This window comes from Eubacterium oxidoreducens, assembly GCF_900104415.1.
Lineage (GTDB): Bacteria > Bacillota > Clostridia > Lachnospirales > Lachnospiraceae > Eubacterium_C > Eubacterium_C oxidoreducens.
Genome location: NZ_FMXR01000010.1, coordinates 1 through 57,671, shown reverse-complemented (window position 1 = coordinate 57,671; position 57,671 = coordinate 1). Strand labels below are relative to the sequence as shown.

60 protein-coding genes (1 of these 60 running past the window's edge) are annotated in these 57,671 nt (G+C 38.1%); 54 read left to right on the top strand and 6 right to left on the bottom strand.

What is annotated here, in order from left to right; translation table 11 throughout:
- The 7 genes from dnaK to thiI form a co-directional block, all read left to right on the top strand.
- Window positions 1-1,620, top strand: the 3' portion of a protein-coding gene (gene dnaK / locus BLS20_RS07315; RefSeq protein WP_090173724.1) for a molecular chaperone DnaK. Its footprint begins 255 nt before the window's first position; 1,620 of the gene's 1,875 nt are visible here — the last part of the coding sequence; its start codon lies off the left edge, out of view; the stop codon is at window positions 1,618-1,620.
- Window positions 1,621-1,709: 89 nt separating this feature from the next.
- The gene (dnaJ, locus tag BLS20_RS07310) at window positions 1,710-2,867 is read left to right on the top strand and encodes a molecular chaperone DnaJ (RefSeq protein ID WP_090173723.1); all 1,158 of its coding nucleotides are present in this window, start codon (window positions 1,710-1,712) and stop codon (window positions 2,865-2,867) included.
- Between the two features lie 197 nt (window positions 2,868-3,064).
- On the top strand, window positions 3,065-3,565 hold the full coding sequence (locus BLS20_RS07305) for a hypothetical protein (protein ID WP_090173722.1): 501 nt from the start codon (window positions 3,065-3,067) through the stop codon (window positions 3,563-3,565).
- Between the two features lie 174 nt (window positions 3,566-3,739).
- Window positions 3,740-4,690: a 50S ribosomal protein L11 methyltransferase gene (gene prmA, locus BLS20_RS07300; protein ID WP_090173721.1), complete on the top strand. Its 951-nt coding sequence runs from the start codon at window positions 3,740-3,742 to the stop codon at window positions 4,688-4,690.
- A 6-nt stretch (window positions 4,691-4,696) separates the two neighbouring features.
- Entirely contained in the window at window positions 4,697-5,458 is a 762-nt protein-coding gene (locus tag BLS20_RS07295) for an RsmE family RNA methyltransferase (RefSeq protein ID WP_090173720.1), read from the top strand.
- Entirely contained in the window at window positions 5,443-6,597 is a 1,155-nt protein-coding gene (locus BLS20_RS07290) for a cysteine desulfurase family protein (protein WP_090173719.1), read from the top strand. Before BLS20_RS07295 ends, BLS20_RS07290 begins: the two co-directional genes overlap by 16 nt.
- An 18-nt stretch (window positions 6,598-6,615) precedes the next feature.
- Window positions 6,616-7,800 carry a tRNA uracil 4-sulfurtransferase ThiI gene (gene thiI, locus BLS20_RS07285; RefSeq protein ID WP_090173718.1) on the top strand — a complete coding sequence of 395 codons (1,185 nt, stop codon included), beginning with the start codon at window positions 6,616-6,618 and terminating at the stop codon, window positions 7,798-7,800.
- 51 nt (window positions 7,801-7,851) lie between these two features.
- Here the strand turns inward: thiI and BLS20_RS07280 are convergent, their stop codons facing one another.
- Window positions 7,852-8,091 (bottom strand): HPr family phosphocarrier protein, encoded by a 240-nt coding sequence (locus BLS20_RS07280; RefSeq protein ID WP_090173717.1) that lies wholly within the window; start codon window positions 8,089-8,091, stop codon window positions 7,852-7,854.
- A gap of 143 nt (window positions 8,092-8,234) precedes the next feature.
- Here BLS20_RS07280 and mtaB point away from each other — a divergent pair, with 143 nt between their 5' ends.
- The 9 genes from mtaB to BLS20_RS07235 all read left to right on the top strand — a co-directional run bounded on the left by mtaB (window position 8,235) and on the right by BLS20_RS07235 (window position 15,773).
- Complete coding sequence (gene mtaB / locus BLS20_RS07275; RefSeq protein WP_090173716.1) at window positions 8,235-9,530, top strand: tRNA (N(6)-L-threonylcarbamoyladenosine(37)-C(2))-methylthiotransferase MtaB; 1,296 nt, start codon at window positions 8,235-8,237, stop codon at window positions 9,528-9,530.
- A 117-nt stretch (window positions 9,531-9,647) separates the two neighbouring features.
- Window positions 9,648-9,905 carry an IreB family regulatory phosphoprotein gene (locus tag BLS20_RS07270; protein ID WP_090173715.1) on the top strand — a complete coding sequence of 86 codons (258 nt, stop codon included), beginning with the start codon at window positions 9,648-9,650 and terminating at the stop codon, window positions 9,903-9,905.
- Window positions 9,906-9,919: 14 nt separating this feature from the next.
- On the top strand, window positions 9,920-10,360 hold the full coding sequence (gene ruvX, locus BLS20_RS07265) for a Holliday junction resolvase RuvX (RefSeq protein ID WP_090173714.1): 441 nt from the start codon (window positions 9,920-9,922) through the stop codon (window positions 10,358-10,360).
- A 29-nt stretch (window positions 10,361-10,389) separates the two neighbouring features.
- Window positions 10,390-10,653: a DUF1292 domain-containing protein gene (locus BLS20_RS07260; protein ID WP_090173713.1), complete on the top strand. Its 264-nt coding sequence runs from the start codon at window positions 10,390-10,392 to the stop codon at window positions 10,651-10,653.
- Between the two features lie 147 nt (window positions 10,654-10,800).
- On the top strand, window positions 10,801-12,489 hold the full coding sequence (locus BLS20_RS07255) for a ribonuclease J (RefSeq protein ID WP_423230173.1): 1,689 nt from the start codon (window positions 10,801-10,803) through the stop codon (window positions 12,487-12,489).
- 12 nt (window positions 12,490-12,501) lie between these two features.
- Window positions 12,502-12,831: a YlbF/YmcA family competence regulator gene (locus tag BLS20_RS07250; protein ID WP_090173711.1), complete on the top strand. Its 330-nt coding sequence runs from the start codon at window positions 12,502-12,504 to the stop codon at window positions 12,829-12,831.
- Window positions 12,832-12,844: 13 nt separating this feature from the next.
- Window positions 12,845-13,486: an O-methyltransferase gene (locus BLS20_RS07245; protein ID WP_090173710.1), complete on the top strand. Its 642-nt coding sequence runs from the start codon at window positions 12,845-12,847 to the stop codon at window positions 13,484-13,486.
- A gap of 5 nt (window positions 13,487-13,491) precedes the next feature.
- Entirely contained in the window at window positions 13,492-14,730 is a 1,239-nt protein-coding gene (locus tag BLS20_RS07240) for a peptidase U32 family protein (protein ID WP_090173709.1), read from the top strand.
- Window positions 14,730-15,773, top strand: a complete 1,044-nt coding sequence (locus BLS20_RS07235; protein ID WP_090173708.1) for a lactonase family protein — start codon at window positions 14,730-14,732, stop codon at window positions 15,771-15,773. The genes BLS20_RS07240 and BLS20_RS07235 overlap by 1 nt, the downstream gene beginning before the upstream one ends.
- On the opposite strand, the gene BLS20_RS07230 is transcribed toward BLS20_RS07235, so the two are convergent.
- Complete coding sequence (locus BLS20_RS07230; protein WP_090173707.1) at window positions 15,774-16,412, bottom strand: lactate utilization protein; 639 nt, start codon at window positions 16,410-16,412, stop codon at window positions 15,774-15,776.
- Window positions 16,413-16,484: 72 nt separating this feature from the next.
- On the opposite strand from BLS20_RS07230, the gene BLS20_RS07225 reads away from it, so the two are divergent.
- The 10 genes from BLS20_RS07225 to BLS20_RS07180 all read left to right on the top strand — a co-directional run bounded on the left by BLS20_RS07225 (window position 16,485) and on the right by BLS20_RS07180 (window position 25,587).
- The gene (locus tag BLS20_RS07225; protein ID WP_090173706.1) at window positions 16,485-17,015 is read left to right on the top strand and encodes a phosphatase PAP2 family protein; all 531 of its coding nucleotides are present in this window, start codon (window positions 16,485-16,487) and stop codon (window positions 17,013-17,015) included.
- Between the two features lie 54 nt (window positions 17,016-17,069).
- The gene (locus BLS20_RS07220) at window positions 17,070-18,230 is read left to right on the top strand and encodes a CobW family GTP-binding protein (RefSeq protein WP_090173705.1); all 1,161 of its coding nucleotides are present in this window, start codon (window positions 17,070-17,072) and stop codon (window positions 18,228-18,230) included.
- Window positions 18,231-18,243: 13 nt separating this feature from the next.
- Entirely contained in the window at window positions 18,244-19,188 is a 945-nt protein-coding gene (locus tag BLS20_RS07215) for a TIGR03943 family putative permease subunit (protein ID WP_090173704.1), read from the top strand.
- A 180-nt stretch (window positions 19,189-19,368) separates the two neighbouring features.
- On the top strand, window positions 19,369-20,640 hold the full coding sequence (locus BLS20_RS07210; RefSeq protein WP_090173703.1) for a double-cubane-cluster-containing anaerobic reductase: 1,272 nt from the start codon (window positions 19,369-19,371) through the stop codon (window positions 20,638-20,640).
- Window positions 20,640-20,912: a putative Se/S carrier protein gene (locus BLS20_RS07205; RefSeq protein ID WP_090173702.1), complete on the top strand. Its 273-nt coding sequence runs from the start codon at window positions 20,640-20,642 to the stop codon at window positions 20,910-20,912. Before BLS20_RS07210 ends, BLS20_RS07205 begins: the two co-directional genes overlap by 1 nt.
- A gap of 11 nt (window positions 20,913-20,923) precedes the next feature.
- On the top strand, window positions 20,924-21,685 hold the full coding sequence (locus tag BLS20_RS07200; protein ID WP_090173701.1) for an acyl-CoA dehydratase activase: 762 nt from the start codon (window positions 20,924-20,926) through the stop codon (window positions 21,683-21,685).
- 413 nt (window positions 21,686-22,098) lie between these two features.
- Window positions 22,099-22,512 carry a cupin domain-containing protein gene (locus BLS20_RS07195; protein ID WP_090173700.1) on the top strand — a complete coding sequence of 138 codons (414 nt, stop codon included), beginning with the start codon at window positions 22,099-22,101 and terminating at the stop codon, window positions 22,510-22,512.
- A 117-nt stretch (window positions 22,513-22,629) separates the two neighbouring features.
- Complete coding sequence (locus tag BLS20_RS07190) at window positions 22,630-23,448, top strand: SDR family NAD(P)-dependent oxidoreductase (RefSeq protein WP_090173699.1); 819 nt, start codon at window positions 22,630-22,632, stop codon at window positions 23,446-23,448.
- Window positions 23,449-23,524: 76 nt separating this feature from the next.
- Window positions 23,525-24,472 carry a 3-hydroxyacyl-CoA dehydrogenase family protein gene (locus tag BLS20_RS07185; protein WP_090173698.1) on the top strand — a complete coding sequence of 316 codons (948 nt, stop codon included), beginning with the start codon at window positions 23,525-23,527 and terminating at the stop codon, window positions 24,470-24,472.
- Window positions 24,473-24,576: 104 nt separating this feature from the next.
- Window positions 24,577-25,587 (top strand): cyclase family protein, encoded by a 1,011-nt coding sequence (locus BLS20_RS07180; protein WP_090173697.1) that lies wholly within the window; start codon window positions 24,577-24,579, stop codon window positions 25,585-25,587.
- A 183-nt stretch (window positions 25,588-25,770) separates the two neighbouring features.
- Here the strand turns inward: BLS20_RS07180 and BLS20_RS07175 are convergent, their stop codons facing one another.
- From BLS20_RS07175 to BLS20_RS07165, 3 genes are all read right to left on the bottom strand, one after another.
- Window positions 25,771-25,959 (bottom strand): excinuclease ATPase subunit, encoded by a 189-nt coding sequence (locus tag BLS20_RS07175; RefSeq protein WP_090173696.1) that lies wholly within the window; start codon window positions 25,957-25,959, stop codon window positions 25,771-25,773.
- Window positions 25,960-25,974: 15 nt separating this feature from the next.
- Window positions 25,975-26,832, bottom strand: coding sequence for a beta-keto acid cleavage family enzyme (locus BLS20_RS07170; RefSeq protein ID WP_090173695.1), 858 nt, complete (start codon window positions 26,830-26,832; stop codon window positions 25,975-25,977).
- A 294-nt stretch (window positions 26,833-27,126) separates the two neighbouring features.
- The gene (locus BLS20_RS07165) at window positions 27,127-27,549 is read right to left on the bottom strand and encodes a winged helix-turn-helix transcriptional regulator (protein ID WP_090173694.1); all 423 of its coding nucleotides are present in this window, start codon (window positions 27,547-27,549) and stop codon (window positions 27,127-27,129) included.
- A gap of 170 nt (window positions 27,550-27,719) precedes the next feature.
- On the opposite strand from BLS20_RS07165, the gene BLS20_RS07160 reads away from it, so the two are divergent.
- The 10 genes from BLS20_RS07160 to BLS20_RS07115 all read left to right on the top strand — a co-directional run bounded on the left by BLS20_RS07160 (window position 27,720) and on the right by BLS20_RS07115 (window position 41,478).
- Window positions 27,720-31,265, top strand: a complete 3,546-nt coding sequence (locus BLS20_RS07160) for a DUF5717 family protein (RefSeq protein WP_090173693.1) — start codon at window positions 27,720-27,722, stop codon at window positions 31,263-31,265.
- A 12-nt stretch (window positions 31,266-31,277) separates the two neighbouring features.
- Entirely contained in the window at window positions 31,278-32,555 is a 1,278-nt protein-coding gene (locus BLS20_RS07155) for a DUF5716 family protein (protein ID WP_090173692.1), read from the top strand.
- Between the two features lies 1 nt (window position 32,556).
- Window positions 32,557-33,309, top strand: a complete 753-nt coding sequence (locus BLS20_RS07150) for a hypothetical protein (protein ID WP_090173691.1) — start codon at window positions 32,557-32,559, stop codon at window positions 33,307-33,309.
- Entirely contained in the window at window positions 33,296-34,498 is a 1,203-nt protein-coding gene (locus tag BLS20_RS07145; RefSeq protein WP_090173690.1) for an AAA family ATPase, read from the top strand. The genes BLS20_RS07150 and BLS20_RS07145 overlap by 14 nt, the downstream gene beginning before the upstream one ends.
- A 366-nt stretch (window positions 34,499-34,864) precedes the next feature.
- Window positions 34,865-35,692, top strand: a complete 828-nt coding sequence (gene panB / locus BLS20_RS07140) for a 3-methyl-2-oxobutanoate hydroxymethyltransferase (protein WP_090173689.1) — start codon at window positions 34,865-34,867, stop codon at window positions 35,690-35,692.
- A gap of 28 nt (window positions 35,693-35,720) precedes the next feature.
- Window positions 35,721-36,566: a pantoate--beta-alanine ligase gene (panC, locus tag BLS20_RS07135; protein ID WP_090173688.1), complete on the top strand. Its 846-nt coding sequence runs from the start codon at window positions 35,721-35,723 to the stop codon at window positions 36,564-36,566.
- 18 nt (window positions 36,567-36,584) lie between these two features.
- On the top strand, window positions 36,585-36,974 hold the full coding sequence (gene panD, locus BLS20_RS07130) for an aspartate 1-decarboxylase (RefSeq protein WP_090173687.1): 390 nt from the start codon (window positions 36,585-36,587) through the stop codon (window positions 36,972-36,974).
- A 9-nt stretch (window positions 36,975-36,983) separates the two neighbouring features.
- Window positions 36,984-38,174 (top strand): bifunctional phosphopantothenoylcysteine decarboxylase/phosphopantothenate--cysteine ligase CoaBC, encoded by a 1,191-nt coding sequence (gene coaBC / locus BLS20_RS07125; protein WP_090173686.1) that lies wholly within the window; start codon window positions 36,984-36,986, stop codon window positions 38,172-38,174.
- Between the two features lie 15 nt (window positions 38,175-38,189).
- A complete protein-coding gene (gene gltX / locus BLS20_RS07120; RefSeq protein WP_090173685.1) occupies window positions 38,190-39,647 on the top strand; it encodes a glutamate--tRNA ligase in 1,458 nt (485 codons plus the stop codon).
- Window positions 39,640-41,478: an ATP-dependent helicase gene (locus BLS20_RS07115; protein ID WP_090173684.1), complete on the top strand. Its 1,839-nt coding sequence runs from the start codon at window positions 39,640-39,642 to the stop codon at window positions 41,476-41,478. The genes gltX and BLS20_RS07115 overlap by 8 nt, the downstream gene beginning before the upstream one ends.
- Window positions 41,479-41,566: 88 nt before the next feature.
- On the opposite strand, the gene BLS20_RS07110 is transcribed toward BLS20_RS07115, so the two are convergent.
- Entirely contained in the window at window positions 41,567-41,893 is a 327-nt protein-coding gene (locus BLS20_RS07110; protein WP_090173683.1) for a DUF1292 domain-containing protein, read from the bottom strand.
- Between the two features lie 152 nt (window positions 41,894-42,045).
- Here BLS20_RS07110 and acpP point away from each other — a divergent pair, with 152 nt between their 5' ends.
- From acpP to BLS20_RS07025, 18 genes are all read left to right on the top strand, one after another.
- The gene (gene acpP / locus BLS20_RS07105; protein WP_090173682.1) at window positions 42,046-42,273 is read left to right on the top strand and encodes an acyl carrier protein; all 228 of its coding nucleotides are present in this window, start codon (window positions 42,046-42,048) and stop codon (window positions 42,271-42,273) included.
- 1 nt (window position 42,274) lies between these two features.
- Window positions 42,275-43,198, top strand: a complete 924-nt coding sequence (gene fabK, locus BLS20_RS07100) for an enoyl-[acyl-carrier-protein] reductase FabK (RefSeq protein WP_090173681.1) — start codon at window positions 42,275-42,277, stop codon at window positions 43,196-43,198.
- Between the two features lie 2 nt (window positions 43,199-43,200).
- Window positions 43,201-44,121, top strand: a complete 921-nt coding sequence (gene fabD / locus BLS20_RS07095; RefSeq protein ID WP_090173680.1) for an ACP S-malonyltransferase — start codon at window positions 43,201-43,203, stop codon at window positions 44,119-44,121.
- 20 nt (window positions 44,122-44,141) lie between these two features.
- A complete protein-coding gene (gene fabG, locus BLS20_RS07090; RefSeq protein WP_090173679.1) occupies window positions 44,142-44,876 on the top strand; it encodes a 3-oxoacyl-[acyl-carrier-protein] reductase in 735 nt (244 codons plus the stop codon).
- 25 nt (window positions 44,877-44,901) lie between these two features.
- The gene (fabF, locus tag BLS20_RS07085; protein ID WP_090173678.1) at window positions 44,902-46,146 is read left to right on the top strand and encodes a beta-ketoacyl-ACP synthase II; all 1,245 of its coding nucleotides are present in this window, start codon (window positions 44,902-44,904) and stop codon (window positions 46,144-46,146) included.
- Complete coding sequence (accB, locus tag BLS20_RS07080; protein WP_090173677.1) at window positions 46,147-46,596, top strand: acetyl-CoA carboxylase biotin carboxyl carrier protein; 450 nt, start codon at window positions 46,147-46,149, stop codon at window positions 46,594-46,596. It abuts the gene before it with no gap.
- Between the two features lie 12 nt (window positions 46,597-46,608).
- Window positions 46,609-47,037 carry a 3-hydroxyacyl-ACP dehydratase FabZ gene (fabZ, locus tag BLS20_RS07075; protein WP_090173676.1) on the top strand — a complete coding sequence of 143 codons (429 nt, stop codon included), beginning with the start codon at window positions 46,609-46,611 and terminating at the stop codon, window positions 47,035-47,037.
- 27 nt (window positions 47,038-47,064) lie between these two features.
- Entirely contained in the window at window positions 47,065-48,420 is a 1,356-nt protein-coding gene (locus tag BLS20_RS07070) for an acetyl-CoA carboxylase biotin carboxylase subunit (protein WP_090173675.1), read from the top strand.
- A 42-nt stretch (window positions 48,421-48,462) separates the two neighbouring features.
- Window positions 48,463-50,166: an acetyl-CoA carboxylase, carboxyltransferase subunit beta gene (gene accD, locus BLS20_RS07065; protein ID WP_090173674.1), complete on the top strand. Its 1,704-nt coding sequence runs from the start codon at window positions 48,463-48,465 to the stop codon at window positions 50,164-50,166.
- Between the two features lie 171 nt (window positions 50,167-50,337).
- Window positions 50,338-51,726 carry a transcription termination factor Rho gene (rho, locus tag BLS20_RS07060; RefSeq protein WP_479723609.1) on the top strand — a complete coding sequence of 463 codons (1,389 nt, stop codon included), beginning with the start codon at window positions 50,338-50,340 and terminating at the stop codon, window positions 51,724-51,726.
- Between the two features lie 145 nt (window positions 51,727-51,871).
- Window positions 51,872-52,075 (top strand): 50S ribosomal protein L31, encoded by a 204-nt coding sequence (gene rpmE, locus BLS20_RS07055; protein ID WP_090173673.1) that lies wholly within the window; start codon window positions 51,872-51,874, stop codon window positions 52,073-52,075.
- Between the two features lie 75 nt (window positions 52,076-52,150).
- Window positions 52,151-53,092: a DUF1385 domain-containing protein gene (locus tag BLS20_RS07050; protein ID WP_090173672.1), complete on the top strand. Its 942-nt coding sequence runs from the start codon at window positions 52,151-52,153 to the stop codon at window positions 53,090-53,092.
- Between the two features lie 4 nt (window positions 53,093-53,096).
- Window positions 53,097-53,939, top strand: a complete 843-nt coding sequence (gene prmC / locus BLS20_RS07045) for a peptide chain release factor N(5)-glutamine methyltransferase (protein ID WP_090173671.1) — start codon at window positions 53,097-53,099, stop codon at window positions 53,937-53,939.
- 9 nt (window positions 53,940-53,948) lie between these two features.
- Window positions 53,949-55,025 carry a peptide chain release factor 1 gene (prfA, locus tag BLS20_RS07040; protein ID WP_090173670.1) on the top strand — a complete coding sequence of 359 codons (1,077 nt, stop codon included), beginning with the start codon at window positions 53,949-53,951 and terminating at the stop codon, window positions 55,023-55,025.
- Window positions 55,026-55,046: 21 nt separating this feature from the next.
- Window positions 55,047-55,880, top strand: a complete 834-nt coding sequence (locus tag BLS20_RS07035; RefSeq protein WP_090173669.1) for a purine-nucleoside phosphorylase — start codon at window positions 55,047-55,049, stop codon at window positions 55,878-55,880.
- A gap of 16 nt (window positions 55,881-55,896) precedes the next feature.
- Entirely contained in the window at window positions 55,897-57,198 is a 1,302-nt protein-coding gene (locus tag BLS20_RS07030) for an amidohydrolase (RefSeq protein ID WP_090173668.1), read from the top strand.
- Between the two features lies 1 nt (window position 57,199).
- Window positions 57,200-57,373 carry an MBL fold metallo-hydrolase gene (locus BLS20_RS13755; protein WP_176762333.1) on the top strand — a complete coding sequence of 58 codons (174 nt, stop codon included), beginning with the start codon at window positions 57,200-57,202 and terminating at the stop codon, window positions 57,371-57,373.
- 104 nt (window positions 57,374-57,477) lie between these two features.
- Window positions 57,478-57,671 (top strand): hypothetical protein (locus BLS20_RS07025; protein WP_479723608.1); only part of this gene is annotated, 194 nt, incomplete at its 3' end.

The following is a 57,671-nucleotide window of genomic DNA, read 5'->3' as shown; positions in this document are numbered from 1 at the left end:
TACTCTCCACAGGAAATTTCAGCAATGATTCTTCAAAAATTAAAGAAGGATGCTGAAAATTATTTAGGAGAAACTGTTTCCGAAGCTGTAATTACAGTTCCTGCTTACTTCAATGATGCTCAGCGTCAGGCAACGAAAGACGCAGGTAAGATTGCAGGTCTTGATGTTAAACGTATCATCAACGAGCCTACAGCAGCTGCTCTTGCGTATGGTCTTGATAATGAAGGCGAGCAGAAAATTATGGTATATGACCTTGGTGGTGGTACATTTGACGTTTCCATCATTGAAATTGGTGAAGGTGTAATCGAAGTACTTGCAACATCAGGAGATAACCGCCTTGGTGGTGACGATTTTGACCAGAAGATTACAGATTATATGCTTTCAGACTTTAAGAACAAAGAAGGTATTGACTTATCTACAGATAAGATGGCGCTTCAGAGATTGAAAGAAGCTGCTGAAAAAGCAAAGAAAGAGCTTTCATCAGCAACAACTACGAATATCAATCTTCCATTTATTACAGCAGATGCTAATGGTCCTAAGCATTTTGAAATGGATCTTACAAAAGCAAAATTTGATGAATTAACACATGACCTTGTTGAAAGAACTGCAATACCTGTACAGAATGCTTTAAAGGATGCAGGTATCACAGCTTCTGATCTTGGAAAGGTATTATTAGTTGGTGGTTCTACACGTATTCCGGCTGTTCAAGACAAGGTAAAACAGCTTACAGGACATGAGCCAAGTAAGACTCTTAATCCGGATGAGTGCGTAGCAATCGGTGCTTCTATCCAGGGTGGTAAACTTGCAGGAGATGCCGGTGCAGGAGAAATCCTTCTTCTTGATGTAACACCACTTTCACTTTCTATCGAAACAATGGGTGGCGTAGCTACAAGATTGATTGAAAGAAATACAACAATTCCTACTAAAAAGAGCCAGATCTTCTCAACAGCTGCAGACAATCAGACAGCCGTTGATATCAATGTAGTACAGGGTGAAAGACAGTTCGCAAGAGACAATAAGTCACTCGGCCAGTTCCGTCTTGACGGAATTCCACCTGCAAGACGTGGAGTACCTCAGATTGAAGTTACATTTGATATCGATGCCAATGGTATTGTAAATGTATCTGCGAAGGATCTTGGAACCGGTAAAGAACAGCACATCACAATCACAGCTGGATCTAACATGTCTGACGAAGATATCGATAAGGCTGTAAAAGAAGCTGCTGAATTCGAGGCACAGGATAAGAAACGTAAAGAAGCAATTGATACAAGAAATGATGCGGATTCGTTTGTGTTCCAGACTGAAAAAGCACTTGAAGAAGTTGGCGATAAGCTTGACGGAGCAGATAAGAGTGAAGTAGAAGCTGACCTTAAGGCATTAAAGGATATGGTTGAGGCACATCCGAATGCAGAAGATATGACAGATGATCAGATCAATGACATGAAGGCAGCGAAAGAAAAGCTTATGCAAAGTGCTCAGAAAGTATTTGCCAAGATGTATGAAGGAGCACAGCAGGCCGGTGCTGGTCCTGATATGGGTAATATGGGTGGCGCAGCCGGATCACAGGGCGGCGAAGCACCTCAGGATGATGTAGTCGATGCTGATTACAAAGAAGTATAAAATCGGAAGATAAACAGCCGATAAAATAGGTGTACTCCTGTCTAAGAATATGGGCAGGAGTATTACCATATCAGTGAGGAAAAGGAAGAATGGCAGAACAAAAAAGAGACTATTATGAAGTGCTTGGCGTAGATCGAAGTGCGGATGATGCTGCGATAAAAAAAGCATATAGACAGCTTGCTAAAAAATATCATCCGGATATGAATCCGGGAGATAAAGAAGCAGAAGCAAAGTTCAAAGAAGCTTCTGAAGCATATGCAGTACTTAGTGATGCGGATAAGAGAAGACAGTATGATCAATTTGGTCATGCTGCATTTGATGGTGCCGGCGGTGCAGGAGCAGGCGGATTTGATTTTTCCGGAATGGATATGGGAGATATCTTTGGAGATATTTTCGGGGATTTGTTCGGCGGTGGAAGAAGTAGACGCGGTGGCTCAGCAGGACCAAGAAAAGGTGCCAATCTTCGGGCTCGTGTTCGGATAACATTTGAAGAAGCTGTATTTGGTACAGAAAAAGAATTAGAAATCACTTTGAAGGATGAATGTAAGAGCTGTGGCGGAAATGGAGCTAAGCCTGGAACTAGTCCGCAGACATGTACAAAGTGTAATGGTATGGGACAAGTGATTTATACGCAGCAGTCTTTATTTGGTATGATGCAGTCACAACGAACTTGTCCGGAGTGTAATGGTTCTGGTAAGATTATTAAAGATAAATGCCCGGATTGTAGAGGAACAGGTTATGTTGCGAGCAGAAAGAAACTTTCTGTTACAATTCCGGCCGGAATTGAAGATGGTATGAGTGTTCGCATTCGTGGAAAAGGAGAACCGGGAACCAATGGAGGCCCAAGAGGCGATCTTTTGGTTGAAGTGGCAGTTCCAAGACATCCGATTTTCCAAAGAAATGGAATGGATATTTACTCATCGGCTCCGATTTCATTTGCGCAGGCAGCATTGGGCGGCGATGTTAAGATTAATACACTTGATGGCGAAATTATTGAAACAATTAAGCCGGGAACACAGACGGATACACAGATTCGTTTGAAAGGAAAAGGTGTTCCATCTCTTCGCAACAAGAATCAACGTGGGGATCATTATGTCACGTTAGTGGTTCAGGTGCCGACAAAACTAAATAATGAAGCCAAAGAAACGATTCGTCATTTTGATGCGCTGACCGATCAGTCGCTTGGCGAAGAAAATGCGGAAAGTATTGAGAAACATAAAGGAAAATTTGGTAAAAAGAAAAAATAGAAAGTATTGTATCGCGAAAAGTCATCGGTTGTTTAATTTGACTGACAACAGGTGGCTTTTTTGTACAAAATATTACAAAAGGACTATTTAAAAAGTGTACAATTTGATTGAATTGACTATCTAGATATTGTATAATCAAGTCGTAATGAGGAAAAGTCAGGCCTAGATGTTGTTTCATATTTATGGAGGGGTGATACATGGACGCGACTGTAGATTACAAAGTAGATAACAACCTGCAGAACACGAAAATGGAATTGGATGAAACAAAACACAAGGAACTGCTTGAGCTTAAGAAAGAATTGGAACTTGAAAAAAGACGGCTTGAGATTTCTAAGCGTGAGTTTGAAATTCGTTGTGCATTTGAGAAGAAGTGTAAAGAAAAGCAAGATGAGCTGTTTCGAAAAAGATGGGCGAAATTAGAATCTGAAGTATCCTATCTGGCAAAAGAACGTGATCAGCTTAAAAGACAAAAGAAAGAGTTTTATGAAGAACTTGACCGAGCTGAGCAAAATCGTGAGAAGAACGTTGTTTCCGGAGATATGTTTTTTATGGGAGTTGATTCTGAATTAGCTTTGAAGAAGCGTTACAAGGATCTTGTTAAGATTTTCCATCCGGACAATGTCAGTGGAGATATTTACACAATTCAGGAAATTAATCGTGAATATGACAATCTCAAGAAAAAACTATATGCAATCTAATCTGTAATTATATATGTATATTGATTTCACTATTGTAAAGGGGTGCATTTATTCTTTTAGCCATGAGGAATAGATGTATCCTTTTTGATTTGCGATAATAAGGAAACTATGATAATATGAAAAGCTGAACTAAGTGAAAGTAGCCGGCAGTTCGTTAGCGAAAGGAATCGGAATATGAGATGGAATAAATTTACAATATCAACCACAACACAAGCTGAGGATTTCTTAAGTGCAATGCTTGATGAACTTGGAGTAGAAGGTATCCAAATCGAAAATCAAGTACCGCTGACAGAAGAAGAATTAGAGGGAATGTTTATCGATTTTCCTCCTGAACTTGGTGAGGATGATGGTACAAGTCGTGTAAGCTTTTATATTGAAGAAGGACAAGAATATAAAGAACTTTTGGTAAAGGTCAAAAAGGGGATTGAAGAAATCAGAAATTATTGTGATGTTGGTGAAGGAACGATTACATCTGATTTGACAGAAGATATTGATTGGATTAACAATTGGAAGAAATATTTTTCGGCTTTTTCGATTGATGATATTTTAATTAAACCGACCTGGGAAGAACTAAAAGAGGATGCTTCTGATAAAATCTTGATTGAAATTGATCCTGGAATTTCTTTTGGTACCGGTAAACATGAGACGACACAGCTTTGCATCAAACAACTTAGAAAATATATAAAAGACGGGGATAAGGTTCTTGATGTTGGCTGTGGAAGCGGTATATTGTCAATTGCGGCATTGAAACTAGGAGCGCAAAGCGTTGTAGGAACGGATATTGATGAAGCGTGTATGACTTCGACACATGATAATTTTGAGATTAATCATTTGCCACAAGAATCCGGAAAGTTTTATGTGGGCAATCTGATTGATGATACTAATCTTCAACAGAAGGTCGGAACAGACGAATATGATATTGTAGTTGCCAATATTTTAGCAGATGTTATTATTCCGATGGCGCCGATTATTCCAGCGCGTATGAAGGATGGTGCAATCTTTATCTCATCTGGAATTATTGATTTTAAAGAAGAAGCAGTGAAAAATGCTCTTAAAGAAGCGGGACTTGAAATATTAGAAGTGCACCATCAAGGAGAATGGGTAAGTATTACAGCAAGAAAGTAGGATGTTATGCATCAGTTTTTTGTAGAACCTTCGCAGGTTGGGAAAGAATTTATCACAATTACGGGAAGTGATGTCAATCATATAAAAAATGTTCTTCGTATGCGTGAAGGAGAAGAAGTAAGAATCAGCGATGGAGATGGCAAAGATTATCTGTGTAGAATTAATGAAGTGACAGATCAGTTTGTGCAGGCGGATATATTGAGCTTGTCGGTAGACACGGAATTACCTTCGCAGATATATTTGTATCAGGCATTGCCAAAAGGTGATCGCATGGAAACAGTGATTGAAAAGGCAGTTGAGCTAGGTGCTTATGCTGTGATACCGGTTCGGATGAAATATTGTGTTGTGAAACTTGATGAAAAAAAAGCCTTATCCAAGAAAAAACGTTGGCAGGCTATTGCGTTAAGCGCAGCAAAACAATCTAAAAGAAGTATCATTCCGCAGGTCATGGATGTGATGGACTATAAGAAGGCTTTGTCAGAGGCTTTTGCGCAGATGGATCTTGTTATTGTGCCATATGAAAATGAAGAAGGTATGAAGGCAACGAAAGAAGCATTAAAACAAGTGAAGGATGCTAAGAAGATTGCGGTATTTATAGGTCCGGAAGGTGGATTTTCAAAAGAAGAGATTGATTTGGCAAAGGGCAGGGCACAAATTATTTCGCTGGGTAGACGAATTTTGAGAACCGATACGGCAGCGATCTCTACGCTTTCGCTTTTGATGACAAATTTAGAAATGAATGAGGAAGAATCATGCAGGCATATTTAGACAACTCGGCTACGACACCGGTTACAATGAGCGTTGCAAATAAAATACAGGAGATTTTCATAAAAGATTTTGGCAATCCATCGTCTCTTCATATGAAGGGAGTGGAAGCAGAAAAACATTTAAAAGAAGCAAAAGAGATTCTTGCAAAGTTACTAAAAGTGACACCGAAGGAAATCATCTTTACGTCATGTGGGACAGAATCCAATAATCTTGCGATTGTGGGAGCGGCAATGGCCAATCGGCGTACTGGAAAGAAAATTTTAACGACACAAGTGGAACATGCATCTGTTAAAGAGCCGATGCTGTTTTTGAAGGAACAAGGATTTGATGTTGTGTTTTTGCCGGTAGATGATCGGGGCGTTGTTCAGCTAGATGCTTTGCGAAAAGAACTTGATGAAGAAACGATATTAGTTTCGATTATGATGGTCAATAATGTGATTGGAACCAGACAACCGGTGGAAGAAGTTGCTTCGATTATAAAAGAAAGTGGTTCAAAGGCGCTTTTTCATGTTGATGCAATTCAGGCGTTTGGTAAATATGAGATTCATCCAAAGAGAATGGGAATTGATTTGCTGTCAATTAGTGGTCATAAATTCCATGGACCAAAAGGAAGCGGCGTTTTATTTGTAAAGGAGAAAACGAAGATAAAACCACTGATGCTAGGAGGTGGTCAGCAAAATGGCATGCGATCGGGAACGGATAATGTGCCCGGAAGTGCCGGACTTGCGTGGGCAGCGAAGGAATGTTATGAATGCTTAGAAGATAATACGAATCATTATATGTTGTGCAAAAAGCTGCTTTTAGATGGCCTAAAGAATATGGATGATGTTGTGATTAATTCTCCAATAGATGAGACAGGTGCAATGCATATCGTAAATGCATCATTTTTGGGAGTCCGTTCGGAGGTACTGCTTCATGCTCTAGAGGATGTCGGGGTTTATGTTTCGTCAGGGAGTGCTTGTTCGTCGAATAAACCCGGAAAAGAAGGAACTTTAGATGCAATTGGCTGTGATCGGGACCGGGCAGACAGCGCAATTCGATTTAGCTTTTCTGATCTGACAACAACAAAAGAGATTGAATATACCTTAGAACAGCTAAATAAACTATTACCTGTTCTTAGAAAATATAGCAGACATTAGAAAGAAAGAGGATTATAAATGTATCAGGCATTTTTGGTTAAATACGGAGAAATTGGAATTAAGGGTAAGAATCGTCATTTGTTTGAAGATGCTTTGGTTCACCAGATTAAATATGCATTAAAAAAGGTTGATGGTGAGTTTGCAGTTACAAAAGAACAAGGACGTATTTATGTGGAAGCGCAGACAGATTTTGATTATGAGGAGACATTAGAGAGCCTTAAATGTGTCTTTGGTATTGTCGAAATCTGTCCGGTTATGATTGTAAAAGAAACAGATGAAGAAACCTTAAAAAAAGGAATGGTAACCTTTGTAACAAAGGTCTACGGACAAGATCCGGCTTTTACATTCAAGGTGCATACCAGACGAGGAAATAAAAATTATCCGCTTGATTCTATGCAAATTAGTGCGATGCTTGGCGGGGAAGTTCTTGACCATTTTGCGCACGTGAAAGTCGATGTGCATAATCCGGCTGTGATGCTAGAGGTGGAGGTTCGAAATCGACTCTTCTTTTATGCAGAAAGAATTCCAGGACCGGGAGGAATGCCGGTAGGCACGAACGGAAAAGCAATGCTATTGTTATCCGGAGGAATTGACAGTCCGGTTGCCGGATATATGATAGCGAAGCGCGGTGTGAAGATTGATGCTACTTATTTTCATGCTCCGCCATATACAAGTGAGAGAGCAAAGCAAAAGGTGATTGATCTGGCCAAAGAAGTTGCCAAATATACCGGCCCGATTTATCTAAATATCGTTAACTTTACAGATATTCAGTTATATATATATGAACAGTGTAAGCATGATGAATTAACAATTATTATGCGTCGATATATGATGAAAATTGCGGAATATTTTGCAAAAGAAACCGGTTCTTTGGGTCTTATTACAGGAGAGAGTATCGGTCAGGTTGCTTCACAAACGATGCAGTCGCTTCTTGTTACAAATGCCGTTTGTTCATTGCCGGTATATCGCCCATTGATTGGGTTTGATAAGCAGGAAATTGTTGATGTGGCGGAGAAGATTGGAACATACGAAACTTCCATCCTTCCCTATGAGGACTGTTGTACAATTTTTGTTGCAAAACATCCGGTTACAAAGCCTAGATTAAATGTGATTGAAAAATCAGAACGCCATCTAGAGGAGAAGATTGAAGAATTAGTAAAGATGGCAATTGAGACAACGGAAACGATTATTGTTGAACCATAAAAACAAAAAAGGAACTTAGTAGGACTAAGTTCCTTCTCAATGATACACTTATTATTCTACGATGTATGGAGCAATTACTTCCATTACCTGTTCGATTGCTTTCTCATCTGTGGTATGAATCGCTAGTTCGATTGGATCTGAAAGATTCAAACTGAAGATACCCATAATCGATTTCGCGTCGATTACATAACGACCGGAAATTAAATCGAAATCAAAATCAAACAGTGTAATTGCGTTTACGAATTGTTTTACTTTGTCGATAGAATCGAGTAATATTTTGACATTTTTCATTGGATTAGCCTCCTTTTTAAAGGATGAATTCACATAGAAAGCGAATTCTCTTTCTTTTTTTTAATTTTAGATTTTCGTTGAAAAAAAGTCAATAAAGGAATGGCTGATTTAGGATATATTAATAAATTTATGGAGAAAAGTTTATGCGAAAAGCAGCATTGCATAATTTGGGATGTAAAGTAAATGCATATGAAACAGAAGCGATGACACAACTGCTTAGACAGGCTGGTTATGAGATTGTGTCTTTTGAAGAAGTGGCGGATGTGTATGTGATTAATACTTGTTCCGTGACCAATATTGCAGATCGAAAGTCAAGACAGATGCTTCATCGAGCAAGAAAGAAGAATGCACAAGCGGTTGTTGTAGCGACCGGATGTTATACGCAGACTGCTTCGGATAAGTTAAAAGATGATATTTCGGTGGATATTTTAATTGGAAACAATGAAAAAATGCAATTGGTTTCGAAGATTGAAGCTTATTTGGAGAAGAAACAAAGACAAATTGATGTGGTCGATATTGCAAAAGTGCAAGAGTATGAAGCAATGCATTTGAGCGATAGCGCACAGCATTGCAGGGCTTTTTTGAAAGTGCAAGATGGTTGTAATCAGTTTTGTTCCTATTGTTTGATTCCTTATGCACGGGGACGTATTCGCTCACGAGCACCACAAGACGTGATTCAAGAAGTGAAAGATATTGTGGAAAAAGGGCATAAAGAAGTGGTGATTACAGGAATTCACCTATCTTCTTATGGTAAGGATACGGGCAATCACCTGATTGCATTGATTGAGAAATTGCAGGAAATAGAAGGATTGGCAAGAATCCGTCTTGGTTCCTTAGAACCGATGATTATAGATGAGGAATTTTTGCTTAGACTTACGAAATGTGATAAAGTATGTCCTCATTTTCATTTGTCTTTACAAAGTGGATGTGATGCAACGCTTCAAAGAATGAATCGGCATTATACGACGGAAGAATATAAACAAAGAGTTGCATTGATTCGAAAAGCATATACTCATCCGGCTATTACAACCGATGTTATCGTTGGATTTCCGGGAGAGACTGACTCAGAATATGAAATGACAAAGGCATATCTTGAAGAACTTGGTTTATATGAGATGCATATCTTTAAATATTCTAAAAGAGATGGAACAAAAGCAGCTGTTATGCCAAATCAGGTTGCGCAAGAAGTGAAAAATGTGCGCTCGGATGAGCTGATTAAAATGGCGCAGCGTCATACTTGTGATTTTGCTGCGTACTATTTGAATCGTGACATTAAAGTGCTTTTTGAGGAAACCGTGAGCATAGATGGAAAGAACTATCTTCAAGGATATACACCGGAATATGTCAGGGTTCTTTCGGACGTAACAGGACGAAAGGAAGGACAGATTTATACAGTAAGAGCAACTCGTATGGATGAGATGGGAAGACTCTTCGCGTAATAGGGGATACCGAACATTTATTTGTGCAAATAGTTGAAGTTTATAGTAAAGTATTATAAAATAAGGAAAATAAATATGCGTACGTGAGCACAATATAGATGTAAGAAGGTGGAAGATATGAAAGATATTAGAGAAACACAATATTTTAAAGTTGAAAAGGAACCGGAGATTAGGATTTCAGATGTAATTCAAAAAGTATATGAATCCTTAAAAGATAAGGGATATAATCCGGTTAATCAGATTGTTGGATATATCATGTCCGGAGATCCGACTTATATTACAAGTTATCAGAATGCAAGAAGCATTATTATGAAAGTTGAACGAGATGAACTTGTAGAGGAATTGTTGAAGCATTATATTGATAAATTTGAGTGACAGGAGAATGAAGTATGCGGATCATGGGTTTGGACTATGGTTCTAAAACTGTTGGGGTTGCGATAAGCGATCCCTTATTAATTACGGCGCAGGGAGTTGAGATTGTTCGTAGAGAAAGTACGAAGAAACTCAGACGAACCTTGGCTAGAATTGAACAATTGATTCGAGAGTATGAAGTGGATCGGATTGTTCTTGGTTATCCGAAAAATATGGATAATACAGAAGGGGAACGTTGTGAAAAGACCAAAGAGTTTAAAGAGATGCTTGAACGCAGAAGTGGTCTTGAGGTTCTTTTATGGGATGAGCGTCTGACAACCGTTGCCGCAGATCAAGCAATGAAAGAAGGCGGTCTTGATTATGTGAAACGAAAGGAACATGTGGATAAGATTGCTGCAATATTTATTTTACAAGGTTATTTAGACCATTTGCAATTAAAGAAAGAAAACGAGGTATAATATCGTTTTTTGATAAATAGGAGTAATTCATGGATAAAATAGTATTTCACGATGAGATAGACGGACAGGATATCGAGCTTTATGTATTAGAGCAGACAACCTTACAGGGGGAAGATTATCTTCTTGTTTCAGAAGATTTAGAATCTGAAGAGGCGCAATGTTACATCATGTGTAAATTGCCAAACGATGAATCTGATGGGGATTTCTTTTATGAATTCGTGGAAGATGAGAAAAAATTGGATGCATTAGCTAAAATCTTTGAAGAACTTTTAGAAGATACTGATATACAGTAACATGAATCTGCCATCTGACCAATTATGATTAGATGGTTTGCTTTCTTTTTGTGATAGAAACTATGATTAAAAAGAGAAGGGAATCATAGGGTCATATATCTAAAGAGAAATCATTCGATATCTGGCATATGGCCGGGCGGATCGCTTATGAAATTATTTAGGAGGTACATTTTGAAAAAAGAAAAAAACTCAACATTGAAGATCATTCCGCTTGGAGGACTTGAAGCGATTGGAATGAATATTACTGCCTTTGAATATGGAGACAGTATTATTGTTGTGGACTGCGGTGTGGCATTCCCGGAAGATGATATGCTTGGAGTCGATTTGGTTGTTCCGGATATTACGTATTTACAGGATAATCTTGATCGTGTAAAAGGATTTTTTATCACACATGGACATGAAGATCATATCGGAGCACTCCCATATGTTCTTTTGGAGATTAATGTTCCGATTTATTCAACGAAGTTGACCAATGGATTGATAGAACATAAACTTGAGGAACACAATTTGCTGTCAAAGACGAAACGCAAGGTGGTTAAATATGGTCAGCATATTAATCTGGGACAGTTTCGGGTAGAGTTTATTAAGACAAATCATTCCATTCAGGATGCTGCTGCGCTTGCTATTTATTCGCCGGCAGGTATTGTTGTGCATACTGGTGATTTTAAAGTTGATTATACACCGGTATTCGGTGATGCTATTGATTTGCCAAGATTTGGTGAAATTGGGAAAAAAGGTGTTCTGGCTTTGATGGCAGATAGTACAAATGCTGAAAGACCGGGATTTACAATGTCAGAAAAAACAGTTGGAAGGACATTTGATCAGATCTTTTCTGAACATGAAAAAAATAGAATATTTGTCGCTACATTTGCCTCGAATGTAGACCGAGTGCAACAGATTATTAATACGGCTTATAAATATGGACGAAAAGTTGGTGTGGAAGGCCGAAGTATGGTAAATATTATTTCCACTGCTTCCGAGCTTGGATATATTAAGATTCCGGATAATACATTAATGGACATTGACCAGCTTAAGAATTATCCGGATGAGAAGACCGTTTTGATTACGACAGGAAGCCAGGGCGAATCCATGGCTGCTTTATCTAGAATGGCTAGTGGTCTGCATAAGAAGATTTCAATCAAACCGAATGATACGATTGTGCTTAGCTCGCATCCGATTCCGGGGAACGAAAAATCCGTTAGTCATATTATTAATGAATTATCCATGCAGGGTGCTGAAGTTATTTTCCAGGATACACATGTGTCCGGTCACGCATGTCAAGAAGAATTAAAGCTGATTTATTCTTTGGTTCGGCCAAAATATTGTATTCCGGTACATGGCGAATACAAGCATCGAATGGCGCAGGCTAAAATTGCGCAGCAGCTTGGATATGACAAGGATCATATTCTAATGCTTAATTCCGGTGATGTGCTTGAAATCAGTGATGAGAAAGCAGAAGTTGTAGATACTGTTTCTGCCGGAAATGTATACGTGGATGGTTTGGGAATCGGAGATGTTGGCAATATTGTTATTAGAGACCGTCAAAAACTTTCAGAGGACGGTATCATAATTGTGGTATTAACACTTGAAAGTGGAAGCGCGCAACTTCTTGCAGGACCGGATATCGTAAGCCGAGGATTTGTATATGTGCGAGAATCAGAAGATTTGATGGAAGAGGCAAGAAGTGTACTTGCCAATAAGATGGAAATGCTTGGAGATAAACACGTAACAGATTGGGGAAAAATCAAGTCAGAACTTCGTGATTCTTTATCCGAATTTGTATGGAAGAAAACTAAGAGAAGACCGATGATTATTCCGATTATTATGGAAGTATAGGAGTGATACGTTATGATGCAGTTGGATAAACAGATTGACAATCTAACTGAAAGTATCAAGAGCAGTGATATCTATATTCGGTATATAAAGGCAAAGGATGAGATGAAAAAATCGCCGGATAAATGTTCCATTGCGAATGAATTTCGTATGGAAATGTTTCGCATGCATAATTCTGACGATTCTGATTTGAAACAACAACAGGATTTGTTTTATCGAAAAATGGAGATGCTCAATGATCCGGTCATTACAGAATTTCTAGAGGCAGAGCTTGTGCTTTGCCGTTTAATGCAAAAAATCAACTATGAAATTGTTTCGTGTCTTGATTTTGATCTTCAGTTATAGAGGTAGCAACCGCATGATAGTAGAAGAAAGAATGCAGGTTTTTTTGGATTCTATGGAGCCGCTTAATGTTCCGTATCTTGAAGAACTTGAACAAAAGGCAATGGATGACGACGTTCCGATTATTAGGAAGAATACGCAAAGTCTGATTAAGACATTACTTATGCTGAAAAAGCCGGTGAGAATCCTTGAAGTTGGAACAGCGGTTGGATTTTCGGCTTTGCTTATGAAGGAATCGTGTAATAGCATAAAAGAGATTGTGACCATTGAAAATTATGCTCCGCGAATTCAAGAAGCAAAAAGAAATTTTGAAAAATATGATAAGGATGGAATCATTCGATTGATAGAAGGCGATGCCATGAAAGAGCTTCCTTTGTTGGAGGGAGAATTTGATTTGGTATTTATGGATGCTGCAAAAGGGCAGTATATTCGTTTTTTGCCGGAGGTGACAAGGTTGCTTAAATGCAATGGTTTGCTAATTAGCGATAACGTTTTGCAAGAAGGTGAATTGATAGAGTCGCATTATGTTGTAGAACGTCGCAATCGAACCATTCATAAGCGCATGAGAGAATATTTATATACGCTTATGCATAGTGAGGACTATGAAAGCAGTATACTTCCGGTCGGAGATGGCGTTGCTCTAAGCGTAAAAAGGTGATTGATATGAAGAGAAAACATGTGGAGTTATTAGTTCCGGCAAGTTCGCTAGAAGTGCTAAAGGTTGCAGTAGTCTTTGGTGCAGATGCGGTTTATATAGGTGGAGAAGCGTTTGGGCTTCGCGCAAAAGCAAAGAATTTTACGCTTGAGGATATGAAAGAAGGTATCCGTTTTGCGCATGAAAGAGGTGTGAAAGTCTATATAACAGCAAATATTCTTGCGCATAATGGCGATTTGGAACCGGTAAGAGCGTACTTTCAAGAATTGAAAGTAATAAAACCGGATGCAATCTTGATTTCAGATCCGGGAGTGTTTGTGATCGCCAAAGAAGTTTGTCCGGAAATTGAATTACATATTTCAACGCAGGCTAATAATACCAATTATGGTACATTTTTGTTTTGGAAGGCGCAAGGTGCTTCAAGAGTTGTCTCGGCAAGGGAATTGTCCCTTCGAGAGATTAAAGAAATACGTTCGAAGATACCGGATGATTTAGAAATTGAAACTTTTGTTCATGGTGCAATGTGCATTTCATATTCCGGAAGATGTTTACTTAGTAATTATTTTACCGGAAGAGATGCTAATCGCGGAGCTTGCACACATCCTTGCAGGTGGAAATACTCGGTTGTTGAGGAAAAAAGACCTGGTGAATATTTGCCGGTTTATGAAAATGACAGAGGAACTTATATTTTCAATTCCAAAGATTTGTGCATGATCGAACACATCCCGCAGATGTTAGATGCCGGTATAGATAGTCTTAAGATCGAAGGTCGGATGAAGACTGCTTTATACGTTGCAACCGTAGCGAGAACATATCGAAAGGCAATCGATGATTATCTAGAATCGGAAGAACTATATAAAAAAAATATGCCATGGTATTTGGATCAGATTTCCAATTGCACATACCGACAGTTCACGACGGGGTTTTTCTTTGGAAAACCGGATGAAACAACACAAATTTATGATTCGAATACGTATGTCAGAGAATATACATATCTTGGGATTGTCAATGAAGTGGATGAACGAGGATATGCCAAAATAGAACAACGAAATAAATTTTCAGTAGGTGAAACCATTGAGGTTATGAAGCCTAATGGTGATAATGTAGAAGTAACCGTTCGGGGCATATATACGGAGGATGGCCAGGCAGTTGAGTCTGCGCCACATCCAAAACAGGTCTTATATGTAGATCTCGAAGCGAAATTGGAGCAATTTGATGTTTTGAGAAGACAGGAGGATGAGGCTTAATGAAAAGACAACGTTATATCGCCTATGTAGGAACCTATACTAATGGTGATTCAAAGGGAATTCAGGTTTACGAGCTTGATACATCACGTCAGGGTTTTATTAAACTTTCAGAAACTCCGGTGAACAATCCGTCAGCACTTACAGTAGCACATAATGGAAAATATTTATATTCAATTGCTGATGAGGGGGTTGCGGCATTTCGGATTATGCCGGATGGCTTGCTAGAACATATTAATACGGCGCCGACCGGTGGAATGCGTGGATGCGCACTTTGCATGGATGCAAATGATCGATATGTGTTTGTCGGCGGATATCACGATGGAAGAGTATCGATGTTAAGAGTGAATAAAGATGGCTCAATAGGTGATATAACAGATGGAATTTTTCATAAAGGACTTGGTGTCAGTATAACGGAAAAGAATTTTCAACCGCATGTTACGGATGTATGTATGACGCCGGATGATAAATATTTATGTGCAGTGGATCAAGGTCTTGACCAGGTTGTTATTTATGAAGTGGATTATGAACATGGCAAAATCAAAAAACATGATATCATTCGTCTTCAAATAGATGCAGCACCTCGTAAAATGGTCTTTGGAAAAGACGGCATACACGCATATGTGTTATGTGAAAGCAAAGTTGCGATTAATATATACAAATATAATACGGATATGGATGAGGCGGAATTACAAGATAGTGTTTCAACGATTTATCAAGATCCAGATCGATGTGCACCGTATGGGCTTGATATCACTGAGGATGGAAAATACTTATTTGTTTCAAATGCCGGAACCAATACGGCTGCGATTTTTAAAGTGAAAAAAGATGGCGATATTTCGGAAATCTGTCAGTCAAAAATTAGTGGGGAGTTTCCGAAGGTAATAAAGGTGCTTCCGGATTCTGATTATTTTGTTACATTGAATCATGAACAAGATGAAATTGTGACATTTAAAATGAATTATGCAAAGGGATATTTTTTGCAAAAAGGAAGACCTGTAAAAGTAGAAAAACCAAATTGTATCTACATTCACAGGCTTCAGTAATTAATATCCGTATTCTTCGCCGATTAAGATGATCTTAATTCGTCCAGGCGTGGACGTTCGTCTTGTTATGACGGTATTACAACAAATACAATCGGGACTGAAACAATCCTGACACGAACCAGTCATAGAACATGGTGTCTTTCGTTCTAAACGGATTGCATTTGGTGGGGAAGCGATATTTTTTACGCGGTCAATACCGGTTTTGCGACCGGAAGTAACTTTGTTCATTCCCGCAAGAATAATAACCTGGTCTGGTCCGTAGATTAATGCGGATACACGGTTTCCTGTTCCGTCGATATTAATGAGTTCACCTTCTAAAGTAATGGCATTGGTGCTCATGAAGTAGGAATTGCACGAAAAAGCTTCTCGATAAATCTTAGTGATTTCTTCTGGAGTTTTTGCGTCAGCGCGATCGATAACAGTAATATCATCGCGAGATTTTAGAAAGTTAATCATACCGGTTTCTTGAAGGGTCATAGAGCCGCCAAAGTATACCGTATGACCTGGACAGACGAAGCTGTTAGCGAGCGTTACAGCTTCTTTGGCAGTATGGCAATAGTATCCTTCGAAATTACGCTTTTGCATATTTTCAATGATTTTTTTTGCGGTCGTTTCATAATAAATTTGTTTTGGACTCATATAGTTAACACCTCTTTCCAATATTGTTTTACTATATTATAGTCCATGTACTAAAAAAGAAAAGGAAAAATAATGGATACACAGATTTTAATTTGGATTCAGGAATATCTTAGAAATGATATACTGAATCCAATTATGATTTTTATTACATATTTAGGAGAGTATGGAGCTTTATGGATGGTTCTTTGTCTTTTTTTTATTTGTATAAAGAAGACAAGAAGAGCAGGAATTGTATGCGCATTTTCTTTACTGGTTGAAGCTGTTATCACTAATCTGATTCTAAAACCATTGGTGGCCAGAACAAGACCTTATGAAGTAATAGATGAATTGGTTTTGCTTGTGAAAAAAGCGAATGATTATTCGTTTCCCTCAGGTCATGCCGGTGCTGCATTTGCCGTTGCAATGGTTTGCTTTTTTATGTTGCCAAGAAGGTTTGGTGTGGGGGTTCTTATACTAGCTGCGCTGATTGCATTTTCGAGATTATATGTTGCAATTCATTATCCGACAGATGTACTGGCAGGTGTGTTAATTGGAACAGGGTCGGCTGTTTTTGGTTGCTTTATTAATAAAATTTTGAAAAATCATAAAAAGAAAAATGCTTGACAGAAAGTATATAATAGAAGTGTATGAATATATTTAAGAAAGGTTGGTATTGAAATGACAAAAATTGATATTATATCCGGTTTTTTGGGTGCCGGTAAAACTACATTTATTAAGAAAATGATTGAGGAAGTCTTCAAGGGTGAGAAGGTTGTTCTGATTGAAAATGAATACGGAGAAGTAGGTATTGATGGCGGATTTTTAAAAGATGCCGGCATTGAAATTACAGAGATGAATTCAGGCTGCATTTGCTGTACGCTTGTAGGGGATTTTGAAAAAAGCCTTCAGGATGTTATTGAAAGATTTGCTCCGGATAGAATCATCATTGAACCATCCGGTGTAGGGAAATTGTCTGATGTTATGAAATCTGTTCAGCAAGTTGCAGATAAGTTTGATGTTAAATTAAATGCACTGGTAACGGTTGTAAATGCTATGAAAGCTTCTAAGCAGATGAAAGCGTTTGGCGAGTTCTTTAACAATCAGATTGCTTATGCTTCAACGGTCGTTTTAAGTCGTACACAGAAAATGTCACAAGAACAATTAGAAGTCGTTGTAAAACAGGTTCAAAATATCAATGGAAAAGCAGCGATTGTGACAACTCCTTGGGATGCTATTTCAGGCGAGCAGATTCTGTCGGTGATTGAAAAGCAGACTTCTTTGGAAAAAGAAATGATGGCAGAAGCTGTTAAACGTGCACAAGAAGATGCTATCGCTCATGAGCATGAGCATCACCACGAACATGAGCATCATCATGAACACGAACATCATCATGAGCATGAGCATGATCACGAGCATGAACATCATCATGAGCATGAGCATGATCACGAGTATGAACATCATCATGAACACGAGCATCATCATGAACACGAGCATCATCATGAACACGAGCACCATCATGAGCATGAGCATCATCACGATCACGAGCATCATCATCATGCAGATGATATCTTTACAAGTTGGGGAAAAGAAACGCCGCATAAATATACAAAAGAAAAGATTGAGAAGATTCTTGCAACCTTTGCAGATGGTAATGAGTATGGTGAGATTTTGAGAGCTAAAGGAATGGTTCCTGCCGAGGATGGAACCTGGATTTATTTTGATCTTGTACCGGGTGAATATGAACTTCGAGACGGAGAAGCTGATTACACCGGAAGATTATGTGTGATTGGTACAGATCTAGAAATTGATAAGATTGAAACGTTATTTGAATTAAAATAAAGGTGGAACCAATATGGAACAGATACCAGTATATTTTTTTACCGGATTTATGGATAGCGGTAAGACATCACTTATAATTGAAACATTAATTGAAAATGAGTTTTCACCAAATGCAAAAAATCTCATTATTGCTTGTGAAGATGGTGATGTTGAATATGACGAGGAAAAGTTAAAAAAAGCTTCAGCACAGCTTGCTGTAATTAATTCAGAAGAAGAATTTAATACAGAAACAATTAAGATGTTTGATATGCAGTATAAACCGGATGCGGTTTTTATTGAATATAATGGAACCTGGGAGTATTCTTGCTTTGAAAATCTTGAGATGCCGAAAGAATGGGTTTTAGTACAATCGTTGTGTACAATTGATGCTAGTACGTTTGATTTGTATATGACGAATATGCGACCGATGATGAGAGAGCAGTTCTTTATGGCGGATGTTGTGATATTTAATCGATGCACGGATCAGACAGATAAAAGTAAATTTCGACGAATGATAAAGGCATTGAATCGAAAAGCACAAATGGTTTATGAACGCGTGGATGGTACGATTGATGATTCTGCTGATGATGCGGTTCCGTTTGATTATTCGCAAGAGGAAATCGCAATTTCAGATGATGATTATGGTTTGTGGTATTTAGATGCACTTGATCATCCAAAACGTTATGATGGCAAGAGCGTCACTTTTTTAGCGAAGATTTATCGACCTGAAAAACTGAAAAAAGGTGTGTTTGTACCGGGGCGTTTTGCAATGACATGTTGTGAAGATGATATAACATTTATCGGATTTAAATGCAAAAGTGAAAAGGCACAGCAGCTAGAACATCGTGGATGGTATGAAGTAAAAGTAAAAGTTCGCGTTGAATTTGCCAGAGAATATAAAGGAAAAGGTCCTGTTTTGTATCTGGAAGATTATAAACCGGCACAAGAACCTGAGGATGAGCTGGTATACTTTAGTTAACTCAGTCGGAGAAATCCCCCACCTCTAAGAGTCTCTTTTATAAGAGATATATAGATAGATGCGAGAAGAGATTCTCGCATCTATTTTGTTTGCCTATAAATAAGAGGTTTTTCATGACTAACTAAAAAGGTTGCTTATATAATGGGAGAAGTAAAAAACATAGGGAAAAGGAGAACAAATATGGCGAATTATTTACAGATGTGGAAAGATTTGGGAATGGATATTGAAAATCATGACAATTTATGTGCGGTGCTGCCAACTGCTTTTGGAGATACTTATTTATCACAGGAAAATCGACCGGCAGCTATGGATTTTTGGGATATGGTTGTGGCTGATATTCATGGAATTCGTCCTGCTGAATTAATCGAGGAACAAAAGAAAGGAAGAAAAGTATTTGGAACATTTTGCGTATATGTTCCGGATGAAGTTGTACTTGCTGCTGATGGTATTGTAACCGGCCTTTGCGGAGGTTCGCAGTTTTGGGTACCTGATGGAGAAGCTGTTTTGCCAAAGAGCACTTGTCCGTTAATTAAAGCATCGGTTGGCGCAAGACTTGGAAAGACATGTCCGTTTTTTAGAATTGCAGATATGTATGTAGGGGAAACGACCTGTGATGGTAAGAAAAAAGCATGGGAAATCTTGGGAAAAGATGTACCGATGCATATTATGGATATGCCACAGATGAAACGACCGAAAGATTATGATAAATGGGTAGAGGAAATTAAAGAGTTTGCCAAGGTTGTGGAAGAACTGACGGGAAATGAAATTACCCGCGATAAATTGGAAAATGCAATTAAAATCATAAATGCGAAGAGAAAAGCTATAGAACGTGTATATCAGGCAAGAAAAGCAGATAAACTTCCAATTAGTGGTAAGGATGTTCTTCTTATGACACAGATAGCATTCTTTGATGATCCTGAGCGTTGTGCAACAATGTGTAATAAGCTTGCAGATGAGTTGGAACAAAGAATTAAAGATGGAGTATCCGTATTTCCTGAAGGTACTAAGAGAATCATGGTATCTGGTACTCCGATGGCGATTCCAAACTGGAAACTTCATCATATCATTGAAACAAGTGGTGCTGCTGTTGTGTGTGAAGAGACATGTACAGGAACAAGATATTTTGAGAATCTTGTAGAAGAAGGAAAGACGACACTTGAGGAACAGTATCGAGCTATTGCTGAACGCTATATGGGAATTAATTGTGCTTGTTTTACTCCTAATACAGGAAGAATTGATGATATCATTCGATTGGCAAAAGAATATAAAGTAGATGGTGTCATTGATGTTAATTTGAAATTCTGCTGTTTGTATGATACAGAAGGCAAATCCGTTGAAGAAGCATTAAAAGAAAATGGTATTCCAGTCCTTGGTATTGAAACAGATTATACGGATTCCGATGCACAGCAGCTTCGTACCAGAATAGAAGCATTTGTGGAAATGTTGGGATAATGACAGAAGATACGCTTAATTATTATATTTTATTTGAAACTTATACGCAGGGGATGGAATTGCAACAGATGTTAAGAAAAGAGCAGATTCCATCGAGAATAGCCCCAACTCCAAGAAGCATCCAAGGAGAACTTGGATGTGGAATGTCTATATTACTAAAAGAGGAACATCTAGAAGATGCAAAAGCCTGTATAAAGAAAAATAAGGCGGAATATTACGATCTTGTAGGTTTGAAGCCTCAGATTAATCCGAAACGGGACAGATATTGTTAGAGGTGACTGAAATGAATTATGTCGGAATTGATATTGGCTCAACAAGTGCAAAAGTGGTTGTATTAGACGAAAAAAAGGAGATTGTTGAAAAGTTTATTCTCCCAACAGGGTTAAGCAGCGTTGATGTTTCTCAGCAGATTCTTCAAAGATTGGAGAAAAATTATTCGTCCGGTACATATAAGTGTGTATCCACAGGTTATGGCAGAGCAGTTGTGGGATATGCAGAAAAAAATATAACAGAAATTACCTGTCATGCAAAAGGAGCGGTCTTTTTGTTTGGACTTGAAGAATTGGCAACGATTGATATTGGCGGACAAGATACAAAGGTGATAGAGATTCGTCAAGGAAATGTTGTAGATTTTGTTATGAATGATAAATGTTCTGCCGGTACCGGACGTTTTTTGGAAATTATGGGAAATGCCATGCAATTGCGACCGGATGAAGTATGTGAAATTGCAAGATCCGGTGGTGGAGTTACGATTAGTTCGATGTGCACGGTGTTTGCTGAATCAGAAGTCATCAGTTTGGTTGGAAGCGGCGAAAAGCTTGAGAATATTGCCTATGCCATTGTTGATTCCATTGCGGATAAGGTTGCAACGCAAGCAGCCGGTCTCGTAAAGACGGTTTCGGATATTGTATTAACCGGAGGATTGTGTGAATGCGGATATTTGATAGAACGATTGCAAGATAAGCTGTCTAACAAAATTAAAACGCATCCTGATGCGAGGTTTGCAGGAGCAATAGGGGCTGCAATAAGTGCTTTTGGACTGTGATGATGAGACGAAACTACTAAAGTGGTTTCGTCTTTTTTTACATACAATTTTCTTAAAAAAATATAAAGTTCGACAAAAAGTATAGTAAACATTTACGGTATAAATTGCGAAGAAAAAATCAAGTGAATTACGAAAAAAAAATAGACAAAAATATTCATTCATACACAAAGGTTTTTACAAAAGTCTTGTGTAAAATTGACAAAATGTATTAAAAAACAATATAAAAAGCCTTGATTATAGGCAAAATGTAACATAGTTACCTTGAGGTTTCTAGGTTACAACTTTGTCTGTATTGCATAAAAAGTGAATCTTAATTATACTAGGAACATAAGGGATTTCATGAGGGTTTCCTTAATGGAATCACAGGTCATAAGACCAGATCATTATTTCATATTGGAAAGGAGTAACTAGAAATGAAGAAAGTTACGTTTGAAGAAGCAACAGTATATGAAGCACCAGGACATCATGATGTCGTTCTGAGAAGATTCTCAGGAAAAGATGTTACAGGAGCTGAGAAGTTCTGGGTTGGAATGTCTCACTTTGAGCCACATGGTGGTGCAGGTTGGGGATATGCTGACAATGCATGTGAAAAAGTTTATTACATTCTTGAAGGTCAGATGACTGTTAAGGATGCTACATTAAAAGATGTATCTAAAGAAGAAATTGATGCTAACTTAGCAAAGGATCCTAAGTATTATGAAGGACATTATTGGAAACTTAATGTTGGAGATTGTTTCTTCATGGGACCAAACGAAGAGCGTTATTTCGAAAATGAAACAGATTATGCTGTAAAGACTCTTGTAATTATCACATATCCAGGAGTATAAGACTAATCTTAAAAGGGAACATTGGGTAATAGCCTGTTCTAGATAAATTAGGGAGCCTTGGAAAGGCTTCCTAAATTAAACAAATTACATGATTTATTTTAAGGAGGATTTTTTACAATGGTACCATGCAATAAGGAATTTGTAACAAATATGTTTTCCGTAGAAGGAAAGGTTGCATTAGTAACTGGAGCAACAGGAGCTTTAGGAAAAGTTCTTGCAAAGACATACGGTTATAACGGAGCTAAGGTTGTTTTAACAGGACGTAATCAGGGTAAGCTTGATGCGCTTGTAGAAGAATTCAAGGCAGAAGGAATTGACTGTACAGCAATCTCAGCTGATCCAGCTAAAGAAGATGATGTTAAAAAACTCATCGCTGATGCAGTAAAAGCTTACGGAAGAATTGATATCCTTGCAGTTTGCCATGGATTCAACAAGCCAGCTAATATTCTGGAACAGTCAGTTGAAGATTGGCAGTACATCATGGATGCTGATTGTAAGTCAGTATATATTATTTGTAAATATGTTGCTCAACAGATGGTTGATCAGCTTGGTGGAAAAACACCTGAATCAGGAAAAGGTGGAAAGATTGTTGTTGCTACATCTCAGAGATCTAAGAGAGGTATGGCAGGATACACAGGATATTGTACATCAAAGGGTGGCGCAGATATGATGATTGCTTCTATGGCTTGCGATCTTTCTGCTAAATACGGTATCAATATCAATGCAATCTGCCCAACAGTATTCCGTTCTGAATTAACTGAATGGATGTTTGATGTTAACTCTGAAGTATACAAGAATTTCTTAAAGAGAGAGCCTATCGGACGTCTTGCAGAGCCTGAAGATTTTGCTGGATACGCTATGTTCCTTTCTTCAGATGCTTCTAACTTTATCACAGGTGCAGCTTGCGACTGCTCTGGTGGATATCTTGTATGCTAATTTTTGTTTAGGGGTTGCCACATGAAGTGTGTTGAGGGTGGCAAAACATTTAACAAAATGATAGGAGAGATAAATAATGAAAGAAATTAAGAATTTTCTCGTTTGTGGCGGCGGAATGATGGGTAGTGCAATTGCTCAGATTCTTGCTGGACTCGACGGAGCTAATGTAACGGTATATGATGTTTTTGATGTAGATGTTGAAGCTAAAGTTCGTGGTAATATGAAGCTTTTAGTTGAAAAAGGCATCGTTACGGAAGCAGATGTTGATAAGATTGTTTCTAAGATCAGCTTTACAAAAGATATGCAGAGTGAGGGTGTTAAAAACGCTGAACTCGTTGTAGAGTGTGTTCTTGAAGATATGGAAATGAAGCAGAATTTGTTTGCTCAGCTTGAAGAAGTTGTTGCTGAAGATACAATCTTCTGTACAAATACTTCTGTAATGAGCCCTACAGAGATTTCTTCTAAGTGTAAGCATAGAGAAAGACTTTGTGGAACACATTTCTGGAACCCAGCATTCCTTATTCCATTGGTTGAAGTTGTTAAGACTGATGCTACAACAGATGAGGTTGCTCAGACAGTTATGGATGTTCTTACAAAAGCTGGTAAGAAGCCTGTTCTTTGTAAAAAAGACGTTCCTGGTTTTATTGCAAACAGAATGCAGCATGCATTATGGCGTGAAGCAATTTCGATTGTAGAAAGAGGAATTGCGGATGCTAAGACTGTTGATGATGCTTGCAAGTACAGCTTTGGACTTAGACTTCCTTACTTACCACCACTTGTTAATTCAGATATGGTAAGTACACAGTTGACATATAATATTCATAGCTATGTACTTAAGGATCTTGAAGACAGACATGATGCATCACCATTATTAAAAGAAATGCTTGATGCTGGAAAGAATGGATTTAGAGCAGAAGCAGTAGATGGTGTTCATGAAGGCTTCATGAAGTATACAGATGAGGAAATTGCTAATATTAATGGCGGACTTAATGAGTATCTCATTAAAATGTTATATAATAAGTAAGATTCGCAATAAATAGTAACGGTAAAAGTGTGCCGGAGCGAGGCATCACTTCGGCACAATTTTATAAAAGACATTAAATTTATTTAAAATGGAGGAAAATTTAAATGGGAAAGAAAGTATGGGTAGACTTAACACATCCTTTTAGTGCAGAGATTCCAAGATGGCCTTATTTCGATAAGCCAGTTATCGACAGCAAGCACTCAATGGCAAAAGGTGGCGTATTAACACAGTACATCGGATGTACAATGCATACAGGTACTCACTGTGATGCACCTCGTCACGTTATGGAAAGAGAGTTCGATGGAAGAAGAGCTCGTTATACACATGAAATGGCTGTAGATGCTTATACAGGTACAGCTGTATGTTTAGACCTTACATTTGTTAAGCGTTGGGAACTTATTACAGATAAGCATCTTGATCAGGCTTGTAAGAACATGGGTATTGATCCTGAATCTGATTACTTAAAAGATAAAGTTCTTTGCCTTTGCACAGGAATGCATAGAAAATTTGATGATTCTAAAGAGTATTATCATTATTCATGCGGTACTGGACGTGAAGCTGGTATCTGGTTTGTTAAACATGGCGTTAAGTGTGTAGCTATGGATATGCAGGCTCTGGATCATCCTCTTCATACAGCTATGGGTAACAATGGTATGACTAGAATGAACCTTCTTGGTGCTTCTGGAAGACCTATTACTGAAGAATATATCGAAGAATTTGGTAAAGAATCATATGCTCGTTTTGACAAAGAACTCTTTATTGAGACTTTTGGTCAGGAAAAATATGATGAATTATATGGACCACTTGAAGCAATCGGATGCTGGGGTACATGGGAGCCTTGCCATAAGACAATGCTTGGACATGGTATCGTAGGTGTTGAAAACCTTGGTGGAGATCTTGATAAAGTATGCGGAAAGAAAGATTTCGAATTCTTCTGCTTCCCACTTCGTTGGTACATGGGTGACGGCTCTATGGCTCGTTGCGTAGCTCGTATTGATGAAGATGATATCAATGATGTTCCAGAAAGAACATATCTGTATTGCGGAACTGGTGCTCAGGATAGAGAACAGTTCGGATTTGATGATTATCAGAAATTTGATGCATCTCTTATCTAATCAATAACCTTAAAAAACGTGAAATCATTAAAGACTGTCGTGATCTTATCGCGGCAGTCTTTTTTTTTGTTCCTGGCGGCGTAATTGCTAACGGATTTTTAACTCTATGTGCTTGCTTGGAACGTGGGGTATAAAAAAACCTGTATGTATCTTGCGATACATACAGGTTTAAGTCAGCTTACATTAATCAACTTCCTCAAATTCGTTGTCATCCTTTTGGATAGCGCCTTCTTTTAAGAAAGTTCCTGGTTCGTCACACTTAGGACAATGTCCAAAGTCATCACCGAATAATGCAAATAAATCGGTTGCATATTTGAACTTCTTGCCACATTTTGGACATTCATAATACCAGTAAAGTGCTCCGTAAGTCATATAGACACCTCCGGATTATTTTAAGTTAAGCATCTGACGAGCTTCGTCTGGAGTAGCAACTTCGCAACCGAACTCTTCGATAACTCTCTTAGCTCTTTCAACGAACTGAGCGTTGCTTTCAGCTAATACACCTTTAGAGTACATTACGTTGTCTTCCATACCTACACGGATGCTTCCGCCCATAGCTACGGCACCATACATCATTTCCATTGCAGAATGACCTACACCGAAGCAAGACCATGTAAAGTTATCTTTACCAACTAATTCTTCAGCTGTTTCTTTCATGAATACAAGGTTCTTCATTGTACCTGTGATTCCGTTTGCACAACCCATGCAGAACTGGAAGTGTACAGGAGTTTTCAGAACACCCTTCTTGATATAGTATGCTGCGTTAGCAATCATACCAGGATCGAAAGCTTCGATTTCAGGCTTAACATTTAATTCCTGGAATAAAAGTCCGCAGTCTTCAAGGAATTTAGGGCTGTTAATGAACAGTCCGCTATGAAGCCAGTTCATAGAACCGCAGTCATAGGAAGCCATTTCAGGCTTTAATTCTTTTACGTGAGCTACACGAATTTCATCATCTGCATGGATGTCACCGGATGTTGTCATGTTGATGATGATATCGCAATCCGGATATTTTGTTTCGATGAGCTCTTTCGTCTTCTTGAAACGAACTGGATCCATTACACCGTTTCCGTCATCATCTCTCATATGAAGATGAGCGATAGCAGCGCCGGCTTTCCAACAAGCGTAAACATCATCAGCGATTTCTTCTGGTGTCATTGGTACGTTAGGATTGTTTTCCTTTTTAGGCCATGCACCTGTTACTGCTGCAGTAATAATTCTTTTGTTTCTAAATGCTTTGTCCATTTCGAATATCTCCTTTTATTATATGGATTTGAAAATATTTCCTGGTGCGAACTATACACACCCAGATAATAGTATTGTACTACAAAAAATTGTATATTTCTATATGATATCAACTTAAATTTTGTCAAATATTTATGTTTTTTTGTTGAAATTATCCATTTTGGAAAAATAAGATACTTTAAATGAATAAGAGATGATTATGAAAAGCGAGTCTTGACAATCGAAAAAGATGTGGGTTAAATAGTGCATTATGAGCCCAAAAAAAGGATTTCTCTTATGAGAAATCCTTGCCAGTTATTCGTTTCGAGACAGTTTTTGCTTTTCCATATAAGCATCCATAATGCTCATAAGTTGATCTTCGTATTTTTGTTCAGTATGAACTTTGAAAGCATCTAAGTCTATCTCCATATTTAAATCAGCCATCCGGCGGATTGACCATATATAAAGAATGTCAAGAGCCGGGATTAAATCCTCGCCAAGAGGGGTGAGAATGTATTCGACCTTTAATGGGATTGTATTATATTGAATTCTTTCCACTAAACCATCATGTGTTAATTCTTTTAATTGTTGGCTTAAAACCTTTTCACTGACATGAAGGGTTTTTTTTGTTTCGTTAAAACGAATTTTACCATAGTGATGGATGTGGTGCAGGATGGTCATTTTCCATTTGCCGGAAATGCAGCCTGTAACAAAATGATAAGGATTAACTGGTTCCATATATTAAAACTCCTTAAAAGTTATTAGGTTACTAGAATGTAACTAAAATATATTCTAGCAATAATAATTTGTTTTTGCAACAGGAAAATAAAATTAGATAGATACTCCATTGCCTAAGGCGATGACTTCGTATATAATTTTAACTAGACAATGAAAGGTAAGGCATATGGATGAGAAAAGCAATTCAAGACCTTTCTTTAGGTAAGGTATCACAGGAAAAAGCACAGGTTCGTTTCTCACATGAGGAGATAAGAATAGAGATAGAACCGGATGAGGAGTATCAAGGATCTTTTCAAGTTCATAGTGTAAATCAAATTGCATTTCGAGGGGGCATATTGTCTACAAATTCGAATGTGATATGTGGAAAAGATAAAATCAGCGGATTAAGTGAGGAGGTTCCTTTTGTGGTTAGAGCATGCCCGGAGGGAACGAAATTGTCCGGTGATTTTGTTTTGGTGCTTAATAGAGGCGAGTATACAATTCCTTTTGAAGTAAGTGTAATCTCTCAACCTTTGTATTGTGGTGGACAAAAAGTTGAGAGTTTGAGTGACTTATACAATGTTTATGAAGAAAAACCAGAAGAGGTAATTTCGTTTTTTAAAAGTTCTTTCATGGATAAGCTGATGATGAAAGAGAAAAGCGAGATGAAGCTTTTGTTTAAGGGAATTCGTAGAGTGAATATGCAGCCTATGGATGTTGAACAGTTCTTTGTCGGCGCAGGCTTAAAAGAGCAGGTTCATATTACACTGGAAAAAGAAAAGGAACATATCTTTCGTCCGGCAATGAACGAACAGCTTTTTTTGAACGTTAAAAAATCGCCAATAGGATATACAATGCTTGAGGTGTTCAGTGATCATGATGCTGTTAGATTTGAAAAGGCTAATTATACAAGTTTTGATTTTGTTGGAAATCAGTTACAGATTCCTTTTAATATAGAAGAAACTAAATTACATGCCGGCAATAACTTTATTGGGATTACGGTAAAAGGACCGTTTGATTGTTTGAAGTATTGTCTGGAAGTATCAATGAATAAGAAGAAAATGAAGCCGTCTTTTGATGTGGAATTGCTATCCCAGCTTGATATTAAGAATATGCCGGGGGAATATGAAAGAAAGAAGCTTCTTAGATATCTTATTAATACTTATGTGGAATATAGACTTGGCAGGTGTCCGGGGGCGGATTGGCTGGTGCATTCTAGAGAAGTTCTAAGAAGAATGCATCTTAACGGGGAGCAAGCTGTCTTGGCTAAGCTTTATGAAATGCATATGATGATTTTGAATCGTCAAAAGAAAAGTGCAAGTATCTATTTGCAACAGTTTTATGAAGAGTTGTCATTGCATGATAATCGTAACCGGGCCTATTTTCATTATTTACAAACGCTACTTGATCCGGATAAGGCGTTTGTAAGAAAACAATTTGATATTGTCAGAAACTTATATATGCAGGAAAAAGATCCTATGATTTTTTGGATGATAAGTCTGATGACAAAGCAATATGAGGGAGATGCAGACAGATTAAGCGACATCGACATGTTTATGAGAGAAGGTCATCCGGTTGTGGTTCTTTATCTTGAAGCATATTTATTGGTAAAAGATCAACCTTATCTATTAACGAAGATGGGGAATTTTGAGGTTCAGCTTTTATGCTGGATGGATAAGATGCAACTTCTTGATGAACGCTTTGCTATGGAATTGGCAAAACTTTCGGAAAATGTTTTGCGTCTGGATTATAGAGTGTTAAAACTTCTAAAAAAAGCATATTTTATGACCCGAGCGGATGAAGTGTTGCAAGCACTTGTGCGATATATGGTAAACAACCGTATTTTTACGGAGGAAGCTTATAAGTGGTATTTGTTGTCGGTAAAAAAGCAACTTAAGGTGAATCGATTGTATGAAGGGCTTTTGTATGCAATACCGGATAGAACATGTGAATTCCCGAAAGAAGCTGTTTTGTATTTTGAGAGAAATCACAATCTTCAAGTCGCTTATAAAGCTAAGTTTTTTGCCTTGCTTTTGGAGAATAAAGATAGGTATGCGAATGTCTACGATTCTTTACAAGAGGAGATGGTAGAGTTTGCAGCAAAGAATATCCTAGAACATGCTATGGATACTAATTTTGTATATCTTTATGAACATATTCTAAAAGATGCGCAGCTGAAAATGGATGTTGCGGAGGAATTGGGAACGTATCTGTTTCGATATAAAATCAAGGTAAAAGTACCGGCTATCGTAAGAGCTTATGTGATAAGCGAGCCGATGGAAAGTATAAAAATGTATCCGGTAAAAGATAACGAAACAATTGTTACGATCTATCCTGGAATTTATAAAATCATTCTTGAAGATTATCTGGGAAGAAGGTTTTCTTTAGATTCTATGATAGAAATAGAGCCTCTTGTCAATCGAAAAGCAATGATGGAAGTATGTGAAAATCGAAAGTTAAATACTCTTGCGATGAAACTTCTTCATGTTGGGAATGTTGAAGAATATGAGAAATATGAAGAAGAGTATTATCAATTATGCGAAAACGAAGAGATTGCTCATGATTTTAAAAAGAAATTACAAGCAACAATAGTAGAAAGGCTTTTGCAGATAAAAGAATATCGTGTTTTGCATGATTGCGTGATTAGAGCGCAGTTCAAACAGCCGGATAAATCCTTTGCTTCGGAACTAATGAAAGTGTATTTAAGAGGCGGTTTTTATACAAAAGCGTTTGAACTGTTGCGGCAATATCCGGGACTTACGCTACATACAGAGGAATTAGAGCGTATTATTGTTGCTCTTATTTCGGAAGATAATCAGGCGCCTGAGCTGCTGATGTATGCCTATGAATTGTTTAAAAAGGGAAAAAACAATGAAATATTATTGGGATATTTATGTCAGCATTATAATGGAGCTTTAAAAGATATGCTTGAAATATGGCATAGTGCCAAGGAATTTTCGATTGATACATTTGAGTTTGAAGGTCGACTTTTGATTATGATGCTGTTTACAGATCAGTATGTGGAAGAATTTGATACTATCGTCGAAGAATATTATCAGTCAGATGGAAACTCCATGCTGATTATGGCGGCTATGAATTATGTATCGCATGCCTATGTCACCGAAAAGATTGAAAAGGTTGATAAATATAAATCGCAATTACAACTTATGTATATGCAAAATAAATCCATCTCTATGATTGCCAGGATAGCTTTGATGAAATATATCATTTGCAATGGTTGTCAGGATGATGTGGATGAAAAGTGTCTAGAGGAGCTGCTGGAGGATGCAATTGAGCGCAATTTGTATTTTCCTTTTTATGCAAATCTTCCGCATAAGCTAAAAGAAAACTACCTTCTAGAGGGAATTAGTGTTATTGCTTTTTACGGAGAGCATGAAGATCAGGTAACAGCGTATCTTGGCAAGAATAACTCACTTGGTAGTAGAAAACTGCAAGAGATGTGCGACGGTATCTTTTGTTGTCCGATTATTCTTTTTGAATGGGAATCATTACCGGTAACCATTTCGTATACCAGAAAACGGGTCATGCATATGCAAGAGACAATCGTGCTGCATGGACATAAAGAAGTGAATGCCTCACTTACAAGGATTGGAGAGCTAGAAAGATTATATCGCTTTTCAAAAGAAGATAATGAGTTATCGTTTCGCAATGAATTAGAAAAATTCCTTTATATGGATCAGACGATAAAAGAACAGTATACATTGATGGAAGATTAAGGTTTAAATCAGATGCAACAAACTATTACACAGTCAGAAAAAAATGAATTAAATGAAGTGCCGATTATCGGGATTGATATAAATAATGAGAATGCTGTTGTATCTTATTATATGCCCGGGATGGATGAACCTGAGACGATTTCGACTGTTGCCGGAGAAGAAAAATATTTGATTCCGGCATTATTGTATCGTGAAGTTCAAGAAGAAATGTGGTTATTTGGACATCGGGCGAGTAAAGCCTCAAAAGAAGGAATTGGACTTAGTTATCGAAATTTGCTAGATCAGGCATACAAAAATGAGACGATTCCGTTGGCAGGTAATGAGATGGAATCCTGGGAGATGCTTGGCATATTTTTTGAAAGAATATTATATCTTCCTAAAATGCAAGGCGTAGATGTGGAACATGCACAAGTTGTATTGACGGTTCAAAAGCTCAATATGGAAAGAAGTGAAGTTCTGAAAAAAGCGATGGAAAAGGCAGGAGTCAGTCGAAAACGCCTTGTGTTGACGGACTATATGGAGTGTTTTTATGCGTTTACTTTTCATCAGACGGAGGATCGCAGACTTCATGATGTTGTACTTTATCAATATGACGGAAGTAAGTTAAAACAAGGGTATTTGACAAAAAATGTGAATACAATACCAAGAACTGTTGAGATTGAGAAGAAAGAATTTTATGAATTAGCTTCGCTTAGAACGAATGAAGAGAAGGATGCGGCGTTTACGAAATTGCTTCATTATGAACTCGATGGTCGTAATATTTCCACGATTTATTTGGTTGGAGAAGGATTTGAGACGGGATTTATGAATCAGTCGCTGGAAGTTTTGTGTCACAATCGTAAAGTTTATCTTGGAAAAAATCTGTTTTCGACCGGAGCTTGTTATTATGAATTGTTAAAAAGAGAAGAATGGCCGTACATTTATATAGGGGATAGTTCTATGAAAATGAATCTGGCGATAGAAGCTAGAATTCGAGGAAAACAAGAGCTGATAACATTGGTAAATGCTGGCGATAATTGCTATAGCACCTATTGTGCATGCGATATTCTTCTTGGAGATGAGCCATTTATTGATATTTATCAGCAAAATCCTGATGGGAGTGGTGAAAAAATCACTTCCTTAGAACTTGCGAATCTTCCTAAACGTCCTCCGAGAGCGACTAAGGTACATATGGAAATTCGTCCGACATCGGGTTCTTCGGTGAATGTGATGATTGAAGATAAAGGGCTTGGAGAAATGTATCCGGCCAGTGGAAAAAAATGGAAGTATCAATTAGCATGTGAGGGATAAAATGAATCAGGTCATGATCTGTTCACCGATTACGGCAAAGCAGCCATATCGGATGAAAAGTACATCTACGAATATTTATACAATTGAAGAATTATGTTTTTATCTGACGACGCATCTGTTTTTGATAGAAGATGATATTAAAGATCCGCAGCTTTGTAAATGGTTAAGCCTTGAATTGAAAGAAAATTATTTATCTGAGCAATTGCTCGATCTGCTGCGAAAAAAAGTGTCGACAGCACTTTTTGTGAAAAGTATTCTTGAACTCTCGGGTTATTCGGACGAGGCGGAATTGAATTATGTAGAAGATGAACTTCGTAAGATGGAACAAAAAAGTCCGCTTGAACGAAAGAAAATGCGGATGGATAAAATGGCTCAGACACGCAGATATGTAGCGGCCATTCGTGGATATGAGCAATTGCTTCGAGTACATGAGGTTCAGCTTGATGAAGAACTAGCCGGAAGCATCTGTCATAATATGGGATGTTGTTATGCTAATTTGTTTTTGTTTGAAAATGCCAAGAAAGCATTTTCGGCTGCTTATCGTGTATCAAAGGCTGATAAGTCAAGGGAGTTGATGGAACTTTCTGAACGGATGCAAAAAGAAGAACGAGTATGGAAAAGCGAGGGGCAAAAGATACTTAGTTCAAAGCTTAATCTAAAACCTGAAAAACTGCCGGATTCGGAAAAATTAAAGTCGGTATTGGATGATTTGACAATAAATTGTAGAGGCATGTATACGCGTGAAATTGTTTAGTGTATTCAAAAGAATATTCAATCGAAGAAAAGAAAAAAAAGAAGAACAGATTCTTGCGGATTTTCTTGGAATGAATCCGGATGATTCACAGACATTTGCAAGGATGAAGCTGGACATGACTCCGGAGCAGGTGGAACATTATATTCTGGATAAATGTGAGCTTATTATAGACAATGCCAGAGTGCTAGATGAAAAAAAGGAAGAATATTATGAAGTGATGGATTATCTGAAGGATTTACAGACGATTCGTCATATTTCAGTTGCAGAATTGGCGGAGATAAAAAATACGGCATTACATATTCACAATTTAAATAAAGCGAAGGATGAATATGTTAATCGTGTTCGTAAAATTACAGATAACGAATTTACACAGATGAAAGAAGTGGAAGAAGATATTCCACAAATAGTGAAAAGGCTGCAAAAAAACGAAGCTTACCAAAATACGGTTAAACGTGATATGGCATATCTTGAAGGAGAAAAGCTGCAATGGACGGAGAAGCTAGAGCGGCTTTCGAAGGAACAAAAATTTCTAAAAGGATTTTCTATGTTTTTGTTTACCTGTTGTTTTGTACTGTGTGCGATTTTTGCCTATCTGCAATTTGCAGTCGATCTTTCTTTGAAGGAGCCGTTTTTGATTGCAATTGTAGTATTTTTGTTTTTGGGGATATTTGTGTTTTGGAAAAACACGGTGGATGAAAAACTAAAAAAAGAAGCATCTGTAAATTTGAATTATGCAATTTCAATTCTAAATAAAGTAAAGATCAAATATGTAAATGTTACGAATGCAGTGGATTATACACGGGAGAAATTTCATGTTGAAAGTTCTTATGAGCTTAGCTATCGGTGGGAAAAATACATGGAATCCATTCGAGAACAGGAAAATTTTGAACAAACGAATGAAGATCTAGAATATTATCAGAAGAAATTTGAAAGCCAATTGTTAGTTCACCGATTAAAACATTTTGATTCATGGAAATTAAAATCCGAAGTGTTTTTAAATGATAATGAATTTGAGGCGCTGACACATGAATTACTACATCGGGAAGAAACATTAAAAGAACAAATGGCATATAATTCGCAAGTAATTGAGCGTGCAAAAAATGAGATTCAAAGTCTGGTAGAAAGAGATCAGGAATATTCACCTAAGATGAAACAGATTTTAGACCAAATCGAAAAAATCACGAGTTAAATCCAATATTTTGATAAATGCCATCAAAAGGATTTACAAGTGATTTTTTTAATGGTATATTAACCCACGGATAGTATTTTCGAAATTAGAGAAACTATACCTTTGCCAAAGAATGAAAACACGATGGAATATGGTACACTTGCCTGTATTTACAAGTGTAAAACGGGACGAGCATATGCGGATATTCATAGAGGTGTTAGATGAATTCTTTTGGTTTAGTCGATCAAATTCATTTCGGACAGTCATAGTAATATGACGATTCTATCCATTCGCTCTTTGGGATTCGACCAATAGAGTGTTCCTTATATAAAATCATAATACTATAAAATGGGAATTTACCCGAGGTGGGTAAAGAATGGAGGAAACATGAAAAATACAGTTTTGACATTTCATCAGCAAAAAGAAGAAGGAAAGAAAATTACAATGCTTACCTGCTATGATTATTCCATGGCGAAATTGATGGATGAAGCAGGAATTAATTGTTTGCTGATAGGAGATTCGCTCGGACAGGTGATGCTAGGATATGAAGATACGTTGAGCGTTACAATGGAAGATATGATTCATCATACTGCAGCGGTTTCAAGAGGAGCAAAGAATGCTTTTGTTTTGGCAGATATGCCGTTTATGTCATATCAGACAAGTAGTTATGATGCCGTAGTTAATGCAGGACGTCTTATGAAAGAAGGACGCGCAAATGGTGTGAAATTAGAAGGCGGCGCAACGGTTGTGGAGCAGATTAAAGCGATTGTTGCTGCACAGATTCCGGTATGTGCTCATGTGGGATTGACACCACAGTCCGTTAATGCGTTTGGTGGATTTAAGGTACAGGGAAAATCAATTGAAAAGGCACAGCAGATTTTAGATGATGCGAGACGAGTAGAGGAAGCAGGAGCTTCTATGGTAGTTTTAGAAGGAATTCCGGCGCTGCTTGCTGATAAAATTTCAAAAGAATTAACAATTCCTACAATCGGAATTGGTGCTAGTAATGGCTGCGATGGCCAGGTTTTGGTTTATCAGGATATGCTTGGCATGTTCTCGGATTTTACACCAAAATTTGTTCGTAAATTTGCTGATTGTGGAAGTGTTATGAAAGAGGCATTTGCCGGATATATCAGTGAAGTGCAAAACGGTAATTTCCCGGCAAAAGAGCATACATATGCAATTGATGAGGAAGTAATAGCTCAGTTAAAATAATACTGAGATTAACATATTGGAGGATATCATGAAAGTAGTTGGAACAATTAAAGAGGTTAGACAGCAGGTAAAAGAATGGAGAAAAGCCGGAGAAAGTGTTGCATTAGTGCCAACAATGGGTTATCTTCACGAAGGTCATGGATCTTTGATCACGAGGGCTAAGAATGAAAATGACAGAGTTGTTGTGAGCATTTTTGTAAATCCGATGCAATTTGGTCCGGGAGAAGATTTGGAAAGCTATCCAAGAGATCTTGAAAAAGACAGTGCTTTTTGTGAGAATCTTGGAGCAGATTTGATCTTTCATCCGACTCCGGAGGAAATGTATCCGGAAGGCTTTTGCAGTTATGTAGATATGTCAGTATTAACGGAAGAACTTTGCGGCCAGTCCAGACCTGTTCATTTTAGAGGTGTGTGTACGGTGTGTTCGAAACTTTTCCATATTGTAACTCCGGACAGAGCATATTTTGGACAAAAGGATGCACAGCAGCTTGCAATTATAAAACGACTTGTATTAGATATGAGTATGGATTTGCAGATTGTTGGATGCCCGATTATCCGAGAAAAAGACGGGCTGGCAAAGAGTTCAAGAAACACCTATTTATCGGAGGAAGAACGAAAGGCAGCTTTGGTGTTGTCAAAAGCAGTTTCATTAGGAGAACAACTTACAAAAGCCGGTGAAAATGATGCGAAGGTTGTTCTTGATAAGATGATTAAGCTCATTGAAGCTGAACCAATGGCGAAGATTGATTATGTAAAAGCGGTAGATGGACTTACGATGCAACAGACTGATAAGATAACGGATGGAACGCTTTTTGCAATGGCCGTATATATAGGTAAAACAAGATTAATTGACAATTTTTCAGTGTCCAGATAATACTTAAGGAGTAAGAAGATGCAGATTGAAATGTTAAAAGGCAAGATTCACCGTGCAACTGTTACACAGGCTGAGCTTGATTATGTTGGAAGTATAACTGTTGATGAGGAGCTTTTAGCGGCTTCCGGAATCTTAGAATATGAGAAAGTTCAGATTGTTGATGTAAATAACGGAGCGCGTTTTGAGACGTATACAATATGCGGAGAACGTGGTAGCGGGGTGATATGTTTAAATGGAGCCGCGGCAAGATGTGTCAGTGTTGGTGACAAGATTATTATTATGTGTTATGCACAGATGGATGCAAAAGAAGCAAAAGATCATGCTCCAAAAGTAGTAATTGTTGGTGAAGATAATAAGGTTGAACGTGTTACCAATTATGAAAAACATGGTTTATTAAAAGATTTGTAGGAGCGTTGTATGTTAGAGGGAAAGACAATAGTTCTGGGCGTGACGGGATCAATTGCGGCTTATAAAATTGCCAATCTTGCGAGTATGTTGATTAAACTTCATGCCGAGGTGCATGTGGTTATGACACAGAATGCAACGAATTTTATTAATCCGATTACGTTTGAAACATTAACAAATCATAAATGTCTTGTTGATACATTTGACAGAAATTTTGAATTTCATGTAGGTCACGTATCTCTTGCGAAAAAAACAGATTTGATGCTGATTGCACCAGCTTCAGCCAATGTAATTGGAAAAATTGCAGGCGGAATTGCCGATGATATGTTAACGACTACGGTAATGGCTTGCAAAGCTCCAATCTTAATCTCGCCTGCGATGAATACGAATATGTATGAAAATGCGATTCTTCAGGAGAATTTGGTTAAGCTAAAAAATCATGGTATGAAAATTATTGAGCCCGATACCGGACTTCTTGCGTGCAGAGATGTTGGAGCCGGTAAGATGCCACAGCCGGAGATTCTACTTGAACATATTCTTAGGGAAATTGCATTTGAAAAGGATTTGGCGGATAAACGGATTTTGGTTACAGCCGGCGCAACGGTAGAAGCGATTGATCCTGTGCGATTTATATCAAATCACTCTACCGGAAAGATGGGATATGCAATTGCAAAAGCCGCTGCATATCGAGGAGCCAGGGTAACTTTGGTTTCCGGAAAAACAGCGCTTGATACCCCTTTGTTTGTGAATCGGATAGATGTAGTTAGTGCGAAGGATATGTATGATGCCGTGATGGAGCAATTTAAAGAGCATGATATTTTAATTATGGCAGCTGCGGTTGCGGACTATACTCCGGCTCATTACGTAGATGAAAAAATCAAAAAGACGGACAAAGACAGTGCGATACCTCTTGTTCGCACAAAGGATATTATTGAAGCGGCAGCATCAATGAAAAAACAAAATCAATTTGTATGCGGATTTTCTATGGAAACACAAAATATGATAGAAAATTCAAAAGGAAAATTAGAAAAGAAACATCTTGATATGATTGTTGCGAATAATTTAAAACAAGAAGGCGCAGGATTTGCGACAGACACCAATGTATTAACACTAATCAGCAAAGATTCTGTAACACCGCTTTCCTTAATGTCTAAGGAAGAAGCGGCGCATAAGCTTTTAGATGAAATCGTGAAAAAGATGTAAACATAGGAGATAAAGATGAGCAAAATAAGAACCAGATTTGCACCAAGTCCAACAGGACGCATGCATGTTGGAAATTTAAGAACTGCATTATACGCATATTTATTAGCAAAGCATGAAGACGGAGATTTTATTCTTCGTATTGAAGATACTGATCAGGAAAGATATGTGGAAGGGGCTGTGGATATTATTTACAGAACTCTTCAAAAGACGGGGCTTATTCACGATGAGGGACCGGATAAGCCGGGAGAGGTAGGCCCATATGTGCAATCGGAACGTCACAAAAAAGGGCTGTATCTTGAATACGCAAAAAAATTGATTGAAAAAGGAGAGGCTTATTATTGCTTTTGTGATAAAGAACGCTTAGATTCTTTGAAACAAAATGTTGTCGAAGGAAAAGAAATATCCGTTTATGACAAACATTGTTTGCATTTATCGAAGGAAGAAGTGGAAAAGAATCTTGCAGAAGGAAAGCCGTATGTTATTCGTCAGAATAATCCGACTGAAGGAACTACGACTTTTCATGATGAAATTTATGGAGATATAACCGTAGATAATTCCGAACTCGATGATATGATCCTTATTAAGTCTGATGGATATCCGACTTATAATTTTGCAAATGTTGTGGATGATCATTTGATGGGGATTACTCATGTAGTAAGAGGAAATGAGTATTTATCCTCTTCTCCAAAATATAATCGATTGTATGAAGCATTTGGATGGGACGTGCCGGTATACGTGCACTGTCCACTGATCACGAATGAAGAACATCAAAAACTTTCGAAAAGAAGTGGGCATTCTTCTTATGAGGATTTGCTTGAGCAGGGGTTTGTAACGGAAGCTATTGTGAATTATGTAGCACTTCTTGGATGGAGTCCGGAAGATAATGAAGAAATCTTTTCGCTTGATGAATTGACGAAACGGTTTGATTATCATCATATGAGTAAATCACCGGCTGTATTTGATATTGTGAAACTGAAATGGATGAACGGTGAGTATCTAAAGGCGATGGATTTTGATACCTTCTACGAGATGGCAAAGCCATATATTACAGAGGTGATTCATAAAGATTTAGATCTGAAAAAGATTGCGAATATGGTGAAGACAAGAATTGAGGTCTTCCCGGACATCGCCGGACATATTGATTTCTTTGAAGAGTTGCCGGAATATGATGTTTCGATGTTTACACATAAGAAATCAAAGACAAATAGCGAAAACTCACTTGAAATTCTTACAGAGCTTTTACCAATACTTGAAAATCAGAATGATTTTTCGAATGATGCGTTATTCGAATTGCTTAAGGATTTTGCAGCCAAGAAAGAATATAAAAATGCAACGGTTATGTGGCCGGTGCGTACGGCTGTTTCCGGAAAACAGATGACACCGGATGGAGCAACGGGAATTATGGAAGTTCTTGGTAAAGAAGAGTCAATTGCACGAATTAAGAAAGGAATTGAAAAACTGACGAATGCGTAATTATTCAAGCTCGCAGATTCAGGCAATTACGGCAGGAGACGGACCATGCTTTTGTATTGCAGGGCCGGGAAGCGGGAAGACTTCCGTGATTATTAACAGGGTAAGCTATCTGATTTCCCATTATCAGGTAGCACCTACCAAGATTCTGGTTGTTACGTTTACTAAGGCGGCAGCCATGGAAATGAGGAACCGATACGAAGTGACTGCAAAGGGACAAAACCGGGCAGTCACTTTTTCCACTTTTCATTCTTTGTTTTTTACAATCCTACGTCATGCCTATCATTATAAAGTTGAAAATATTATAAGGCCGGATGTGCAATATGCATATTTGCGTGAAATCGCAAGAAGACATCATGTAGCCGTAGATCAGGAAACGGATTTTCTAAAGAGTCTTTTAGAAGAAATTTCGCTGGTGAAGAATCAAAGAATCAATCCTGAAAATTATTATGCAAAATGCTGTTCACAAGATAGCTTTCGAAAAATCTTTATGGATTATACGCAAAGGATGAAAACACAAAGACTAATCGATTTTGACGATATGCAGGTATATACCTTAGAATTGTTAAAACAACGTCCGGATTATGCTAAGGCTTGGGCTGATAAATATCCGTATTTGATGATTGATGAGTTTCAGGATATAAGTACGATTCAATATGAGATAGTCAAATTGTTGGCATCGATACATAAAAATATTTTTGTTGTAGGGGATGATGATCAATCGATATATCGATTTCGAGGAGCGTCGCCAATGCTTTGTTTTCAGTTTTTAAAAGATTTTCCGAAAGCGAAACAGATTACGCTTAGTGAAAATTATCGTTGTCCAAAGTCAGTGGTGGAGCTTGCAGGAAAATTGATCTCGCACAATGAGACACGATTTGAAAAAAATCTTACAGCGGTTAAGGATTTAAAATCTTCGGTGAAGTATTCGTTATATAAGAATCAGTTTGATGAGGCAAAAGCGATTGTAAGAAAGATTCAAGAGTATGTAAAGGCTGGAGGAAAGTATGAAGAGATAGCCATTTTGTTTAGAACAAACAAGCAACCCTCCATCTTAACAGAGTGCTTAATCAGGAATAATATTCCGTTTCGGTTAAAAGAACATTTGCCTAATATTTATGAGCATTGGATTTCGGAAGATATCTTTACGTATATAAGAATTGCACTGGGAAGCCGACAAAGAAGTGATTTTTATAAAATTATGAATCGTCCATTGCGATATCTTTCAAGGGATTCTTTGGATGATGCTACGGTGTCATTTGAAGTCTGGATGGATTATTACGAAGAACAAGATTGGATGATGGAGCGGATTGATAAGTTGCAAGGGGATTTGAGGATGTTATCGACCCTTTCTCCATATGCGGGAGTTATGTATATATTAAATGTTATTGGATATCGTGATTACATACGTGAACATGCTTGTGAGCATGGAATTGCAATAGAGGAATTAACGGATGTTACGGATTTTTTGTTATCTTCAGCAAAAGAAGCAAAGAATTATAAAGAGTGGTCAAAACAGATTGAGCATTATAAAAATCAAATTGAACAAAAAGTGAAGCAGGATGATGCAATGAAAGACTGCGTATCGGTAATGACTTTGCATAGTTCAAAAGGACTTGAGTATCCAATGGTGTTTATTCCGGATATTAATGAGGGATTGCTCCCGTATAAGAAAGCAACTTTGGCGGAGGAAATAGAAGAAGAGCGACGACTATTGTATGTGGGAATGACAAGAGCGAAAGAAAAATTGTTCTTGAGTGCATCTAAAAAGATTCTTCATCATGACAGTGAACCATCTGTGTTTTTGAAAGAAATGGGATTTTCGATGAAATAAATTCCATAAAATTGCATAAAAAAAGCAGGTATTATCCGAAGCGTATGAATCCGGCTTCGAATGTACCTGTTTTTTATGTGATTTTTTATTAATCCATCTGATCAAAAGCTTCGTTATCCAAAAGCTCATCAAAAGCATCGGAAACAATCTCGAATTCTTCATCATCTTGAATATTGTCAAGTGTCGGATTGCCGTCTTCATCTTCGAAATAACGATAGATTAAAACTTCTCCATCTTCGTTGTCTTGTTCATTCTCATCAACCGGGATTACGACAATATAATCCTGTGATGTGCCATCTTCTAACTCAACTTCGAAAATAGTAAGAATACGTGTTTCGAGTTCTGTATCATCATCTAAAGTTAAAGTGATAAACATCTCTTCGTCATCATTTAATTCTTTATCTAAAATACCCATGTTCTCCTCCTTAAATTCTTTATTTTCCTTATGATAAATTAGCCGCCGAAAAAAGTCAATTATTCTGTTGACAAAGAATCGAAAAGTGATATACTTTGAATATCAAAATATTTGAAAATAAAAAAGATTGAAAACCAAAGGAGAACACAATTATGTTAGAGAAAATGTCAGAAATGATTAAAGATCAGTTAAGCCATGATGGAGAAATCACTTTAGAGACTAAGTTTGAAGAAGATCTTGGAGCAGATTCCCTGGATATCTTTGAACTTATTACAACTCTTGAAGATGAATATGATATTGAAATTGATGCAGAAGAACTTTCTGATGTTAAAACAGTAGGTCAGATGGTTGATTACTTAAAGACAAAAGGGATTGAATAAAATGACAACTGAGATTACAAAACTTTTTGGAATAGAACATCCAATCTTTCAAGGTGGTATGGCATGGGCTGCAGAACACAAATTAGCTGCGGCAGTATCAAATGCCGGAGGTCTGGGAATTATTGGCGCAGCTAATGCGCCTGCTGATGTAATTCGCCAGGAAATCAAAAACTGTAAGGAACTTACAGATAAACCATTTGGTGTTAATGTTATGCTTTTAAGCCCATACGCTGAAGAAGTTGCTCAAGTAGTAACGGAAGAAAAAGTGGCAATGGTTACAACCGGAGCGGGCAATCCTGCTAAGTATATGAAGATGTGGAAAGAAGCCGGGATTAAAGTGGTTCCTGTAGTGGCAAGTGTTGCGCTTGCTAAAATGATGCAAAAGACTGGAGCGGATGCTGTAGTTGCGGAGGGAACCGAATCCGGAGGACATATCGGAAGCGCGACAACTATGACATTGGTTCCACAAGTTGTTGATGCAGTGGATATACCGGTAATTGCTGCCGGTGGAATAGCAGATGGTAGAGGTGTTGCCGCAGCCTTTATGCTTGGTGCGCAAGGTGTTCAGATGGGAACGAGATTTTGTGCTTCAGAAGAATGTATCTGTCATGATGAGTATAAGCATAAGATTGTAAAATCAAAAGATATTGATTCTGTCGTAACCGGTGCTAGTACAGGACATCCGATTCGTTCTCTACGTAATCAGATGACTAGAGAATATTTGCGGCTGGAACAGGAAGGTGCCGGCTTTGAGGAACTTGAAAAGTTAACGCTTGGTTCACTTAGAAATGCTGTGATTGATGGAGATGTCAAGAACGGTACCGTAATGGCAGGTCAGATTGCCGGTTTGATTAAAGATGTAAAGTCCTGTGATGAAATTGTAAAAGAAATTATGGCGCAGGCAGAAAGCTTATTGGGACATTAATTATGAGTAAATTAGCATTTGTTTTTCCGGGACAGGGTTCACAATATACCGGAATGGGAAAAGATTTTTATGATGCAGATGAGTCATTTAGAAATGTGATTGAGTCTGCATCGGAAATCAGTGGATTTGATCTTGAACATATTTTGTTCGAGAATGATGAGCGATTAAATATTACAAAATATACACAGATTGCAATGCTTGCCGTAGAAGTGGCCATTTTAAAAAAATTAGAAAAAGACGGTGTGAAACCAGATGTTTCAGCCGGACTTAGCCTAGGAGAATATGGAGCAATTGTGGCTGCCAAAGCAATGAGTGTGGAAGATGCATTTCATTTGGTAACGAGACGCGGAGCACTTATGCAAGAAGCAGTACCGACAGGCGGTGCGATGTGTGCAATTATGAAACTGGATGCAAAAGAAATTGAAAAAGTCTGTGAAGAGACAGAAGGGTTAGTGAACATAGCTAATTACAATTGTCCGGGACAGATTGTTATTACCGGGGAACAACAAGCAGTCGAAAAAGCAGCAGAAGGCTGTAAAAATGCCGGCGCTAGAAAGTGTACAATGCTTAACGTGTCCGGACCATTTCATTCGGCAATGCTCGAAGAAGCTGGAGTGAAACTGGGGGAAGAATTAGCAAATGTAACACTACATGATTTGCAAATTCCTTATGTAACAAATGTGACGGCAGATTATGTGAATGATGTAGCGCAGATAAGACCACTGTTACAAAAACAGATTTCATCCTCTGTTCTTTGGCAACAAAGCGTAGAAAGAATGATTGAAGATGGTGTAACTACATTTGTAGAAATTGGACCTAAGAAGTCACTTTCTAAGTTTTTAAAGAAAATTAATCCGGAGGTAAAGTCGCTTAATATTGATAAACTGACGGATTATGAAGCTGTATTGGAAGAATTATTATAATTAGAAAAAAGGAGCATCATATGGAAAAAGTTGCAATAGTAACCGGAGCTTCGAGAGGAATCGGGGCAGAGATTGCCAAGAAGTTGGCAAAATGCGGTAATTTTGTTGTGGTTAATTATTCGGGAAATAAAGAAGCTGCAGAAAAAGTTGTTGCTGAAATTAAGGAGCAGGGTACGGATGCAATTGCTTATAAGTGCAACGTTGCGGTGGAAGAAGAAGTAAAAGAAATGGTGGATGCCATTGTAAAAGAATATGGACATATTGATGTTCTTGTGAATAATGCGGGAATTACGAAAGATAATCTTTTGATGAAGATGAAGTCAGAAGAATTTGAACAGGTATTAGATATTAATCTTAAAGGCGCATTTTATACTATGAAGGCAGTTTCAAGACCAATGCTAAAGGCAAAAAAAGGTTGTGTCATAAATATTACTTCATATACCGGAATACATGGGAATGCCGGTCAAATGAATTATGCAGCTGCAAAAGCAGGATTGGTTGGTATGACTAAGACGATGGCAAAAGAATTGTCTAGCAGAGCGATTCGTGTAAATGCTGTTGCGCCTGGATTTATTGATACAGATATGACGAAAGCTTTGGATGAAAAAACAAGACAAATCGGAGCGTCTATGGTTCCGCTTGGAAGATTTGGTCAACCTGAGGAAATTGCTAGTGTGGTTGCTTTTTTGGCATCAGATGAAGCGTCCTATATTACAGGTCAAGTGATCTGTGTAGATGGTGGACTAAGTATTTAATCGAAGTTGATATTTGGAGGATAACATGAGAAGAGTAGTGATAACCGGAATGGGTTGTATTACCCCAATCGGAAATAATACAACAGAATACTGGAATGGACTAAAAAACGGTGAAATCGGATTTGGCGAAATTACTCAGTTTGATACAACTGATTATAAAGCTAAAATTGCTGCAAGCGTTAAAGGGTTTGATCCGAAAGAATATATGGATCCAAAAGCAGCAAAAAGAATGGAATTGTTTTCACAGTATGCAGTAGCGGCTGCTAAAGAAGCATTTGCTCAGTCGGGTCTGGATATGGAAAAAGAAGATCCATATCGGGTTGGAGTATGTGTAGGTTCCGGTGTCGGAAGTCTTCAGGCGATTGAAAGAGAATATGAAAAACTTTTAAATCGAGGACCATCCAAAGTAAATCTGTTGCTTGTTCCGAAAATGATTACCAATATGGCTACCGGCAACATATCTATTCAACTTGGACTAAAAGGAAAAAGTATTAATATTTCTACTGCATGTGCAACAGGAACCCATTCTATTGGAGAGGCATATCGTGCAATTCAGTGTAGCGATGCTGATGTAATGCTCGCAGGAGGAACAGAAGCAACTATCACTCCGATTTGTATTGCGGGATTTTCTAATCTGACAGCGCTTTCCTTTAGTGAAGATCCTAAGCGATGCTCGATTCCATTTGATAAAGAACGAAATGGTTTTGTAATCGGAGAAGGAGCCGGAATTTTGGTGCTTGAAGAATATGAACATGCGAAAAAGCGAGGAGCTAACATCCTTGCTGAAGTGGTTGGATATGGAGCTTCATCAGATGCATATCATATTACTTCACCGGCTGAGGATGGCATGGGTGCGGCACGTGCTATGGAAAATGCAATCCGACAGGCAGGAGTTTCTCCGGAAGAAATTGGATATATTAATGCTCATGGAACAAGCACACATCATAATGACTTGTTTGAAACAAGAGCAATTAAGATGGTGTTTAAAGACCATGCAAATAAATTACTGATTAATTCAACAAAGTCCATGATTGGACATCTTCTTGGAGCAGCCGGAGCCGTTGAGGCAATCGCTTGTGTTTTGCAGATGAATCACGGATTGGTACACCAGACGGTAGGATACCGGGTGCCGGATGAAGAATGTGATTTGAATTATGTAACAGAGGAACCAATTAAGACAGAGATTCCATATGCAATGAGTAATTCGCTTGCGTTTGGTGGTCATAATGCTACTTTGTTGTTTAAGAAAGTAGAAGAGGAGAGCAGATAGATGGAATTCGATAAGATTGTTGAATTAGTAAAGGTTGTATCTGATTCAAAGCTAACAGAATTTGAAATCGAAGATGACGGATTTAGAATCAGTATGGGAAAAAATATTGCTGATCAAAATGTTGTTGTAAAAGAAATGGCAATGATGCCGGCTAGTCCTGCGTCAACTATGACAACGCAAGAGCAATCAAGTAGTGATGATCACTTTGTCCCGGAGGAGAATCTGCTTAAATCTCCGCTTGTAGGAACTTTTTATGCGGCAAGTGCGCCGGGAGAGCCTCCACTAGTCAAAGTTGGCGATACGGTTTCAAAGGGACAGGTTATTGGAATTGTTGAGGCGATGAAGCTGATGAACGAAATTGAAAGTGAAAAAGATGGTGTTGTAAAAGCAATTCTTGTCAAAAATGAAGAAGTTGTGGAATATGATCAACCATTATTTGTAATCGAATAGGAGTCATAAAAAATGTCATTACTCAGTACAAAAGAAATTATGGAAATCATTCCGCACAGACAGCCTATGCTTTTAGTTGATACAATTGAAGAACTAGAAGCCGGTGTTCGTGCGGTCGGTAGAAAATGTGTTACTTATAATGAGCCTTTTTTTGCAGGTCATTTTCCGGGAGAACCGGTTATGCCGGGAGTGCTTATATTGGAATCGCTTGCACAAGTTGGAGCCGTTGCGATATTAAGTAAAGAGGAATATAAAGGAAAGACAGCATATTTTGGCGGAATTAATAAGGCAAAATTTAAAAGAAAAGTTGTTCCGGGAGATGTACTTGAATTAGAACTTGAAATCATAAAACAAAAAGGACCGATTGGGGTTGGAAAAGCAGTTGCCAGAGTTGATGGTGAATTAGCTGCAAGTGCTGAACTTACATTTGCAGTTGGATAACAGATCGGTTCAAGGAGTGTGTAGAAGATGTATAATAAGATTTTGATTGCAAACAGAGGAGAAATTGCCGTACGAATTATTCGTGCATGCCGTGAATTGGGAATATCAACAGTTGCGGTATATTCCAAAGCGGATATGGAAGCGCTTCATACACAGCTTGCAGATGAAGCATTTTGCATCGGTGAAGCGTTATCTAAGGATAGTTATTTATCGATGGAAAGAATCTTAAGTGTAGCAATTGCGACGAATGCTGAGGCGATTCATCCTGGGTTTGGATTTTTGTCTGAAAATGCAAAATTTGCACAAATATGTGAAAAATGTGGTCTTGATTTTATTGGACCTAGTAGTGAAGTAATTGAAAAGATGGGTGACAAAGCCGAGGCAAGAGCAACCATGATGAAGGCTAAAGTTCCCGTTGTTCCGGGAACAAAGACGCCTGTTTTTTATGCAGATAAAGCTAAGAATCTGGCAAATGAAATTGGTTATCCCGTGATGATCAAAGCTGCTTATGGTGGCGGTGGTAAAGGAATGCGTATTGCCAAAAGTGAAAATGAGTTTGAAGGGCAATTTCAGGTTGCGCAAAGAGAGGCTGAAAATGCTTTTGGAAACGGAACAATGTATATTGAAAAATATGTATCGAATCCAAAACATGTGGAAGTGCAACTGATTGCAGATAAGTTTGGTAATGTAGTTACGCTTGGAGAGCGTGACTGTTCTATACAAAGAAATCATCAAAAGATGATTGAAGAGTCCCCTTGCGTAGCTATTTCCGATAAGCAAAGAAAGAAAATGAGTGAAGCTGCGGTAAAAGCAGCTAAGGCTGTTGGATATGAAAGTGCCGGAACCATTGAGTTTTTATTAGATGAAAATGGTGATTTTTATTTTATGGAAATGAATACACGAATTCAGGTAGAGCATCCGGTTACGGAAATGGTAACGGGAATTGATTTGATTAAAGAGCAGATTCGTGTAGCTTCCGGTGAAAAGCTTTCTTTTTCGCAAAGCGATGTTGCGTTAAAAGGACATGCAATCGAATGCAGAATTAATGCAGAAAATCCGGAAAAAGGATTTCGACCATGTCCGGGTAAAATCACACAACTACATGTTCCGGGGGGGAATGGAGTGCGAATAGACAGTGCCGTTTATAATGGTTATACCATTCCGCCATATTATGATTCTATGATTATTAAATTGATTGTTCATGGAGAGGATCGAAAGACAGCTATTCGTAAAATGATTAGTGCGCTTGGTGAAGTGGTTGTGGAAGGCGTTACAACTAATATTGATTTTCAATATGATATTTTGAACCATTCAGAATTTCAAAATGGTTATATTACGACTGATTTTATTCCGAAGTATTTTGGAGAGTATGTGACTCATTAGGAGTAAAATTTGCAGATTATGATGTTATGCAGGTGAATGTAGATGTTTAATTTTAAGAAGACAAATTATATTCCGGTTGATGGGAAACAAAGAAAAATGCATAATTCGCCGTCGGAGCATATGCCGGCTGATTTGTGGATGAAGTGTGATGCTTGTGGCGAAATGCTGTTGAAAGAAGATGTTGTATCCAATCATTATGTTTGTTATAAATGTGGAAAATACTTCAGACTTCGAAGCAAAACAAGAATTAAATTAATAGCAGACAAGGGCAGTTTTGTCAGCTGGGATGATGATTTGGAAACAACAGATCCGCTTTCGTTTCCGGAATACAAAGACAAAATCAAGAAGATGCAGGAAAAGACGAAGTTAAAAGATGGAGTTTTGACGGGAGAATGCACGATTGATGGGGAAAAAGCAGTTGTTTGTGTATGCGATGGTCGCTTTATGATGGGAAGCATGGGATACGTAGTTGGCGAAAAAATCACAAGAGCTGTAGAACAGGCTACGAAGAAGAAACTTCCGGTTGTTATTTTTACTTGTTCCGGAGGAGCAAGAATGCAAGAGGGAATGATTTCGTTAATGCAGATGGCGAAAACCTCTGCAGCTTTAAAAAAACATTCGGACGCAGGACTGTTTTATTTAACTGTTTTAACAGATCCGACCACAGGTGGTGTAACAGCTTCTTTTGCTATGCTTGGAGATGTTATTTTAGCAGAACCTGGATCGCTTGTAGGATTTGCCGGCCCACGTGTTATTGAACAGACAATTGGTCAGAAACTGCCGGATGGATTCCAGCGGGCTGAGTTTTTGGTTGAGCACGGATTGATTGATGGAATTATTCATAGAGAAGACCAGGCTGATACGATTGCCAGATTGATTCGACTTCATAGAAATTGTGATTTACAAAAGCTAGACTTGCCGGAAATATTTCAGGATGAGGCAGCTTTTAATATGCCGAAAATAAATCGTTCGGTATGGGAACGAGTGGAAATTGCAAGAAGCAAAGAACGTTTGACAGCTCTTGATTATATTGATGAAGTGTTCGAAGAATTCTATGAGCTTCATGGTGACAGACGGGCAGCTGATGATGGTGCGATTATCGGTGGGATTGCAATGCTCGCAGGAAAACCGGTTACCGTAATTGGACAGCAAAAAGGAAGAACAACAAAAGAAAATATTTTCCGTAATTTTGGTATGCCGCAGCCCGAGGGATATGTAAAGGCTTTGCGTCTTATGAAGCAGGCGGAGAAGTTTAAAAGACCAATTATATGTTTTGTTGACACGCCCGGTGCATTTTGTGGTATGGAAGCAGAAGAACATGGACAAGGGCAGGCGATTGCCAATAATTTATTTGAAATGGCTGGGATTAAGGTGCCGATTTTGTCTCTTGTAATTGGAGAAGGAGGCAGCGGAGGTGCACTTGCATTAGCTGTTGGGAATGAAGTCTGGATGATGGAAAATGCAACCTATTCGGTGCTCTCTCCGGAAGGTTTTGCATCCATTTTATGGAAAGATGCATCTAAGGCATCTCATGCGGCGCAGGTGATGAAAATGACCGCATCAGATTTGCTTGAGCTTGGAATTATAGAAAAGGTTATAGAAGAACAAAATCCGGCAACTACCGATAATATTCATGTGATTGGAAATTTGCTGAAAAAAGAATTTTATAATTTTATGGAAAAATATTGCAGTTTGGATGCGTCTTTAATTGTTGATGATCGTCAAAAAAGATTTCGTGCATTTTAGCGTTAGAAGAATCCCTTTCCCTTTATGTATTTATATGGGTAGGGGATTTCTTGGTTTTGGCGGATAGAAAATTTTGTTCTTTTTTATTTTGGGTGAGTGATGTATAATAATGTAAGCCTATCTAGTCGAATCGACATTTTATCCCTTTAATAGCGAGAGGAGTTTTTTGCAATGAGTATGAAAGAAAAGTACTTAACATTATCAGCAACCGTTCTTAGAGATCTTGCGAAAAGTAGAGGAATCAAAAAGACGTCTTCTATGAAAAAAGCAGATTTAGTTGCTGCAATGTTAGAGTTGGATGAACAAGAACGTGTACAGGAAAATGATTCGGAACAAGAATCACAAAAGGATCATTTGGAAGATAAGAAAACAGAGGAAGGCACGGATAAGAAAAGTTCACAAAATAAGATGCCAGATTACGGTTCAGAACTTGATAGTGGAGAAATTGCAGATGGTATTTTGGAAGTGATGCCGGATGGATACGGATTTATTCGAAGTGAAAACTATCTTCCGGGTGAGAATGATATCTATGTTGCACCTTCACAGATTCGCCGGTTTAATTTAAAAACGGGCGATATTGTAATGGGAAATATTCGGATTAAGACACAGCAGGAAAAGTTCAGTGCACTCTTGTATGTGAAGCAGGTAAATGGCTTAGTCCCGACAGAAGCACAGAGAAGAAAAAGTTTTGAAGATTTAACTCCGATTTTTCCAAATGAGAGAATTCGTCTTGAAACCTACAATTCGTCAAGAGCTATGAGAATTGTAGATTTGGTTGCTCCGATTGGAAAAGGACAGCGTGGAATGATTGTGGCACCTCCTAAAGCAGGTAAAACAACGTTACTTAAGGAAGTAGCCAAGTCTGTTACAAAAACACATCCGGATATGCATCTACTTATCTTGTTGATTGATGAAAGACCGGAAGAAGTGACAGATATTAAAGAAGCAATAGAAGGCGATAATGTGGAAGTTATTTATTCAACCTTTGATGAACTTCCGGAGCATCACAGACGCGTTTCGGAGATGGTGATAGAACGTGCGAAACGATTGGTTGAACATAAAAAAGATGTTATGATTTTATTGGATTCCATTACCCGTCTTGCAAGAGCCTACAATCTTGTTGTTCCACCAAGCGGAAGAACACTTTCCGGTGGATTGGATCCGGCTGCGCTTCATATGCCGAAACGTTTCTTTGGAGCGGCTCGTAATATGAGAGAAGGCGGGTCCCTTACGATTCTGGCAACAGCGCTGGTTGAAACCGGAAGCAAGATGGATGATGTTGTTTATGAAGAATTTAAAGGAACCGGTAATATGGAATTAGTTTTGGATCGTAAATTGTCTGAAAAACGGATATTCCCGGCGATTGATATAACAAAATCCGGAACTAGAAGAGAAGATCTTCTTTTGACGAAAGAAGAACAAGATGCAGTAGGAAATATGCGTCGTGCGATTAATGGTATGCGTACGGAAGAGGCAGTTGAAAATATTTTAAATATGTTTGTCAAGACCAAGAATAATCAAGAATTTGTAGATATCTGTTGTAAGAAAAGATTTTATTAAAAAAAGGTTGCACTTGGCAGGTACGTATGATACAATAAACAAGCTGTTCAGTTGACCATGTGCAGATTGGTTTTGAATAGCGCAGAACATAAATAAATTAGATTTTAAGTTATGTAATATCACATAGTTTGAGAGGTGAAAATCAGTGAGAGAAGGAATCCATCCAGATTACTATCAGGCAACAGTTACATGTAACTGTGGTAACACATTTACTGTTGGTTCTACAAAGGAGAATATCCACGTAGAAATCTGTTCAAAGTGCCATCCGTTCTATACAGGACAGCAGAAAGCTGCACAGGCTCGTGGACGTATTGATAAGTTCAATCGTAAATATGGTATTAATCAGTAATCGATTAAAGAAAATTAAGGTTGGGATCGTTAGTATCTCAACCTTTTTCAGTGGGCGGACAGGAGTTGGTTGAAAATGAAATATTCCGGTATAGGCGGTCAGGCTGTTATGGAAGGCGTGATGATGCGTAACAAAGATTGTTATGCAGTTGCAGTTCGAAAAACAAATGGACAAATTGTTGTCAAACAAAAACAATATAAAGGAATTTGCCGTGCTAAATGGGTGCAAAAGATTCCGCTTGTTAGAGGCGTAATCAATTTTATTGATTCCATGTATCTTGGAATTTCGACACTGATGCTATCGGCCGGCATTCTAGAAGAGGATGAAGAAAAAGAAAAAACGAAAAAAGAAGAAAGCAAAGAAAATCTTATGATGGGGGGCACCGTGGTAGTATCGCTTTTGATTGCGATTGGTGTTTTTATGCTTTTGCCGTTTTATGCGTCTGTGTTCTTGGGAAAAATTGTAGAATCGCAGGTTCTGATTTCGATTTTCGAAGCCGTGCTTCGTCTCGTGATTTTTCTTGGTTATTTATTACTTATTTCACAACTTGAAGATATTCAAAGGGTGTTTATGTATCATGGGGCAGAGCATAAATGCATTAATTGTATTGAACATGGCATGGAATTGAATGTAGAAAATGTAAGAAAATCCTCCCGTCAGCACAAAAGATGTGGAACCAGTTTTTTGTTTATTGTCATTATAATTTCTATTATTTTCTTTATATTTATTCAAACGGATTCTCATATGTTAAAGTTGGTATCCAGATTGATTTTGATTCCGGTAGTGGCCGGTGTGTCGTATGAACTTCTAAGATGGTTTGGCATGAAAGATGGAAAACTTTCTAACGTTCTTAGTAAACCGGGGTTGAAACTTCAAAATCTCACAACCAGAGAACCGGATGATTCGATGATTGAAGTTGGGATTGCTTCTGTGGAAGCAGTATTTGATTGGAGAGAATATTTAACGCAGTCAGAAGAAGGATGTACTTCTAAGTGTCGAAACAAGGACGAGGAATGATTTTATGACTTTAAAAGAAGCATATGAATATGGATTTTGTTCTTTAACGCAGGCGGATATTGAAGATGCGAGAACGGACGCTTTTTTGCTTTTGGAATATATATGTCATGTGACAAAAGCTGATTTTTTTATGGAACCTGATAAAGAAATGTCTTTATCGGAGGAAAAGACTTATATAGAAGGTATCAAGAAACGTTGTGAGCATGTTCCGCTTCAGCATATTACACATGAACAAGAGTTTATGGGATATTCATTTTATGTAGATGAACATGTATTAATTCCTCGGATGGAGACGGAAGAACTTGTTTTGGAAGTTTTAAACCAATCGAAAGACGGGATGCGGGTGCTTGATTTATGCACCGGATCAGGATGTATCGGTATTGCTTTAAAACTTCAGAAGCCATCGCTACAGGTTGCTTGTTCTGATATCAGTAAGCAGGCGCTTGTTGTAGCGCAGCGTAATGCCAAGGCACTTGGAGCAGAGGTTACTTTGGTGGAAAGTAATTTATTAGAGAATATTTCCGGGGAATTTGATATAATAGTTTCGAATCCGCCGTATATTCCAACGGCAGATATTGAGGAACTGATGACGGAGGTGAAGGTGCACGAGCCTTTTTCGGCACTTGATGGAGGCGAAGACGGTTTTGAGTTTTACCGACAGATTATATCCCTATCTCCACGAACTCTAGCGGAAGAGGGAATGTTATTTTTGGAAATAGGATACGATCAAGGCGATACCATTCGTGACATCATGAGTTTTAATGGATTTTGCGATGTGGTGGTTAAAAAAGATTTGCAGCAACTTGATCGCATTGCAATCGGCAAATTGATGAAAAGTGAAAGGTAGGATAAGAGCATGTTTGATAAATTGGAAGATTTGGTAATTCGTTACCAGGAACTTATGAGTACGTTAAGCGAACCGGATGTTGCATCCGATCAAGATCGTTTTCGTAGATTAATGAAAGAACAAAGTGATTTGGCTCCAATCGTGGAGGCGTATCAAAAGTATAAAAAGGAAAAGCAAAATATAGAAGATTCACTGGCTCTTCTTGACGAAGAAAGCGATGAAGAGATGAGAGAACTTGCCAAAGAAGAATTAAATGATTCTAAGGCAAATGTGGAAGCTCTTGAACAAGAACTTAAGATTTTACTTCTTCCTAAAGATCCGAATGATGAGAAGAATGTCATCATGGAGATTCGTGCGGGTACAGGTGGTGATGAAGCGGCTTTATTTGCAGCGGAGATATATAGAATGTACGTACATTATGCAGAGGGTCGTGGTTGGAAAGTCGAAATGCTCGAATGTGAAGAAATTGGAATCGGTGGTATGAAGAGTGTAACCTTTATGATTTCCGGACAGGGAGCATACTCTATTATGAAATACGAAAGCGGAACACATCGCGTTCAGCGTGTCCCTAAGACAGAGTCAGGCGGACGTATTCATACATCGGCAATTACCGTAGCCGTTATGCCGGAAGCAGAAGAAGTGGAAATTGAAATTGACGAAAATGATATTCGTATTGATGTTATGCGTGCATCCGGTAATGGTGGACAGTGTGTAAATACAACAGATTCGGCGGTACGTCTTACACATTATCCAACCGGTATTGTGATTTATTCGCAGACAGAAAAATCGCAGATTCAAAATAAAGCAAAAGCATTTGCACTTCTTCGTACCAAGTTGTACGATTTGGAACTTCAAAAGGCACATGATGCGGAAGCTGCTGAAAGAAAGAGTCAGATTGGTTCGGGAGACCGTTCAGAAAAGATTCGTACGTATAATTTCCCGCAGGGACGTGTTACCGATCACAGAATTAACCTGACTTTATATAAGTTAAACGATATTATGAATGGAGACATTCAGGAGATTTTAGATGCACTGATTGCGGCAGATCAGGCTGCAAAACTTAGTAACTTAGAACAGGCAAGTTAAGATTAGCGGAGGTTATTACTTATGAATAAAGTGTATGAGAAATTGTTGAAATGTGTGGACAGTGTTCGTGAAATGACGGATTTTGTACCGGAGATAGGAATTGTACTTGGATCCGGATTCGGTAAATATGCAGACGAATTTAAAGTAGTAAAGCGTATTGATTATCATGATATAGAAGGCTTTCCGGTTTCGACGGTGGCCGGTCATGCCGGAGAATTTATATTTGGTTATATGGAAGATGTTCCTATCGTACTTATGAATGGACGAGTTCATTATTATGAGGGGTATGATATGACAGACGTTGTATTGCCAATCAGACTGATGAAAATGCTTGGTGCCAAAGTTCTTTTCTTAACCAATGCTTCAGGCGGAATTAACAGTGATTTTTCAGCCGGTGATTTAATGCTGATCACAGGACAGATTTCCTGCTTTGTTCCATCACCTTTGATTGGACCGAATATCGAAGAACTTGGAGTGCGTTTCCCTGACATGTCTCATGTCTATGATGAAGACTTACAGGATATTATCCGTAAATCGGCTAAAGAAGTTAATGTTGACCTAAAAGAAGGGGTTTATATTCAGCTTAAGGGGCCTAATTATGAGACACCGGAAGAAATACGTATGTGTAAGGTATTAGGAGCCGATGCTGTCGGAATGAGTACAGCTTGTGAAGCACAGGCAGCAAATCATATGGGAATGAAGATTTGCGGGGTTTCTTGTATCTCTAATCTGGCGGCAGGAATAGCAAAGCATCCACTGACGCATGCCGAGATTCAAGAGACTGCAGATCGCGTTGCACCACAGATTAAGTCACTTATTCGTCAAAGTGTACTTAATATTCATGCTTCTTTATAATAGGGGGAACCTGATAATGAATATTCGTTTTTTTAATGCAAAGATTTTTAAGACAAAAGAAAATCATACATTTGAGATAGTAAATGGTCAGTTGTGGGTGAGAGATAATAAAATCATTTATATCGGAGATGGCTTAGATATACAAGAAGTATTTGATAAGGGCGAAGATCCGATTGTATGGGATCGAGAAATAGATGTTGAACAGAACTTGTTAATGCCTGGATTTAAGAATGCGCATACACATACTGCAATGACATTCCTTCGTTCCTTTGCAGATGATTTACCGCTTCAAAGCTGGCTTTTTGATTCGGTGTTCCCAAGAGAAGGACAGTTGACGCCGGATGATGTTTATCATCTTGATATTCTTGGAATTATGGAATATCTGACAAGTGGTATTACTTCAAATTTCGATATGTATTTCTTCCCGCCACAAAATGCGCAGGCATCTGTTGACTGCGGATTTAGAACCGTACAGACATCCGGACTGAATGATTTTGGTGGAGATACGGCTCTTATGGAAGAAAATTACAATATCTGTAACAGTTTGGGAGAGCTTTCTAGCTTTATCATCGGATTTCATGCAGAATACACGACAAAGAAAGAATTAATGGAAGATATCGCCGCTTTGGCACAGAAAGTAAAATCTCCATTGTTTGCGCACAATTCAGAGACGGAATCAGAAGTGAAGGATTGTATTAAGAGATATGGCAAGACACCGACACAGATGATGGATTCACTTGGAATGTTTGAATATGGCGGTGGTGGTTATCATTGTGTATATATGTCGGAAGAAGATATTGACATCTTTAAAAAGCGTGGCTTGTATGCGGTTACCAATCCTTGCTCAAACTTAAAGCTTGCAAGTGGTATCGCACCTGTAAAACGCTTTTTGGATGAAGGTATTCCAATGGGTATCGGAACAGATGGTCCTGCCAGTAATAATTCTTTGGACTTCTTTAAGGAGATGTACCTTACTGCAACACTTGCCAAGGTACGTGAGAAAGATGCAGCGTGTGTAAGCGCTGATCAGGTTCTTTATATGGCAACCTGTGATGGTGCTCATTGTATGGGGCTTGATGACTGCGATCGGTTAGAGGTTGGAAAAAAAGCCGATTTGATTATGCTTGATCTTCAGCAGCCGAATATGCAGCCGGAAAATAATATTATTAAGAATATCGTTTATGCCGGATCGAAGCAGAATGTTAAGATGACGATGGTAAATGGTAAAATTTTATATGAAGATATGAAATTCAATATTGGATTTGATCCGAAAGAAGTTTACGCAAAGGCAAATGAAATTATTGGTAGAATGAAATAAGATGAAGATTATTTATTTAATGCATAGCTGTTTTTTGGTAGAACTAGAAAACAGCTATTTGCTATTTGATTATTTTGATGGTAGTCGTCAGGATTTTTATCAAACGCCAATTACGCTTCCACAATTACAGTTTAATAAGGATTTGTATGTGTTTTGCAGCCATTTTCATAGATAATATGAAGTGACCTCACATTTGTAGCAACGTGGATTTACCTGTATACTACAAGTCGAGAAAGACAAATGGTAACAGGGATTACCGCATACAAAAGGAGGTCACCTATGAATAGAATAATCAAAATCGGTATGGATGTCCATAGTACAAACTATACTTTATGTGCAATGGAGCCGGTAATCGGAGCAGAGGATCGTGTTTTTGCAAACATCCAGGTAACGCCAGACTATAAGAACATCCTTATGTTTATTGAGGAATTAAAACTGAAACTTGGGGTAAGCGATACATATGATATTGAATG

What these genes read in the sequence shown, in the direction of transcription:
- prfA (WP_090173670.1), top strand. Translation starts at nt 53,949, where the DNA reads ATGTTTGATAAATTGGAAGATTTGGTAATTCGTTACCAGGAACTTATG.
- BLS20_RS07030 (WP_090173668.1), top strand. Translation starts at nt 55,897, where the DNA reads ATGAATATTCGTTTTTTTAATGCAAAGATTTTTAAGACAAAAGAAAAT.
- panB (WP_090173689.1), top strand. Translation starts at nt 34,865, where the DNA reads ATGAAAAATACAGTTTTGACATTTCATCAGCAAAAAGAAGAAGGAAAG.
- acpP (WP_090173682.1), top strand. Translation starts at nt 42,046, where the DNA reads ATGTTAGAGAAAATGTCAGAAATGATTAAAGATCAGTTAAGCCATGAT.
- BLS20_RS07150 (WP_090173691.1), top strand. Translation starts at nt 32,557, where the DNA reads ATGAATCAGGTCATGATCTGTTCACCGATTACGGCAAAGCAGCCATAT.
- BLS20_RS07210 (WP_090173703.1), top strand. Translation starts at nt 19,369, where the DNA reads ATGGCGAATTATTTACAGATGTGGAAAGATTTGGGAATGGATATTGAA.
- BLS20_RS07115 (WP_090173684.1), top strand. Translation starts at nt 39,640, where the DNA reads ATGCGTAATTATTCAAGCTCGCAGATTCAGGCAATTACGGCAGGAGAC.
- BLS20_RS07190 (WP_090173699.1), top strand. Translation starts at nt 22,630, where the DNA reads ATGGTACCATGCAATAAGGAATTTGTAACAAATATGTTTTCCGTAGAA.
- BLS20_RS07255 (WP_423230173.1), top strand. Translation starts at nt 10,801, where the DNA reads ATGAAATTATTTAGGAGGTACATTTTGAAAAAAGAAAAAAACTCAACA.
- BLS20_RS07165 (WP_090173694.1), bottom strand. Translation starts at nt 27,549, where the DNA reads ATGGAACCAGTTAATCCTTATCATTTTGTTACAGGCTGCATTTCCGGC.
- BLS20_RS07215 (WP_090173704.1), top strand. Translation starts at nt 18,244, where the DNA reads ATGGAACAGATACCAGTATATTTTTTTACCGGATTTATGGATAGCGGT.
- BLS20_RS07070 (WP_090173675.1), top strand. Translation starts at nt 47,065, where the DNA reads ATGTATAATAAGATTTTGATTGCAAACAGAGGAGAAATTGCCGTACGA.
- fabD (WP_090173680.1), top strand. Translation starts at nt 43,201, where the DNA reads ATGAGTAAATTAGCATTTGTTTTTCCGGGACAGGGTTCACAATATACC.
- fabF (WP_090173678.1), top strand. Translation starts at nt 44,902, where the DNA reads ATGAGAAGAGTAGTGATAACCGGAATGGGTTGTATTACCCCAATCGGA.
- BLS20_RS07180 (WP_090173697.1), top strand. Translation starts at nt 24,577, where the DNA reads ATGGGAAAGAAAGTATGGGTAGACTTAACACATCCTTTTAGTGCAGAG.
- BLS20_RS07050 (WP_090173672.1), top strand. Translation starts at nt 52,151, where the DNA reads ATGAAATATTCCGGTATAGGCGGTCAGGCTGTTATGGAAGGCGTGATG.
- gltX (WP_090173685.1), top strand. Translation starts at nt 38,190, where the DNA reads ATGAGCAAAATAAGAACCAGATTTGCACCAAGTCCAACAGGACGCATG.
- accD (WP_090173674.1), top strand. Translation starts at nt 48,463, where the DNA reads ATGTTTAATTTTAAGAAGACAAATTATATTCCGGTTGATGGGAAACAA.
- BLS20_RS07290 (WP_090173719.1), top strand. Translation starts at nt 5,443, where the DNA reads ATGCAGGCATATTTAGACAACTCGGCTACGACACCGGTTACAATGAGC.
- BLS20_RS07035 (WP_090173669.1), top strand. Translation starts at nt 55,047, where the DNA reads ATGAATAAAGTGTATGAGAAATTGTTGAAATGTGTGGACAGTGTTCGT.
- fabG (WP_090173679.1), top strand. Translation starts at nt 44,142, where the DNA reads ATGGAAAAAGTTGCAATAGTAACCGGAGCTTCGAGAGGAATCGGGGCA.
- BLS20_RS07280 (WP_090173717.1), bottom strand. Translation starts at nt 8,091, where the DNA reads ATGAAAAATGTCAAAATATTACTCGATTCTATCGACAAAGTAAAACAA.
- panC (WP_090173688.1), top strand. Translation starts at nt 35,721, where the DNA reads ATGAAAGTAGTTGGAACAATTAAAGAGGTTAGACAGCAGGTAAAAGAA.
- BLS20_RS07155 (WP_090173692.1), top strand. Translation starts at nt 31,278, where the DNA reads ATGCAACAAACTATTACACAGTCAGAAAAAAATGAATTAAATGAAGTG.
- BLS20_RS07270 (WP_090173715.1), top strand. Translation starts at nt 9,648, where the DNA reads ATGAAAGATATTAGAGAAACACAATATTTTAAAGTTGAAAAGGAACCG.
- BLS20_RS07170 (WP_090173695.1), bottom strand. Translation starts at nt 26,832, where the DNA reads ATGGACAAAGCATTTAGAAACAAAAGAATTATTACTGCAGCAGTAACA.
- fabZ (WP_090173676.1), top strand. Translation starts at nt 46,609, where the DNA reads ATGTCATTACTCAGTACAAAAGAAATTATGGAAATCATTCCGCACAGA.
- BLS20_RS07195 (WP_090173700.1), top strand. Translation starts at nt 22,099, where the DNA reads ATGAAGAAAGTTACGTTTGAAGAAGCAACAGTATATGAAGCACCAGGA.
- panD (WP_090173687.1), top strand. Translation starts at nt 36,585, where the DNA reads ATGCAGATTGAAATGTTAAAAGGCAAGATTCACCGTGCAACTGTTACA.
- BLS20_RS07230 (WP_090173707.1), bottom strand. Translation starts at nt 16,412, where the DNA reads ATGAGTCCAAAACAAATTTATTATGAAACGACCGCAAAAAAAATCATT.
- BLS20_RS07220 (WP_090173705.1), top strand. Translation starts at nt 17,070, where the DNA reads ATGACAAAAATTGATATTATATCCGGTTTTTTGGGTGCCGGTAAAACT.
- BLS20_RS07200 (WP_090173701.1), top strand. Translation starts at nt 20,924, where the DNA reads ATGAATTATGTCGGAATTGATATTGGCTCAACAAGTGCAAAAGTGGTT.
- BLS20_RS07185 (WP_090173698.1), top strand. Translation starts at nt 23,525, where the DNA reads ATGAAAGAAATTAAGAATTTTCTCGTTTGTGGCGGCGGAATGATGGGT.
- BLS20_RS07110 (WP_090173683.1), bottom strand. Translation starts at nt 41,893, where the DNA reads ATGGGTATTTTAGATAAAGAATTAAATGATGACGAAGAGATGTTTATC.
- BLS20_RS07260 (WP_090173713.1), top strand. Translation starts at nt 10,390, where the DNA reads ATGGATAAAATAGTATTTCACGATGAGATAGACGGACAGGATATCGAG.
- BLS20_RS07205 (WP_090173702.1), top strand. Translation starts at nt 20,640, where the DNA reads ATGACAGAAGATACGCTTAATTATTATATTTTATTTGAAACTTATACG.
- BLS20_RS13755 (WP_176762333.1), top strand. Translation starts at nt 57,200, where the DNA reads ATGAAGATTATTTATTTAATGCATAGCTGTTTTTTGGTAGAACTAGAA.
- fabK (WP_090173681.1), top strand. Translation starts at nt 42,275, where the DNA reads ATGACAACTGAGATTACAAAACTTTTTGGAATAGAACATCCAATCTTT.
- coaBC (WP_090173686.1), top strand. Translation starts at nt 36,984, where the DNA reads ATGTTAGAGGGAAAGACAATAGTTCTGGGCGTGACGGGATCAATTGCG.
- prmC (WP_090173671.1), top strand. Translation starts at nt 53,097, where the DNA reads ATGACTTTAAAAGAAGCATATGAATATGGATTTTGTTCTTTAACGCAG.
- BLS20_RS07225 (WP_090173706.1), top strand. Translation starts at nt 16,485, where the DNA reads ATGGATACACAGATTTTAATTTGGATTCAGGAATATCTTAGAAATGAT.
- thiI (WP_090173718.1), top strand. Translation starts at nt 6,616, where the DNA reads ATGTATCAGGCATTTTTGGTTAAATACGGAGAAATTGGAATTAAGGGT.
- ruvX (WP_090173714.1), top strand. Translation starts at nt 9,920, where the DNA reads ATGCGGATCATGGGTTTGGACTATGGTTCTAAAACTGTTGGGGTTGCG.
- BLS20_RS07240 (WP_090173709.1), top strand. Translation starts at nt 13,492, where the DNA reads ATGAAGAGAAAACATGTGGAGTTATTAGTTCCGGCAAGTTCGCTAGAA.
- BLS20_RS07160 (WP_090173693.1), top strand. Translation starts at nt 27,720, where the DNA reads ATGAGAAAAGCAATTCAAGACCTTTCTTTAGGTAAGGTATCACAGGAA.
- dnaJ (WP_090173723.1), top strand. Translation starts at nt 1,710, where the DNA reads ATGGCAGAACAAAAAAGAGACTATTATGAAGTGCTTGGCGTAGATCGA.
- rho (WP_479723609.1), top strand. Translation starts at nt 50,338, where the DNA reads ATGAGTATGAAAGAAAAGTACTTAACATTATCAGCAACCGTTCTTAGA.
- BLS20_RS07305 (WP_090173722.1), top strand. Translation starts at nt 3,065, where the DNA reads ATGGACGCGACTGTAGATTACAAAGTAGATAACAACCTGCAGAACACG.
- mtaB (WP_090173716.1), top strand. Translation starts at nt 8,235, where the DNA reads ATGCGAAAAGCAGCATTGCATAATTTGGGATGTAAAGTAAATGCATAT.
- accB (WP_090173677.1), top strand. Translation starts at nt 46,147, where the DNA reads ATGGAATTCGATAAGATTGTTGAATTAGTAAAGGTTGTATCTGATTCA.
- BLS20_RS07295 (WP_090173720.1), top strand. Translation starts at nt 4,697, where the DNA reads ATGCATCAGTTTTTTGTAGAACCTTCGCAGGTTGGGAAAGAATTTATC.
- BLS20_RS07245 (WP_090173710.1), top strand. Translation starts at nt 12,845, where the DNA reads ATGATAGTAGAAGAAAGAATGCAGGTTTTTTTGGATTCTATGGAGCCG.
- BLS20_RS07250 (WP_090173711.1), top strand. Translation starts at nt 12,502, where the DNA reads ATGATGCAGTTGGATAAACAGATTGACAATCTAACTGAAAGTATCAAG.
- prmA (WP_090173721.1), top strand. Translation starts at nt 3,740, where the DNA reads ATGAGATGGAATAAATTTACAATATCAACCACAACACAAGCTGAGGAT.
- BLS20_RS07175 (WP_090173696.1), bottom strand. Translation starts at nt 25,959, where the DNA reads ATGACTTACGGAGCACTTTACTGGTATTATGAATGTCCAAAATGTGGC.
- BLS20_RS07235 (WP_090173708.1), top strand. Translation starts at nt 14,730, where the DNA reads ATGAAAAGACAACGTTATATCGCCTATGTAGGAACCTATACTAATGGT.